Origin of the sequence: Marinomonas sp. TI.3.20, assembly GCF_038155025.1 — a bacterium.
Classification (GTDB): domain Bacteria; phylum Pseudomonadota; class Gammaproteobacteria; order Pseudomonadales; family Marinomonadaceae; genus Marinomonas; species Marinomonas flavescens.
On the sequence record NZ_JBAKAS010000005.1, the window covers coordinates 57,672 to 115,342 of the forward strand.

Genomic DNA, 57,671 nt, shown 5'->3' on the forward strand with positions numbered 1-57,671 from the left:
GGTTAAACCTTCTAAGGCAAACTTGCTCGCGTTGTAAGCCCCTCGAAATGGCATAGCAACTAAGCCAAGGACAGAGCTATTATTTACGATACGACCATAACCTTGCGTTAACATTAGCTTTAGCACTTTGCAGGTCAACTCATGAGTACCAAAGAAATTAGTATTAAACTGAGTTTTTAATACCTCTACTGACAAATCTTCAACCGCACCAGGTTGCCCATAGGCGCCATTATTAAATAACGCATGTAAATGACCACCTGTAATGACTAACGCTTCTTGTAAGCCTTTTCCAATCGAGGCAGAATCAGCAAGATCCAGCTGCACGACATGACGCAGTCCTGCTAATTTTAACGTTTCCACATCCTCTTCACGTCGGCAACTAGCCACCACCAAAAAATCACGCTCTTGCAACATTTTAGCGGCTTCAAGACCAATACCACTTGAACAACCTGTGATTAAAATTGAGTACTGCATGCTAGATCCTCCTTTGAAAAACATAATAGATAGCAACCAGCACATGCACTCACTGTGAAAGCATTTGTGCCTAATCAACACTCTGTACCAGTTATGACCTAAATACTTGTTATTTTGATTCTTTTCACTTAGGTTACTGGAAAATTTTGTCTATCTAAAGTGATTGTAATGGAAGATATCGTGAAAAACGAAAGTTCTAGGGAAACCTTTGGCTCCCGCATTGGATTTATTTTGTCGGCGGCCGGTGCAGCCGTTGGTTTAGGAAATATTTGGGGCTTTCCAACACAAGCGGCCAGTAATGGTGGTGGAGCCTTCTTGCTGGTCTATTTGGTATTAATCTTCGTGGTTGCCTTTCCAATGTTAGTGGTCGAAATGGCCATTGGCCGTTATGGTCAAGCCAACCCTGTCGATAGTATGCGATCGCTAAACAAGAACCCGATTGCACAACATGTTGGAGCTTTGGTTGGTTGGCTCGGTCTGAGTGTTCCCAGTATTGTGTTGGCGTTTTATAGCATTGTCGGTGGTTGGATTATTTGTTTTCTACTTGCCGCCATTGCAGGTTTGGTTGGTTTCAGCGATCAAGCAAGTTGGCTAAAAGGCTTTAGTATTGAACGTAACTTATTTGGCACCCTCCTCTTCTATATGCTTACCATATTAATCGTCCAGGGTGGCGTAAAACGCGGTATAGAGAAATGGTCAACACGCCTCATGCCCGCTCTTTTTGCTCTTTTTATTATTTTGTTTATTTACATCATGATGCAACAAGGAGCGATAGAGGGCTTAAAGCACTACCTCATTCCTCACTTTGACAAAGTCTGGGATCGCAAATTGATTCTCGCGGCCATGGGACAAGGCTTTTTCTCGCTTACCATTGGCGGTTGCTCGATGCTGATTTATGGATCTTACTTAAGCAAGAAAGAAAATCTTCCAAAAATGGCACTAAGCGTTACCTTGCTAGATACCGCCGTTGCTTTCGTTGCCGGCTTGGTTGTACTCCCTGCCATGTTTGTTGCCATGCATAACGGTGTACAAATTTACGCCGACGACGGTTCACTACTTAGCTCTGATACCTTAGTCTTTACCGTGCTGCCATTAATGTTTAAGAGCCTTGGCTTACTTGGTCAGTTGTTCTCGGTGATCTTCTTCCTTCTACTGACCATCGCTGCGCTTACCTCTTCTATATCGATGTTAGAATGCCCCGTGGCTTTAATGTCAGAACGGTTCAACACCAAACGCACACCCACTAGCTGGGTACTTGGTATTATCATTGCCCTCTTTAGCGCTGTCATTGTTTATCACTTTGGCACTATGTTTGGATTAGTTGTTACACTAGCCACACAATATTTACAGCCCTTTGCAGCCCTAATGTTCTGTTTATTTGGGGGTTGGGTATGGAACCGAAATGCGAAATTCAAAGAGCTAGAAAGCGGCTTTGCTGAGTTTCGTAATACAAAGTTCGGGAAAATTTGGCCATGGTACGTGCGTTTCGTTTGCCCATTAACGGTCATTGCTATTATTTGGGCGTCATTTGATTAAGTATTGGCATTGAACTCTAAAACGAAAGCAAATAAGAAGTGAGCTTCGGCTCACTTTTTATTTTACTGTATTATCGAATGAGGGTTATTCAGACGTTTCTGCTTCGGATTTCTTACGTTTTTTCTGTTCGTACATAGCCAAATCTGCGGTAGCTACCATGTCATCTAATGACTTCTTCGTATCATAAGGAAAGGAGGCTACGCCAACGCTAAATTCAATTTTGTAGGGCTTATTAATACGAACATTCATGTCTGCAACCGCATCGTCAAAGCGACTCAACAGCGCACTAACTTTGTCGCTAGTTATATCTGATAACATGATGACAAACTCATCCCCACCTAGACGGCCGATAATGTCACTTTCTCGAAACGTTTCACGCATAACTTTTGCAAACTGAATAAGTGCAATATCACCTTCATAATGGCCGTAAAGATCATTAATTTCTTTAAATTTATCTAGGTCGAGCAAAATAAACACCATAGACATTTTGTCACGATGGCATACTTTCTTGGCATAGTCTGCCAACGACATAAAACCACGGCGGCAAGAAACCATCGTTAGGTCATCAAAGGTCGCCCACTGCATCGATTTAATCTCTTGCTCGATCATTGCACCAAAGTCCTCTAGCAGTTGCTTATCTTCAGCACTAAGCTCTCTGGGCTTTGAATCAATAATACACAAGGTTCCTAAGTTAATACCGGGGCGTAGCTTAAGAGGATAGCCCGCATAAAAACGAACTTTAGGGTCTCCAGTTACCAATGGATTATCAGCAAACCGCTCATCCTTCAGGGTATCAGGTACGATAAAGACCTCATCCTGATTGATTGCATGACCGCAAAAAGACAATGCTCGAGGAGTTTCTGTTACTTCTAAACCTTGGCAAGACTTAAACCACTGCCGATCTTCATCAATCAAACTTACCAAGGTAATGGGCACTTTAAACATCTGCTTAGCCATACGAGTAATGCGGTCAAACCTTTCTTCATAAGAAGTATCAAGGATTTTAAGCGCTCTTAAAGCATGCAATCGTTCTGCCTCATTTGGCGGTTGTTTTGGTTCTTTCATGTCGACTCCTTATCTTCATATCAGCTAACATCCGCTGTTATCTCAATGCTAATAATGCAAAACAATGTTGTTACCCATTGATAGCAAATATCTACCTATGGTTTTTCTATTCGCGCTTAGACAACGTTCTACTGCATCCCCCTGCTATTTTCACTATATGACCCTAACAGACAATAATCAGAGTAAAGCAATACCAGTGGTGTGCCTAACGACATTTGAGCGTCTATTCCAACCTTTACAAGGTACTCCGCATTAATTGAATAAGTTTCTCAATTCTTGCTCAAACCAGCTCAAGGCGGGACCCACCGTTTGCTGACTAGGACGCACCCATTCTACAGGTGCTTGCCATGGTTTATAGTCAAAATTAAAAGGCAGTTTCATTAGCTTACCACCCGCAATATCTTCTTCAACCATATGACAAGGCAAATAACTCCACGCTAAACCAAGCCTAGTAAGTTGTCGTAGAGTATCAAAATTATTGCAGTACATTTTTTGTACTGAAATTGGCAAAAAATGCGTGAGATGACGCCCATTTACACCTCGAATTAACAATTGCTTATGAGACATAATATCGCGTATATCAATCTGGGATAACGTCGCTAACGGATGATTAGGGTGAGCAACCGCGTAAAAAGGCAAATATCCTAAGTTACAAACATCAAACGCACTTTCTAGACCGATATTAGCAAACTGTAGACCGATGTCCGCCTTGCCTTGACTGAGGTGATCCATCATATCTGGACTGGCAATACTGTGTATTTCGACCTCTGAGGCAACAAAATGATGACTAAGGTCCACCAAAATACTTTTTAACTTGGGCAACATTAAAGCATCATCAATGGCAATAATGAGATGAGACTCTTCCGCTTTAGATAACGCGGTCGCCGCTTTATTAAGCTCCTGACTCTGTTTTAAAACCGCTTGGGCGTAGCCAAGAAGCTTTTCACCTGCTGGTGTTAATACCGGTGTTCTCGCGCTTCTGTCAAACAATAGGGTATCCAAATCTATCTCTAATGCGGCAATAGATTGGCTAATGGCAGACTGAGCTTTAGAGAGTTTTCTTGCGCAAGCCGAAAACGAACCAGTGGCGGCAACCTCTGAAAAAATTCTTAATTGCTCCAAGCTATACATATCAAAAACTCTGTTATAAAAAAACATTTTACCATCACTAAAACCGATAGTAATTAACTTTGATCTATCCTGATTTCAGGTCATTATTGCGTTTTTAGAACACTTGCACTTGGAGCTCTCTGGTTATGTCACTGATGTCGGTAAAAGAACGCGTTTTTCACAGCTTATTATTTGAAGGACTGGCATTGTTAGTTGTCGTGCCGACGTCGGCATTACTGATGGGAACGGAAATGGTGACCATGACAGGCCTAGGTATCGCCATGTCATTAACGGCCATGACATGGAATTTTTTGTATAACTTAGGATTCGATTCGATATTTGGCCATCAACGTATCAAAAGAACCTTACTGACGAGAGTATTTCATAGTTTAGGCTTTGAATTAGGTTTATTACTCGCCACCGTACCGCTCATTATGTGGATGCTAAATCTGTCTGCTTGGCCGGCACTCATCTTCGCAAGTGGTCTAGTTGTTTTCTTCTTAGCGTATGCCATCACATTTAATTATGGTTACGATCATATTCGCTTTCGACTCGTTGAGAGCAAAGCGGCTAATTAGAAAAAACGGAATTGAACGTAATTTGTATAAGGTAACGTTATAGACCTCACAGCAGGTTTGCCGTGAGGTCTATAAGCGATGTTAATCCACCTTAGTAGATTATATTTTGAATTGATCGATTGACGAGTCTAGCTCTGTTGAAAGTCTAAGCAGTTCGGATGACAGAGCTTTACTGCTTTCTGAGCTTTGCTGTGTTTGCTTAGCCATTTCATTGATATCAATGATGCTATTGTTAATTTCTGAAGCGACCTGTGTCTGTTGTTCGGCCGCTGTTGCTATTTGATTGTTCATATCCAATATATCGGAAATCGCTTCACTTATACTCTTAAGTGCTTCATTTGCAGTCAGTGCCTTCGCTGAGGTTGATACCGCACTATTAACATTAGCCTCCATAAGCTCAACCGATCTTTTCGCCTCGCTTTGGAGACGGGTAATCACAGTTTGTATTTCTTGTGTGCTGGCTTTGGTACGATTAGCAAGATTACGCACTTCGTCGGCCACCACGGCAAAACCTCTCCCGTGCTCACCAGCTCTCGCTGCTTCAATGGCGGCGTTTAATGCCAGCAAGTTAGTCTGCTCTGAAATGGCATCAATCACCGCAAGGATAGAGCCAATTTCCTGTGTTTCAGATTCTAGCTGTCGAGTGGCTGTCGTTACATTTTGGATTTCTGAAACCAATGAAGTGATGTCGTCGTTCATTTCATTGACCGCTTTTTCTCCATTGAGTGCATAGATATTCGCTTTATCAGCCGCATCAGAAGCCATAAGCGTATTGCGAGCAACCTCTTCAGCCGTTGCGGTCATTTCGTTCATGGCTGTGGATGTTGATACCAAGTGATCCATTTGAGATTGTGAGCTTCTATTAGTTTGCAACGCGGCTGCCGCTGTTTCATCGGAGGCAGCTTTAAGTTTTAAATTTGTAGCGGTAATCGAATGAACGATGTTTTGTAAGCTTACAATCATCTTTAGGGTTGCTGCGAAAATGCCTGTGTCATCAGGAGTAGGTGCTCTATTTAAAGTGAGATCACCTTCTGATACGTCACGAACTAAGCTTTCAATCTCGGTTGGCTCGCCACCGATAGGCTTGTACATTAATTTATTGATAATCAAGTAGACTACAAACAAGGAAATTAATATAAGAACAGTGGATACCAGAATGCTGCGCACTAGATTGTTATTAGAGGCAGAATTAAGAGCAGCATTAGAGGAGCTAGACCATACAATCCACTTTAACTCACGCGTTATCGTTTTTTGGACTAAGCTTTTCTGTCCATTAAGCAAGACACTGTATAGGCCAGCAGGTTTTGCTTCGTAACCACTTAGCGAAGGTATTGCTTTGTAAATATTTTCACCTACGTTGTGCTCTGTAGATGAGATGATGAATCCGTCAGCCCGCGTTATTATCACATTATTCGTGCTCGTTAGGCTGTTAGCAAATTTGGCAACACTCCCCACTGAAATATTAATATTCAAACTACCAATAAGGTCGCCATCTCGGATTACTGGTACAGCAACGGCCGTAAGTGTCTTACCGGATGCGCTTTGAAATGGCGTAGTAACGACTTTTTTCTCTCCTGAAAAGATACGTTCATACCATTCTCGCTTAAGTGCCTTTGCATTAAAGCCTACTTCAATACCATTTTTATCGTGCGAACTGCCATCTTTAAGGCCTAAATAGGCTTCTTCAGCACCCAGTTCGCTTATTAGAGAGGCAAGTATAGGGGCTAATTTGTCATCATTCACATCACCATTTGCACTGACAGGAACGCTAAGGGCGGCTATCGATAGTGCGTCAAAATATCGCTCCATATGTTGATCAAGCGCGTCTGAAATAAGTAACGATTCATTCTGTAATATACTGGTTCCATTGCCAGTCGACTCACTTTTAAAAGCCATATAATTGCTAGTTGTTACAATAGAAATAGCTATTATGAATAAGCCACCTATTGAGAGTATTAGTTTTAACTTTGCGCTCATTTTCTCTGCCTATAATTGAAATTTACTGAGGGGGAATCGAATTCAGGTCTATATTAATAGTTATAATTCTGTTTTTTAACGACAAGGAAAGCTAGTCACTTTTACATTAAATATCGAGAGGTCAAGGTCTAAAATAGTGCCGATTATGCGTTGTTTTTCTGCATTTATTAGGCTTACTTTTTGCTGCATATATAATCTTTTTTCGAAACAAAACCAATCCCCCTTACCAATATCATTATGGTTGATATTAAGCCTTACTCTGCCTTTGGTGTTGGGTGTGTCTACTGAGGCCGTATAGCGCTAATGATCAAGAAAGCGGAGACTAAAATCACATCGTTTTTTTTGCTTTCTAAAAGATAACTACTATTCAATATATTAGCATTCATAGTCGAAATAATTACATTTATTCTATCAATTTCTAACCTTGTAAGTGCAGACTGAGCCACCAAAATAATCAAGGTGGCAATTAGTTATTGCTTTTCCATTAACCAAAATATTGCATGAGTGACGGCATATTTTTAGATTGCTTATAAAACAATTTTCCCTTGGCGACAGATTATTGACAATAATGGTCGGGAATGGTGCGATTTTTAAACAAAAAAAGGCGAGCCTAAGCCCGCCTTTCTATTACTTATTCTGAACAGTTTATCCGTTAGCTTAATGCTCTGGAATGATGTTCTAGGTGCTCATCAATGAAGCTAGCGATGAAGAAGTAGCTATGGTCGTAACCTGGCTGGCGGCGCAAGGTAATCGGGTGTCCAGCACTTTCACATGCGGCTTCAATCGCCTCAGGTTTGAGCTGTTCCACTAAGAAGTTATCCGCTTCACCTTGATCGATAAACAGTGGCAAACGCTCTTCCGCTTTCTCGATTAGACAAGTAGCATCCCACTCTTCCCATGCTTTGCGATCTTCACCCAGATAACCGGTAAAGGCTTTCTCACCCCAAGGGCATTGTGTTGGGTTTACGATCGGCGCAAAAGCAGAAACAGACTGGTATTTGCCCGGATTTTTAAGTGCACAAACCAAAGCACCATGTCCGCCCATAGAATGACCAGAAATAGAACGCTGATCCGTCACTGGAAAGTGGGCTTCAACCAAATGCGGTAATTCTTGAACCACATAATCGTACATATGATACGTATTAGAATACGGTTCCACCGTGGCGTTCAGATAAAAACCTGCGCCAGAACCAAAGTCATAACTAGCATGCTCTTCAGGATAATCCGTACCGCGTGGGCTAGTATCTGGGCACACAATCGCCAAGCCAAGTTCTGACGCTTTACGAAGGGCACCGGCTTTCTGCATAAAGTTTTCATCGGTACAGGTTAAGCCAGACAACCAATACAACACTGGTACTTTTTGTGTTTCCGCTTGTGGTGGTAAATAAATGGCAAAAGTCATTTCACCACGAACCGACAAGCTTTCGTGGCGGTAACGTTTCAACCAGCCACCAAAAGTTTTTGTACTAGATAGCAATTCCATCTTTACATTCCTTTCAGGTTGCACGGAAAACACCGTGCGACCGTATGAAAAAATTTATTTATCAAAAAGGATAACAGTACGAATACTTTCGCCTTTATGCATCAAATCGAATGCTTTGTTGATGTCTTCAAGCGGCATAGTATGCGTCACGAATGGATCAATTTCGATCTTGCCATTCATGTAATCTTCTACGTAACCAGGCAATTGACTGCGACCTTTTACACCACCAAAAGCAGAGCCTTTCCAGACTCGACCTGTTACCAACTGGAATGGACGCGTTGAGATCTCTTGACCTGCACCCGCTACGCCAATGATGATGGATTCGCCCCAACCTTTATGGCAACACTCAAGCGCTGAGCGCATAAGATCAACATTACCGATACACTCAAAAGAGTAATCTACGCCTCCGTCAGTCATGTCCACAACGACTTGCTGAATCGGTGCCTCGAATTTTTTCGGGTTAACGCAATCGGTCGCACCAAATTGCTTAGCCATTTCAAATTTAGATTCGTTAATGTCGATCGCGATGATACGACCTGCGCCCGCCATACGTGCGCCTTGAATAACAGACAACCCAATGCCACCCAAACCAAATACCGCTACCGTGTCGCCTTTTTCTACTTTCGCTGTATTCAATACCGCGCCAATACCAGTGGTAATACCACAACCCAGCAAACAGACTTTTTCCAGTGGCGCATCAACCTGAATTTTTGCCAGGGCAATTTCTGGTACTACACTGTATTCAGAAAACGTTGACGTCCCCATATAATGAAAAATAGGTTCACCATTAATACTAAAACGACTGGTGCCATCTGGCATTAGGCCTTTACCTTGCGTTTCACGAACCGCACTACATAAATTAGTTTTGCCTGATTTACAGAACTTACATTCACCACACTCAGCCGTATAAAGAGGAATGACGTGATCACCTGCTTTAAGCGTCGTGACACCTTCACCGACGGCTTCAACAACACCAGCACCTTCATGGCCTAGAATTGCAGGAAATACGCCCTCTGGATCGTCGCCCGATAAGGTAAACGCATCCGTGTGACAAACGCCCGTTGCGACCATACGTACTAACACTTCACCCGCTTGTGGGTCTTGAACATCTACTTCTTCAATTTTAAGTGGTTGGCCTGGGCCCCAAGCAACTGCTGCTTTACATTTCATTGCGTTCTCCAAAATATGCTTTAACGAAAAGGATAAGATAATTTAAGTGCAGCTACTTTATCCCTAAATGATTAAGACGATAATAGCTATTTTAGAAAATGATTATTGCCACACAGCATCAATCATTTTTTCTTTCAAAGATTCACGTTAAAATAGCAGCCGACTAATTAACGAAAAAAGCGAGCGCGTAATGAAAAACTGGGAAGCTATGGAGGCCTTTATTGAAGTCGTACGACAAGGTAGTTTTTCCGCCGCCGCCATACAACTTAAAGTATCCGCTTCACACATCAGCCGCCTTATTACTCAACTAGAAAGCGAGCTGGGCACCACCTTATTGTTTCGAACTACAAGGCGCATCCGTTTAAGCGAAGCAGGCGAACTTTACTACCAACACTGTCGAGGTTTACCAGAAGCCTTAAGCAGTGCTGAAGAAGTTATCTCTACGCTAAATCAAGCGCCCATTGGCCCATTTAAAATGACCTGCGCTACAACGTTTGGGGAGCGCTTTATTGCGCCCTTAATGAACGATTTTTTGATCGATCATCCCAAGATAGAATTGGATTTTCATCTTACTAATCGAGAAGTAGACCTGATCGAAGAAGGCTATGATTTAGCCATCCGAATGGGAGCACTAAAAGACTCTAGCCATTTATCACGACGGCTCTGCGATCGTGCGGAATATTTGTGCGCTTCTAGAAGCTACGTGGATCAGCACGGCATTCCTCACACTTTGGCCGAGTTGAGTAAACATCAATGCCTTATTGGTTCAAAAACCCATTGGTTATTTCAACAAGACGGTCAACGCAAAGAAGTAAAAATCGTCAGTAATTGGCGCAGCAACTCAGGCCCAGCCTTATTAGACGCCGTTAGAAAAGGACTCGGTATCGCACAGCTACCCGATTATTATGTTGCCGATGACCTTGCTTCCGGACACCTCATTGCCCTGCTACCACAGTACCAATACCCTTATAGCGGTGTTTGGTTAGTCTATCCAAAAGTGCGCCAACCTTCGCCAAAGTTACAGAAAATCTGTGATTATTTGATTCATCGACTCAAACAAAATCCGCCTTTTTAGCCTCAATAAGCCTCTCTATAACCCCCCCAAAAAAAATTAAGAGGCCAGCGTCATGGATCTAAGATTATTTTTATTAACAGTAATGACATAATCATGGATGTTTAATCCCATTACATCCGTTCCCTTAATCTTAATGGCATCCCCTTTTCCATCACTAATGTTAAAGGTGAAATCTACCATCAAAATAGAATCTCCCTGAAAAGATGCGGTATGTGAAGATGCGTTTAGCTTCACATTTAAATGCACCTTATTAGGCGTCGTATATTGGGAAATTAACGTCGTTGTTTGTTTCGTACCGGAAAAGGCTTTTTCTAATGAAAGTGGACTTTTCTCATGGTGTATGTTTTGAGTCGCATGCATAACAGGAGACTCAAAATGACGTAATGCATTAAAGAAAGAAGGATTGTTTTTGATTTGTTCTGGTGTCGCTAAACTCAATACATCTCTGGAGCTAAAGGTAATGTGTATATCAAATGGCACATGTGTATTTGTTGCTAAAGGCGAAGTATTACAAAAAGCCGAAGAGGTAAATAGAGCTAAAATGCCCCCCAGAAGTAGATTCTTTGTGATCAATTTCATTGCTATTCCTTAACGCTTGGATGAGTAGATATATTAAAAATCAATTTATGTCAGTTGTGCTTCTATAAATTGAAAATAGTGTTATTCAAATAAGTTAAGTCCACACAAGGTGGAACGCAGTGGGCAACTGGCTGGTATCAGATAGAACAAAAGACGCCACGGCGATGGCTGCATAGCCAGTAAGCCGTGCCTATGATTAAATACGCTAAACAATTTTGATAAACGAGCCAGCTATGTTTTCCCAACAAGATCTTGTCCAAGTTGCCCGCCAAACGATGCCATTCGGAAAGTACAATGGCCGTATTTTGATTGACTTACCCGAAGCCTATTTACTATGGTTTGCCAAAGAAGGTTGGCCGAGTGGCAATCTAGGACAGTGGCTACAACTGGCATTGGAAATCAAAATTAATGGCTTGGAAAAATTAGTAGATCCTCTGCGCAATCCAACCGAGAAAAAAACAGATGAACCGAAGGTTCGAATTCGTTTTGATAATTAATTAAGCTCTACAGACTCGATGGTAGTGGTATAGATCGTCGCCTTCCGATTTCTCTATTAATGTAAATCCAGCCCGTTCAGCGACTTTTTGCGACGCAATATTAGTCGCTTTTATTTGTGCTAATAACACGCCATCGAAGCCTTGAATAAAGGCATTTAACATTTTTTGTGCGATGCCTTTACCCCGAGATTTAGGTGCGACAGTCCAAGATAAAATCCAACCGTCTTTGTCTTTGTCTTTATCTGCACGTATTGTTCCGACCGCTCGATGATTCAACTCAGCAATACACAACTTACGATGCTCATTATGAATAGTCGATTTTAACCATTTCAAGTGACTCGCTACTTCCACTCTTTCTGGAGAGAGAGACGCTTGGCGCGTAACTATGTCATTACGCCATTCCAATAAGCAATCGGCGTCGCTCATGGTCGCTGGTCGAAGAAAAAACTTCGAATTCATCGGTGCCTCCAAATTAAGTACTATTTCTTGCATTTAACGAACGAAGCACTTGCTCGATATCATGCTTTACGAAAGAGTCCTAAGATAATCATTATCTTGTTTAATAGGCAAGTATTAGCATCGGATCACCTTTTTAACATCACAAGAAATACACGAATAAAGACCCATCTCCACCTTGACCCTATGTAAACTTTGCAAAAAAACCAGCGCATTTGCGCTGGTCTATTTATGCTTTTTAGCAAGAGAGACAAAACGAATCGTGAAACTATAATCCACCATGGGTTAATTTTGCGGGATCTAATAAAGCCAATAATTCTTCTCGGCTCAAATCAGTATTTTCTTCCGCTACATCAACAACAGGACGCCCTTCTTTATACGCTTTTTTGGCAATTTCAGCGGCCTTGGCATAACCAATAATAGGGTTCAATGCGGTGACTAAAATCGGGTTGCGATGCAAGGCTTCATTCAGCTTGTCTTCGTTGATCGTCAATGTCGCAATGGCACTATCCGCTAACAATTGACCGCTATTCGCTAACAACTTAATGCTGCTAAGCAAATTTTTCGCGATCATTGGTAACATAACATTGAGCTCAAAATTCCCAGCTTGCCCACCAATGGTAATCGCAGCGTCATTACCAATAACTTGTGCCGCTACCATCGCCGCGGCTTCAGGAATAACAGGATTCACTTTACCCGGCATAATAGATGAACCAGGTTGTAAGGCTTGCAGAGTAATTTCACCTAAACCAGCCAATGGGCCAGAATTCATCCAACGAAGGTCATTGGCGATTTTCATATACGTGACGGCTACCGCTTTCAGCTGGCCCGACAGCGCGACAGCTGTGTCTTGGGAACCTATCAAAGCAAAGAAATTCTCACCAGGTGTAAAGGTTACTTTAGTTAAATAAGAAAGCTCTTTGGCAAACAATGCGGCAAACTCAGGGTGTGCATTAATACCGGTACCAACCGCCGTTCCACCTTGTGCAAGGCGAGTAATTTTCGTCTCTATGTACTGCAAATTATCTAAATTATCGCCGAGTTGAGCAGCCCAAGCGTGAAACGTTTGATCAAAACGAACCGGCATAGCATCCATTAAATGCGTTCGGCCTGTTTTGGTATAACCTTTTAATGTATCGCCTTTTTCTTCAATTACGGCTTTTAGATGTGAAAGCGCTGGGATTAAATGCCCCGTTAGCTCAATGCTCGCACTCACATGAATGGCACTCGGTATCACATCGTTACTGCTTTGACCAAAATTCACATGATCATTAGGGCTAATCGGCGTATCACAGTGACGACTTGCCATCGTTGCTATCACCTCATTCGCATTCATATTAGTACTAGTACCAGAGCCTGTTTGATACACATCCACAGGGAAATGCGTCATTAGGTTTGTGTCACTCAACAATACTTCACACGCGCTTTGAATCGCCTGAGACTGCTCAGAAGTAATGCATTTTAGAGTTTCATTAGCTCGTGCCGCAGCCGCTTTGATCAGAATAAGAGCGCGTATAAACGCTTCAGGAAGAGGCTCGCCACTAACAGGAAAGTTATTAATTGCTCGTTGAGTTTGTGCGCCATAAAGCGCACTTTCAGGGACATTTAGTTCACCCATGCTGTCTTTTTCAATTCGCATTTTCATAATCTAACGATTTCCTTATGATTCTAATGAGCATAAAAAATAGTGGCTGAGGGTTCGTAAATCATGCTCCATTCTGAAATAAGCTTTAGCGTCTTGATAAGTCACAATCAGCCGTTTTAAATTCGCCAAAGGTCGATACACCATGTCTAAGCAGACTTGTCGCCAATGCGGCGCGATGTGGGTGTCACACACAGTATCTAATAAGACATTAAATACTCTCTGATGCAATGTAACAGCATCAGTAATATTTAGTCTATCGGCATATTCTTCACTGATCTTAAGGTAATGGTAAAGCACTTCTGGCGAATCTGCGCACTGACCGCCTTGAATGGTTTGCTCAATCACTGAAAATGGAACGAGATAATGGCTCATGCTGTTGTCCGCCTATTGAAATGATAACTATTATCAATAATGAAACGTGATAACTTACCTGTCAAGTTATTGATAACGATTCCCATTAAAATAAAAGCCGGCGTTATTTAAAATCGGAGCATGCTTATGACAGTTGCCGTCAGTACCGCTATGTGAAAGACAACACGATTGCTGTCCTCTAAAAACAAAAAAAGCCCCTGCTACCAAAGGCAACAGAGGCTTATTAAGCAATAATATTACTTAGTGGTGATGACCACCGACACCGTGCGCATGACCATGAGCAATTTCATCGTCTGTTGCTTCACGAGCCTCTACAATTTCAATATTAAACGTTAAATCTTTACCGGATAAAGGATGGTTTAGATCGACTATGGCACGCTTTAGGCCAGATTTAATAATTGTCACCTGACGCATGCCTTGCTCTGTTTGAATCATCGCGATCATGCCTGGTTTCCAGCGTTTACCACCTTGGAGATGCTTCACTGGCACTTCTTGTGTTCGATTTTCATGACGGTCACCATAAGCGTCTGCGCTTGGTACAGTCACTTCAAATTCCGCACCTACTTCTTTTCCTTCCATGGCTTTTTCAAGTCCAGGAATAACATTGCCATGGCCGTGTAAATAAGAAATAGGGTCTTTGCCCGCGGAAGTTTCGATCAATTCTTCGCCGTGACGAAGTGTGTAGTTAAATTGAACGACTTGGTTGTCAGCAATGGACATGGTATTTCCTCTGTTAATTTAGCTCAGCAATGTAGCTCAGTTATTTAATTGATCAGTGCAATCGCACATTTTGCGCGACATTATAGAGTGTCCTTAGAAAATGGCGAACTCTATTGCGTCTTCTTTGATTGATATTCCCTTAATCATAGAAGCCGTTGCCTTTTCTCTTGTTGAATGGTTTAGCACATAAACGGGGTGCGTATCAAAATATTGCGCTAACTTTTTCTCAAAATCATCATGTAAAGACCCCAATGTCGAGCGCAGTATTTTATCGTTAAAGCTTGAACCTTCTACGGCAATTTTAGTGATTTTTGGCGCCACTAAATACACTCGATTTTCTTCTAGTCGGACACCTGACTCAAACGATGGATTCACCTTAGTACTAAACGAAAAAGACTGCCCAAAAGCGCTCAACGTCCCCTGTAATTCAGTCTTCATATCCACCAGCGCCAAACCACCGTCTCGATCCGTTAAATCAATATGGGCAGATTTCACCAATAGGTTCATATCTAACGTGTTACCACTTTCAAGTGTCAATTGAATATGATTGGACTTAGGTTGTTCTAATTGTTTCGCAACCGCTTGATTTAATTCGGTTTCGCTTACGCTTAAACCATCACAACCTGCAAGAGTCAGCGTTGATATCAATAAAACAGTGACCGCTATTGCTCGACGAATTGTCATGTATTTCTCCTAAAAGAATGCAGTCTAATCACTGCTGCGCCCGTTTTTCGTACCAAAAATTCATAAAGTCTTCCGTCACTTTTTGCTCAATCACCATCGCTTCTTCTGTAGGACAAAACAGTGACACCGTAAAAACGTTGTAACCTTCAGGCGAAGTGGTAATTCGAACTCTTGGTTCTGGGCCAGATATTTTAATGTCTAAACGTTTTTCAATGAGGCTGTTATAACGAATTGCCACTTCATGAAAATGCTCGCTGTATTCACGTATTTTATCCAGTATTTGGCCTTTAATTTCAAACAAATTCACGTCATCAGTTAGTCTGGAAATTGAAAAGTTATGAGTGACATAACGACGCATATAATTCAAATTCTGAACCGTATGTGTCAATAAAATACTATTCGGAATAACAGTCGTTCGACCGGTATAGCCATAACTCCCACCTTTTAAATCCACGTCAAAAAGCGTCGTAGAAAGCCAATCGCTGTCCGTTACTTCTCCTTCACAATTGGCTACTCGTATCCAGTCTCCAACCTGATAAGGCCTAGTGCTCGCACGATAAAATGCCCCCACGATACAAGAGATAAATTCTTTTGTTGCTAAGACCAAAGCCACCATGAACGCAGCAATAGAAATAGCAATATTTTGTAGCTCAGAAGACCAAATAAGAATAAAGCCAACCACTAAAAGAAGATTGAAAATATTGTCTATTGAATTAATCCGCTGACGCTTTTTGTCATGCTCTAAAGTCGCATGCAGACGAATAGCACGTTTGGTGTAACGTCTAATAATGTAAGACAGTAAAATCCAGAGGATTGTCAAAAATATTTCGAGATGATTTCTCACCACTGAGAAATCCAAATCTGAAAAATTAAGCTGAGAAAATTCGAATGACATAACAATAAGGTTCCTTCATTAAGAGCGCCACTTTATCAATCATTTTATTAATCACCAACTAAAAGCACTAGACAGAGTGAAAAATAATACTGTATATTCGTACAGTATTATTTTTCAGGAAGGTGGATCATGCCTGTAGTTATTAAATACGTTGTAGAACGTGACGGAATTGAAAAAATGACATTTACTTCCAAAACAGAAGCCGATGCCTATGACAAGCTACTCGACACAGCCGATGCTCTCTATGAAGTGCTTGATAGCAGTGAGTTAGCAGGGGATCATGCTCAAAAAGAAGCGTTGTCTATGTATCTTGCAGAAAACAAAGAAACGCTTTTAGAAGCCTTAGGAGCAAAACGAAAAGTCACACCAAAAAGCAAAACAAAGTCTAAAAAACCGCAAGCGAACGGCAATACTACGCTGCCATTAGAAGATCTTGTGATTGAACCAGATGAAGATGCTCTTTACGACGAAGACGAAAACTCGGACTCTTTTGAGGATACCGAAAGCTATATTGAAAGTGATGCCGCCTAAGCAATAAGACGCGGTTAATGGAATCAAAACATCGCACTTAAGCGGTGTTTTGATTCACAAACTATTACAAAATCTAATAAGACGATTTCATCCCTTCACGGACCCACTCCCAGTCCGCACTATTTATCTATAAAAATACAAAAACAGCTAACACAGACAAGATAAAAGTGTATAAACCTTTTATTATTACCCTTCATATTAAAGTTCTTTAGGAACAGCCCTACATGATTGATGCTTTACTACTGACATTTATTTTCCTTGTTGCTGGAATTGTTTCTGTGCCCATTGCTGCTAGGCTGGGACTAGGCTCTGTGCTCGGTTATTTATTAGCGGGCATTATCATCAGCCCTATTCTTTCTGTGTTAAATGTCGATCTCGCTTCTGTGCAAAATTTTGGCGAACTAGGCGTAGTTTTGATGCTGTTTTTAGTCGGACTAGAGCTAAACCCTAAAAAACTATGGGCTATGAAAACCCGCCTTCTTGGCCTAGGCGGCGGCCAAGTAGTGCTGACAGCACTCCTTATTATGGGCACCTCCATGTTGTTAAATCAGTCGTGGCGAATTAGCCTAGCCGTCGGCCTAGTTCTTGCGCTTTCTTCTACTGCTATTGTCCTACAAACCCTTGGTGAAAAAGGCCTGCTACGCTCAGATGGTGGCCAATCCTCTTTTTCTGTCCTGCTCGCTCAAGACATCATTGTTATTCCGATGTTAGCGTTTATCCCTTTATTAGCCACGCCAGAGTTGCTTAACGCGCTGAGTCATACCGTTAGCCAAGCATCGACCCACGGTGGTAGTTGGAATCTACTAGAAGGTCTTTCTACATGGCAAGTAACGCTGGTGACTATTGGTGCGATTATCACCGTCGTCTTGGGCGGCAGTTATTTATCCAGTCCTGTTTTCCGTTTTATTGCATCTGCTCAACTGCGTGAACTCTTTACTGCCACTGCATTAATGTTTGTTATTGGCACCACATTATTAATGTCTGTTGTGGGACTATCTCCTGCACTTGGCACCTTCTTAGCTGGCGTTGTATTAGCAAATTCACCCTACCGACATGAGCTAGAAAGTGACATTGCTCCCTTTAAAGGGTTGTTACTGGGCTTGTTCTTCATGACTGTGGGTGCGGGCATTAACTTCAGTCTGTTAGCCAGTCATTTCACGATAATAATAGCGATGACGCTCGGCGTTATTGTATTAAAAATGCTCGCGTTATTACTCTTGGGAGTCTCGTTTAATATACGTGGGGCAGACAAATGGCTGTTTGCATTAGGATTGGCTCAAGCGGGGGAATTCGGCTTTGTTCTACTATCATTTACAGTCGCTAATGGCGTTATTCCTAAAGCACTAGCAGATCAACTCTTACTTGTTGTTGCACTATCTATGCTACTCACCCCAATCCTCTTTATCCTTTATGATCGCTATTTAGCCCCACGTTATTTGAAAGATAAAGATGACCAACCTCAAGGTGTCGGCATGCCTAATGATAAAAAAATCATCATTGCGGGTTCTGGCCGTATGGGCAGTCTAATTGACCGAATGCTAAGCCTTGCAGGGTACGAAACCACCGTTATCGACTACAGTACAAAGCAACTTAGAACACTGCAGCGTTTTGGCGTAAACAACTATTTTGGCGATGTCACTCGACCTGAATTATTGCTCGCGGCGGGAATAGAAGACGCGAAATTACTCGTCGTTGCCATTGACGATCCAGAACAAATATCCAAGTTAGTCAAATACGTTATGGAGCACTTTCCTCACTTGCACGTCATATCGCGGGCACAAGATCGTCACCATGTTTATGATTTGTGGTCCTACGGTTGTCGCGATATCGTTCGTGAAGTTCACGACAGTAGTTTACGAATGGGGCGGTCTGCGTTTGAAGCACTAGGGGTTTCTCAAGACAGCGCAGAGAAAATGGTCGATCTATACAGAAAGCACGACCAAGATGCGATGGTTGCCGTGGCCGATGCCCATGAAATTGGCATTCCGGCGGATGAAAACAGCAACTATATCGCAAAAGTAAAAGCCTTTTTGGAGGCCTCAGATCCAGATTTGAAAACTCAGATGCAGTCCTATCGAGATACTAAATAAAGATTGAATCACGAAACAATGAACTGAATCTCAAAACAATAGACTCTCTTGCTTCTAAAGAAGCAGAGAGTTTAGGAGGCTTGTTGCTTAAGCGTGGCTTTATATACATGCTTAACATGTATTAAGCTTATTAATTTAATAATCGGTTTTATCAACAATTGTCCGCTGCCCAAAATAAATAACCAAGTACCATCAACCACCAAGGCTTCTTTGAGAAAAAAGAAACTGCCTACCAAAAACCACACAGCAATCAGAAAATCATTTAAAGCACCAAGGGCTTCGTAGCGCCTTTGGATAATAATGTGATCTTGATCTAAGTCGAACTCTAATATGTCCTTATCCTTTTGAAGCATTAAACCTTTTCCCTTTATTTTATGCAGTGACGCTAAAGACCAGACCTTAGTATCACCGCATAATGTTTATTAACGTAAAAATATTAACGCAAAAAGTTATCCCTCAGTAAAGACACAACTTCATCAGTACGACCATTAAGAACCGCTTTTAATCCGAACATCGCCGTAGAAGCAACTTGATTTGCCTCTATTTTTGGTGGCATAACCAATTCCATACGGCTCACCTTAACATCCAAAATAGCAGGTTTGTCTGTCGCTAACCATTGCTTCATGGCCTCTTCAAGCTGGTCCACACTGTCGACCCGCCAGCCCTCTAAACCAAGTGAACGTGCAACATTCGCAAAGTCTGGATTCTTCAAATCGGTAAAAGAGTCTAACAAACCTTCTACCCTTTGTTCCATTTCTACAAAACCAAGAGACTCATTATTAAAAATAAGCAGTTTTACAGGGATATTCTCTTGCACTAACGTCAGTAAATCCCCCATCAACATGCTCATGCCACCGTCGCCACACATGGCAATCACTTGTCGGTTTGGGTAGGCTTTAGCGATACCTAACGCTTGTGGATAGGCATTCGCCATGGTGCCGTGTAACAAACTCGTTAAAAAACTGCGCTTACCTGTTGCCGTTAAATGGCGTAATAACCACACCATTGGCGAGCCACCATCGGCTGTAAACGCGGCATCATCATCGGCAAGTTTATCCAACGTATGGGCCACTGTTTGAGGATGCAATAATGCACTCCCCGATTTCGCTTCTGACACATAGTCTTCTTTGTCTTTTTTCCACTGATCAAGCGCCTTTGTAAGATGCGCTTGATCAGATTTAAGCGATAATTTGGGTAACAACGCATTGACCGTATCTCTAACGTCTCCGACTAAGCCTAAATCAATCGGACTACGCTTACCTAAATGACTGGCGTCACTATCTACTTGTACTATCTTCGCTTTTTCTGGGTAAAATTGGGTGTACGCAAAGTCACTCCCAAGGCAAAGTAACAAGTCACAATCTGCTACCGCCTCCATACCTGCTCGATTCCCCAACACCCCTGTCATACCGACTTGATTGGGATTATTCGGTTCAATAAATTCCTTTGAGCGAGAGCTATGTACAATAGGCGCTTTTAGTACATTAGATAATTCAACCAATTCATCTCTAGCCCCTTTAGCGCCAATGCCTGCATATAAAGTCACTCGTTTCGCAGCATTCACCATGGTAGCCAATTCGGCTATTTCGGAATCATTGGGGCGCACTGTAGGCTGCGCTAAATGAACACGCCAAGGCGCATCATCATGCACGGTTTCTTGGAACATATCGCCATTCACAATAATGACCGCCACGCCGTTTTTTGAAAGTGCAGACTGAGCAGCTTGTACGGTAATGCGACGCGCCTGATCTGGATGAGAGATTCGTTCACAAAAAACAGAGCACTGTTCATACAGTGATTTTTGATCGACTTCTTGAGGGAAGTTTAGCCCTTCTTCACGACGATCAACATTAGACGCAATCATCACCACCGGTGCGCCGTTTCGATGACTTTCAAAAATACCATTAATAAAGTGTAAGCTGCCTGGACCACACGTTCCTGCACATAAAGAAAGCTGGCCGGTCATATAAGACTCACCACCTGCCGCGAAAGCCCCGACCTCCTCGTGTCGAACATGCACCCAGTCTATTTCTGAGCCTCGGATCTCATTCGTCAGGTGGTTTATGGTATCGCCAACAATGCCATAACAACGTTTGGCACCCGCTTCACTGAGCGTATCAACTATGATTTTTGCGACTGTTTTGCTCATTTTCTAACTCCCAAGGGTGATAAAAAGACCCTCAACAGCATGCTAGATCTAGATGACTTAATCAGTAAATTCGAAGGGATTCCTCCCTATCTGCAAACAGTTTACACACTGAACAAAAAACACTCTATTTCCTGCCCTACTCTCTATTTCCTACTCTGTGATAAAGAGTGACTCCTTTTTCTATAAACAATACGCAAATTTAAGCTTAAATCTGCGATGCATTAAGTCTACATAGCGTTAACGTATTGGCGTAAGATACAGCGCGAATCAAAAACACACTAACAAGCCCTTTTAATTGTACTTTTAATCGTTATAACTCTTTGTTTTGTTACGATAATAGTGGACAGGAATTACCACGGATGTTGAATTTTTCAATTGTTACTATCGCATTATGCGTTTTTCTTTATTTAGCTTTTTCACCCAGACTCGCACGCATCGAAGGTTGGAGAGCGACAGTCACCCCATTGGCTTCTATTATGGGCAGCGGCTTCCTCGTCGTCGCACCATTACTTGCTGATTCAGTCGGTTATTTTGCGGTATTCTGCATGGGGATTTTGTTACTGCTGTCTTATTCTGTTGGCAGTGCTATTCGCTTTAATATTCGCCACTTTGAACCTATCGAACACCAAAGAGGACCAGCACAAACGGTTTCTTTCGTTTCTCGTATTGTCTTAGCAGGCGCCTATTTCATCTCGGTTACCTATTATTTACAGCTATTATCAGCCTTCTTACTAAAAGCATTTGGCTATGAAAGCGAACTCTGGTCCAACGTGATTACCACGATTATTCTGCTCTTCATCGGAGGCGTTGGAATGTGGCGTGGATTAAGCCAATTAGAAAAAATTGAAAGCTACGCAGTGAGCCTTAATCTTGGCATGATTGCGGGTCTTTTATTTGCTTTAGCCGTGTATAACATTAAGTTAATTTCCTCAGGAAGTTGGCACTTACCCGAGTTAGATTCGACGATAGATTTGCATGACTTACGCGTACTTTTAGGCTTACTGATTGTCGTACAAGGCTTTGAAACATCTCGTTACCTACAAAGTGAACATCCAGCTGAATTACGCATTAGCACCATGCGTCTCGCCCAATGGATTTCTGCAGGGATTTACATTATTTTCTTAAGCCTGATGACGGTATTATTCCGTCAAGGCATGGGCGCGGATGTGACAGCCATAACAAGCATGGTTGCGCCTGTCGCAATACTCCTTCCAATATTAATATCAATTGCTGCCATTGGTAGTCAATTTTCGGCGTCTGTTGCGGACACCTCGGGTGCAGGCGGTTTGGTAGAAGACATCGCTCAACAAAAAATTCCTATCCGCTATGCTTACTTACTCGTTCTTATTGTGACAATTTCTCTCACATGGGCAACCGACGTCAACGCGATTATTGCTTATGCTTCACGCGCTTTTGCATTGTTCTATACTTTGCAGTCTGCAACCGCCGCTATTGTCGCCTACCAAACTCAAGATGTGACAAGACGTACGCAAAAAATAGCCTTCTATAGCGTCATTTCAATAATCTGTTTATTGGTGTTTTTATTAGGTTTGCCTGCGGAATAAGTTATTTCAAGACGGGAGGTAAATCACAAAAAAAGCCGTAATACATTATTTTATTACGGCTTTCCTTGGTTAGTGATTCTTTGAGTAATTGCGTTGAATGCTGAGCAGCAAACCATCATTATTAAGAGCGCGGCAACTCGGTATAAGGACGAGTAACCACGCGGCGTAAAGTATAGACAATGACCGCCAAAGCAACGACCCCAAATACCGTTCCCGCACCGCCGACACTTTGAATATCAACGCGTTGAATAACTTGATTACCTATCAGCGCACCAGCCCCAATGCCTAAATTAATAATGCCTGAGAATAAAGACATAATAATGTCTGAGGCATTGGTATCCACGTTGAAGACACGTACTTGTGCAGACAATGTCACCATCATAAGAGCAGCTCCCCAAAAGATAGCCAACAACACCATAGAGAACTCATCATGGGCAGCAAAATACAAACCACCGGTTGATAAAGCGACCGCTAAAGTACTGCCTACCAATAATTGAGAATTCGCCCGCTCTCCAAAATAGCTAAATAAAATACTGCCTAAAATACCAGCACCACCAAATAACAATAAAATGAGCGTCGTAAACCCAGCACTGCTATGTCCAACTTCTTTTAAGAAAGGCTCAATATAGCTATAAGAGGTGTAATGCGCGGTAAAAATCAAAAAGATAAATAAATACAAGAAGATCAAAATAGGATTTTTCATCAATTCTGACACTTTACTAAGCGTGCCCGAAAACAAGCTTGGTAAACTTGGCAACAAACGCGATAACACAATGGTAATCACTAAAGAGATAACGCCAATCACGGCAAACGTTGTTCGCCACCCTAAAGATTCTCCGATTAAACGACCGATCGGCACACCGAGCACCATGGCCAAACCTGTGCCTGTCGCCAATACACTTAACGCAAAGTTTTTCTTACCCCATGGCGCAACACGAATAGCAATCGAGGCCGTAATCGACCAGAACACAGCATGAGCAAGGGCAATTCCGATACGACTCATTACTAGAACGTCAAAACTCCAAGCCACAACCGATAAAATATGACTAACTACAAAGAGTATAAAACTACAAAGCAACAAGGTTTTACGATTCACTTTGCCAGTAATCAACATCAGCGGCAGAGACATTAAAGCCACTATCCAAGCATAAACCGTCAGCATCCAGCCTGCGTGTGCCGGTGAAATCTGAAAGTCTTTAGCAATAGACGACAACAAACCAACAGGGACAAACTCTGTGGTGTTAACAATAAACGCGGCAACACCCAGCATAATCACGCGAAAATATTGAGTTTTAGTCGATACTTGATCAACCATAGGAGAATCCAAGTTCATTTTGACCTGCAAAATAGTAAGAGATATTTAAAGAATATATTGTCTGCTTTTTACACAAAAACAGAAGTCTAAAATATGAATGTTTCAGTCAATGTAGAGCAGTAACGTTTAATCGACTATTTTTCTAATCGAGCCGATTTTTATTAGAGGGTATTTTTATTTTTCGCGGCCAATTTATTTGCCAATACAGCGCAAATAAATATCTGAAGAGGATGATAAATCATAATGGGCAATAACAACATACCTAGCATAGGACTGGCACCAAAGATGGCTTTCGCCATTGGTATACCTGCCGCGAGCGTTTTCTTTGTGCCACAGAATAACCCTGCCGATTGATCCGCCAGCTCAAAGCCCAGAAACTTTGCCAGCACTATCAATAAGCCGATCATAAACAATAAAATTAACAGGCATAAAACAATCACAGTGAACAAGGTCACTAAGTCAAAATCATGCCAAATACCACGTACCACAGAATCACAAAACGCATTATAAACAATCAGTAAAATGACGAGTTTATCTAATTTACTCGTAATCGTTTTATATTGAGTCAACCATTCACCAATGAATGGCCGTATTAACTGCCCTACAACCATTGGTAATAGCAATAAAACGGCAATATGACCAACCGTACGGCCAATATCAATATGCCCACCGGTGACACTCATAAAAAGCTGCACAAACAGCGGGGTCAGAAAAATCCCTAACACACTCGATAACGAGGCATTAAAAATAGCACCGGGCACATTACCGCCAGCAATCGCCGTCATAGCAACAGAAGAAGAAATCGTGCTGGGTAAAATCAATAAGAAACAAAAACCAAACGCCAACGCTTGCGGCAAGAGTTGCTCAAACCAATGGCCTAGCAACACCCAAATAAGCGGGTAAATAACAAAAGTCGCCGACTGAATAAATAGATGCAGCCGCCAACTACTCAGGCCTTTACGAACGTCTCTCGGAGAAAGGCTCACGCCATGTAACAAGAAGACAAACGCAATTCCCCACTGTGTGACTTGATCAAGATGTAATGGCCCATGACTGGCGCCTGCCATGGGAAATAGCACCGCCAAACCTATAGCGACGAGCATTCCCACCAAAAACCATTCTTTTTTTACCAAGCTCAACAAAACAGTCTCATTCCATATTTTACATAGTGACTAATACCACTAAAAATATCGCGCTTATTCTCTGGCTTTAAGCATCTCTTGTGACGAAGAAATGTGCGCTAAATCCTAACCCTCAACAACAAGAAGAAGAAAAACGGCCTAATTAATGTGTACAAATCTGTGGAGCCTGATAATCAAGCCCTAATAATTTAAAATAATTTTCACCCAAAGCAATATTTCGAAAGGCTTCATCATTAAGGTACTGATTTATACGCCCAGTGGCGTTTAGCTCACTTTGATAAACCTTGAAAGTATTTCCTAGAAAAGCGACAAAATCGGTTCCGGGTAAAATGCGCGTCGAATATTTATTTAAAAATGCCACATATTTAGCTTGTTTATCGGGTTTATTAAAGTAGTAATAATCCAAAATTCGCCATGAGATATCCATCATCAAGTTCGGATATTTATCAAGCAAACGCGTCAAGATCGCAATGTGGTCAGATGCCTTCATCTTAATCTGTTCCTGAGACAGCCCTAAATGCGCCCAAACAATCTTGTTATCTGGATACAACGCCAATACCTTCTCCATCAATGGTAAATACAAAGTTGGTGACGAGTCATTTCCTATGTCAGAATGGATCGTGAGGGGAAAATTACGTTTCCTCAACTCCGCCATAAACCCTGACCAATTTTTAATATTTTCAAATGTCGCGGCTTTATGCTGATTGTGCAATTGTGCTTGTTTAATAAGGTTCACTTCACCCATCCAGTGAAATAAGCCGGGGTATTCTTTGTCATAAAGCTTCATTATCTCGATCGTTGGACCAGGATTAGACAAATCCGTAAAGGTCATCGACAAGGTCAGGTGCAGCTTATTTGTTTTGAATTCGACCATGTTTGCAGCATTAACAAAATCATTCCGAATAGTTGGCAAAACAGGAACTCCAGGACACTTAGAATAATCTGAACAAGTAGAGTTGGCGGGCAACATCTGTCCAATCCCATATACATTGACAAAGCGCACGCTGGTTTGTAACAAATAGTCATTCACTTCCTGAAACGGAATTGCCTTTCCATCAAACGGCCGATAATGTAAGTGTGAATCGACAACCGCGGTATAAGGCTCAGTTTCTCTATTATAACAAGCAGATTCACCACGAAATGAGTCAAGCGAACGATCTATTACGTCACCATTAGAAGAGGCACATCCCGTCAAAAAAACCGCCTGTAAAACAAAATAAAGACAACGCCGCATCACAATATTTCCTAGTAAATAAGACAATTAAAGACCGTAGATTTCACTGAGTATTACTTACAAATCGCAGTTGATCGAACCTGTAATACGTTTTTGCCAGTTTTTTAACGTTACTGAACGATAATGGTTCATCTCAGCGTCAGGCACAAAAGACGTAATACCCACATGATCTAATAAGGCGGTCATGGCGGATTCTGCCGCTCGAATGGCACCATCGTCACATTTTAACGCAATGCCAAGTTTCAATTCAGGAATCGCAGCAACATACACGCCTTCTGCGCCCAGTTTCAAAAACACACGCTGTTGTAACGTCGTCATCATATCGGTGCAGTAACGCTCGGTACCTGCCACCATAAAAGGGTGTTTGACCACGGCATCGTATAAAGTTTTACAGGCTTTTTGTCGCGAAGGGGTTAACTCATCAGGGCTTGAGAATTTAGCAAAAGCCAGTGCAAGGTTCGTCAGAGGCATGGCCCATGTCGGCGCAGAGCAACCATCTGGTGACCAAGGTGCATTGCTATAATCGTACTCACACATCTCAGCCATGGTCGCGGAAATTTTTTGTTGTACTGGGTGATCGATCTCTATGTAACCATGATGTGAAGTATCAAGCAGCTTGGCTAAACCAAGCATACCAGCATGCTTTCCTGAGCAGTTATTGTGTAATTGGTTCGGTGTTTTGCCTTCGCCCGCTAGCTCGTAACTGGTCTCGGCACGCATCGGCCAATGACAACCACATTCAAAATCGCGTTCAGACAAGGCTAATTTATCTAGCATGCTTTGCACTGTCGCCACATGTTTTGGCTCACCACTATGCGACGCACAGCAAATAGCGATTTCTTCAGCGCTAAAATCAAACACTTCTGCGCCATTCATTTCAATAAACGCCAACGCTTGCATGGCTTTTATCGCGCTACGAGGGTAAACCAGCGACGCCACGTCGCCCCAAGATTCCACAAAGTCGCCAGTACTCGACACAATAACCGCCTTAATACTGTGTTCGCTTTCAACAATACCGCCGCGGGTCACTTGAACGGAAAGAGAATCGTGCTGCATTCTAAACTCCTTGTCTGAAAATAACGTGGCCAACAGACTAAAAGGAACGGGCGTTTACCACAAGACAAAAGTAACAAAAACGCATCAACCAAAGCCGATGCGTCTTAACCTATTTCGAAACCGTTACTTCTCAATAAAAAATTCAAGCGACAAACTAAATAAGCGCAACATAAGGTAGCGTGGATTCTGCGTTATTTAATATCTACTCTGCGGTTTTGATAACGGCCATCGGCGGTTCCATTACCCGCTATTGGCGAGGTCTCCCCTAAAGAAGTACTGTCCATCTGGTCTGGACTAACGCCTTTAACAGCAAGATAATTAATCACTGATTGAGAGCGCTTTAAACCCAAGTTAAAGTTATAACGTTTGCTGCCTACATTATCAGTATTGCCTTCAACAACCATGCTATTAACATGGCTTAAGCGGCCGACTAGCTGATCTAAAATATATCGTGATTGGCTTGTTAACTTGCTGCTATCAAAAGAAAAGTGAACGCGAGCAATAAGACCGTCTTTCGGAGCCAGTGGAATACCTTTGGACATAAGGAAATCAGCACATTCAGGTTTTACACCGCCAGCATGGATCATCTGAGCTTTAAGAAACTCAGCACTAGGGTCCTCTTTTTTCAAGCTTTGTACTTGAGCAAAAGCGCCTTGATTTAATAAAACACGTGTTCCCTGCCCTACTTGAACAGTCTTTTCAAACTCAAGACCAGCACCATGGCAATAATAATGCAACACATCCGTCGTTTCTGCGGCCATGACAGAACTCGCCTGTATAACACCGGCACTCAATACTAAACTCAACAATAAAAGTTTCATTCTTTTACTCCCTACCTGTCTGATTCACAATATGTTGTGCAATAAAGGTCTCAAGTGTTTCCCTACGCATCACATAACCATTTTTTACATAAAAAACTTCTGGTATAGCTGTTGGCAAATAGTTAGAAATATAATGCCCGTCAGCATCCTGTATCAATCTAAATTCACCATGAAATTTTTTCTTCTTTTTAGCAATGTCAATAACAAAGAAATCATCCTTTATTACAAAATCACCACTGTATATAAGGTTGTTAATAGCATTTATTTCATTCCTTTGCTTTACGTTATCTGTATTAACAAAAAGCAAAGTATCCGCTGATGCAAGATGAGAATAACCAAACAAAACTATCATCAAATAATATTTTACTGCTTTTATCATAATGCTGAGTGACCAATTTCTTCAGTTATCAACTCTAATATTTTGTTTTTTATTTCATTAGTATTCTGGGCTTGGTAAACTTCTCCACCCGTTTTCGACACACATTGAGACATTGCATTACCACCAACGGGGTAATCAAAACCCACTATTGCTAGCTTTGCTTTAACTTTTATACCGTTTATAGACTTACTTTCTAAATGATTAACAATAGTCGTACATAGTTTGTCTTTTAACAGGCTTGTTATACCGCCATTTGGCTCGTCCACCCCATCAGATAAGATAATAATAATTCGTCTAGGATTTGTTCCCGAATCAGCAACCTGAGCTCCTCTGATTAACCCAGTATACGAAGCTGTATAGCCTCCTGGCTTAAAACTGCCATTTAAAGATGTTATTTCAAACTTATCTGAAGAAGGGTCTGAAAGAAGAATAGTTCCGAATTTAGGCCACTTCCAAGAAGCAATGCTATTTTTTTTATTATTTGGGTAAGCAGCTAAAGAACCATCCGTAGTGAAAATATTATCAATAGTTTCACTTACATTTATTTCTCCAGTATTTTCGCAATACTTAAACCTGAAATTATTATTATAATAATACCTACGATCTTTATCATAGTAGTAATAATCACCATGATTATAGCTATAACTATAGCCATAGTAAAAGTAGTCATAGTAATCCTTGCAAGACTTTAGTCCAACACCATTTTTCCTATAATCCTTTTTATTCGCAAGGTATTGTTTTCCAGGATTATCTAAGCTGCAACGATCATTACAGATAAGATTGGACGAAATTTCTCTTGTAGATGAACTAGAATCAGTAGTGTACGAATTAAATCCTACAACGGCCAACTTATTCACTTTTCCATCAGTATTAAGATTATTAAATTTCTTAAGTTCTGTTGCTATTTCAACGATAATATTCTCTAAGTCTTTGTATTTTGTAGAGCCACCAGTCCAAGTATTCCCCATGGAGCCTGAAAAATCAGATACTAAAACAACGTCTACCGCTTGCGATTGATATTTACGGGCGATAGATGAGCCTTTGATATCAAAGCTTTTCCCCATACTCGCAATGCTGGAATCATTCGAATAAAGCCAACTATCTTCAGAAATAGTGACACTTGTTAGCCTGTATTCGAAGAAACGCTGTCCTGTCGTAGTACTACAGTTTGAGTTCTCTTCACAAGCTAATTTTGTCAGATCGATTTTTCCCACTGTAGCATTAGGGAAGTAAGCTTGAACTATTTTTTTCGCTGTTGCTTGTTGTACCCCTTTATCATCCGAGTTTTGAGCAGCGACAGTCAGTGTCGCAACTTCGGAAGCATCTTCTAAGCGGGCTTTATCTTGCAACGCACGAGCGCCATCTGTCCCTAGAATGAACATACCGATTAAAAACGGAAACATCATGACAAATATTAGAGCCGCGTTTCCTGATTCTTTATGATTCAACGTCGTCATCTTGCTATCGCCCTATTGAAATCGAACTGCTGTTAATCGTACTAGAACCTGTGCCAAATAGATTAGTCGTTTTATAACATAGGGTGACTCGGTATAAAGTGGCTTTTCTCCCCCAAGAAGTAACCACTGATAAATCGGGATTCAAAGCACTTCCAATATTACAAGCAATTCCAATCTTATGAATATCCAGAATGTTGGCCTTCAATGAACTATCAAAGGTCTGTACTTCTAAAACACTGCCAAAATCATTTATATCAAAGTGACTCATAGTACGAGCTAATGAATTCTCTACAATCAAATTCATCTTATCAAACTCAGCCTTAGGTACAGAAAAAGAATCGGCGGTAAATAACTGAGTGCGTTCTTTTATAATACTGACCGCAGAATAAGACATTCGGTCTAGTTTCCCTCTTATTGCCAACTGATTCACTGTGTTAGCACAAAAGACAAGTATTATAGAAAAGAACACAGCGATAATAGCGAATTCGACTGTAAAATTACCTTGCTCTTTATTTTGTCCATTCATAACGCTAGCCACCTATCTTAAATTTGCTGCGCTGATACTCTTGGACAACAATCATCTCTCGAGTAAATATGTTTTTTGCACTACCGAAATAACCAAAAATAGGTTTGAAATCATAACTTATTCTATAAATAGCAATAGGAGCGTTTGCAGCGACACCACATGTTACAAAATTTTCTTTATCTTTTGGGTCAGGCTCACATGCGTCTTTTACACTACTGAGATCATCGTAAGTAGTTACATAATGAATGCTATAGCGAAAATCATTTTCATTAACCAGAAACTTCCAAATACTACCACTCTGATCGATATCATTTTTAAACTGAGCTATATAGTCATCACTTGTACTGTATAGTTTACTTTGACGTGCAGTTTGAGAAATCATTAAATCTCCTATTGCTGACACATAAGACATATAACTCATTTCAACTAAGAGAAAACACATTAATAAAAAAACAGGAAAACCTACAGCGAACTCGATAGCAGCGACACCACTTTGCCTATCGATTTTTTGATTTTTAGGACATTTTCTTGATCCCATAATGAGCTTACTCATCAGCAACCTCGCTCATGGAAGGATTTACTTTAAGGGGTATGAAGGGAGCTTCTTTGACACTAAGAGCCTTTTCCGAAACCGATGATGACAACGTATTATCAGCGCGAGTAGAAATCATAAAAGGTACAGGAAGATCTGTTTTTATATCTGTTTTTATATCTTTTTTTGTAACTGTTTTTAAGTCGATAATCTTATTAAAGTCATGATCAGCCTTAATATTATCTTCCACTAGATGCGATGTGTTTTCTAGGGTAGAAGTCTTGCTTTCATCTAAACCAGACTTGTCTAATGAGTCGGTCATATTACTCATAGAAGGCACTGGTTCTGGCGTATCAAGATGCTCGACAAGAGCTGAAGAGGCAGATGCTGGATTAGGTTTTAGCGGTACATCTGAGATAACATTAGATGCTGCCGCTTTGAGCGACACTCGACTATCCGTAGGCTCACTCGTTTTTAAATCATTGTATATTTCTAGCAATTGATCTTTCGTATATTCATCAGAGTAAAGCGTACTTATGTAATCAAAACTTCCCAGCTTTGCCATAATAATAGCCAGATTGGCTTTTACATTACTATCAACTTTCCCTCTACTGTTTAAATACACTGGCAATAAAATAGCCGCTGCTTTTTTATAGTTCCCTTCAATTAGATCAAGCAGTGCCAAATTATTTTTAATAGTGACATCGTCGTACATCAAAGTGCGGGCTTGATTAAACGCGTCACGCGCTTTATCTAACTCACCTTTATCTGCGTATATTATTCCTAACATATTAAATGCTTTTGCATTTTTCGGGGTATTCTGTAAGGTGATTTTTAAAGAGCGTTCTGCTTGATCGATTTTACCTAGATTGTATTGAGCCACACCTTGTAAGTAAAAAACCTCAGGGTCGACCTTATTTTTTACCACTAATGGTGTCAAAGTAAATAACGCAGACTCATTGTCATGGCTGTCTATATAGGCCTTAGCTAGCTTAAGGCGAATATCAGCATTTTCTTTTTTCTTTAGCTCATTTTTATAAAGCTCAATTAATCGAAAATAATTAGAGGATTTAATAAGAATTTTTTCGCTCATTAAATCACTATTATCTCCTGATGCTTGAGATTCCATAGGGTATTGATTGGCACACCCAGTAATAGTGACAATGAAAAACGCCAGTACAATAAATTTAAGCACCCATTAACCTCATTACTCCCGGTGCTGCAACTACGATCACAATCGGAAACATAATAAATAAAATCAGCGGTATCGACATTTTCGCAGAAAGCTTGCCTATTTTTTCTTCAATACCGAGCATTTGTACTTCTCTAATGTCACCAGATAAGGTAGTTAACACCTCATAAATGGAAGTCCCATATTGTAAACTTTGATTTAAAGTCATTACAAAACTGCGCATTTCATTCGTTGGAACACGAATGTAAAGCTCTTCTAAGGCTTGTTCTAAACCAACAATTTTGGTTCTGTCATTTGCTTTACTCAACATAAACCCTAAGTCTTTATCAAAAGCGGTCATTTCTTTACTTAGGTAGTTCATTGCCGCCTCAATCGTCATGCCGGTTTGTACACAGACAGCTAGTAAATCAATGAGATAAGGGAGTTTACCAGTAATACTTATTCTTAGGCTCTTTGCTCGCATAGCCAAATAACTATCAGGCACTATCAGCATACAAACCAACCAAAGCGCCATTACTATCATCACACTTTTAAACTGCCACAAAGACACACTACCAAACCAATAGATACTTCCCAATCCAACTAATAAAAGAGCGTATTTGATCGGCATGAAATACACAGCATAACGCGTATCATAGAATCCGGAGGCAAGAAACTTCTGACGCATCTCCGCATCGGTAGAAGAGAAAATCGACACTATGGATTGAATAGCGCGTTTCCACCAAGAAATGGTATTTTTTTGTTCTTGCTTATTATAGGCGGTTAGCCAGTTTATTCCTCGAGTGGTTCCTTGTTTACGAAGTAAAAAAACAAGCACGATAAAAAAGTAAGCAAGCACTAATATTGCTATTAGCCACAAATGATCGGTAAGAAAAGCCAATTTATCGGACACTTCTCATTAACCCCCATACAATGGAAATACCAATAAACTCACTCGTCAGCATGTAATAAAGAATGTATCTTCCAGTTGGGTCATACAGAATATAGTGATAATTATCCGGACTGATAAACCTTAGCGCCAAGAGCATAATAAAGGGAATACCAGCCACAATTTTGACAGAGGCGCGAGCCTCTGATGTCATTGCAAATTTCTTTTTTTCCAATGAACGAATATTAAACATCATGCGGTTAAGTCGCTGAATAATATCCTTCAACTGACCCCCTCGCTCCATATTGGCTCTGAGTGTAATAACAAAAAAATAAAATGTTGGGTATGGAAGTCGTATGCAAGCCCTACGAAAAACATCGTTTATTGACTCACCCATTTGCAATCGCTGTCCCATAGCGCGAAATTCAGTAGCAACTTTGCCTTCCAATGTTTCGCCAACATAATTAATCGCTTGGCCAACGCTCTCTCCAGATGAGACAGCGCTGGTTAACATATTAAGCGCCACTGAAAATGATTCTTCGAATTTTCTACGGTCTCGATCTTGTAACCACTGATACATGTATAAAGTGCCAGCAATAGAAATGACAACAAAAGTGCCAAGGGGACTAACAGGCAGGTAATAATAATTAACAAGACGAGCCACAACAAATAACACGCCAAAAAACACCACCACCTTTACTAACGCGGCGCTTCCTAATTGCTCTTGTAGGTTCTTCCATTTAACACCGACTCTATCCCAAAAACTGTATCCAGAAAGAGACTTCATATTGATCGCTTGCTGTTTTGAGCTAACCGCTTTTGAGTCTGTCAGCTTGGTAAACTCATTAAGGTAATCAAGCCGCTTATCCTGTTGAGAACGGCTTAATGAATAAGCAATACCTATGATAGAGAGACCAAGAAGAAACAATAATAGATAAATCATCTTCTTTCTTCTCCAGGAGCCAATTTAGTGAAAGCACTTTGGAGACGATCTTCCAAACCAAAAAAACGCGCCTTTTCAAACAATACCGAACGTTTCATTAGGCCTGACGTGACAAATTCCCCTTGTAGCTTGCCATGTCCACTTTGATTGTAATTAGGTTGAAACCGGAAAATTTCCTCAAGCACAACACTGCTACCTTCTAGACCAACCACTTCGGTAATGCTCATTACCTTGCGGGAACCATCATGTAAACGGCTGATTTGAATAATTAAATCGACCGCACTGACTATGGTTCGTCGAATCGCTTCTAAGGGCAAATTACTCGTTGCCATCATCACCATAGACTCCACTCGAGCCAGCGCATCACGCGGGGTATTTGCATGCAATGTAGACATAGAACCATCATGGCCTGTGTTCATTGCTTGCAGCATTTCAAAAGCTTCTGAACCACGACACTCACCCACAATAATACGGTCTGGTCGCATCCGCAGAGAGTTAATAACTAGATCTCGCTGATTCACAATACCGGTATTTTCTATGCCTGCAGTGCGTGTTTCCAAGCGCACGACATGAGGCTGTAATAAACGTAATTCAGCTGCATCCTCTATGGTAACAATACGTTCATTCTCTGAAATATACTGAGAAAGCGCGTTTAGCATGGTAGTTTTACCTGAGCCCGTTCCGCCTGAAATCAAAATATTCAAACGACAACGAGCCGCTACCATCATCACCTGAGCCATTTCTACACTCATAGCTCCAAATTCACACAATTGCTCAAAATCGATGCTTTGCTTTTTAAACTTCCGGATCGAAATAGCGGTGCCATCAATGGCAATAGGAGGAATAACAATATTGACCCGACTACCGTCTGGCAGGCGCGCATCACAAGTTGGCGAAGACTCATCGACTCGTCGACCTACTCGAGACGCGATACGCTTCGCAATCTCAAGTAGCTGACGTTCATTAATAAAATCTACATGAGCCTTTTCCACTAAACCATTACGTTCAATGAACACATTCTCATGCCCATTGATCATGATATCGCTAATCGAATCGTCTTCCATTAAGCTTTGTAGCGGCCCAAGACCAATCAACTCATCGACAAGACTTTTGACATAATCCCCCCGTACCATTTTTGAGACGGACAAGCCTTCACGCTCAACCAGTAAATCAATCGCGTTAGCAAGCTGACGACTCAGCTGACTTTTGTCCATTGTTTCAATGATGTCTGGGTCTAGTGCATCAAATATTTGGCGCCGTAACGCTACATATACGTCTTTAGTTGCTACCATGCTCGCTTCCTACTGATAGACATCATGAACTAAGTGAGAATAAAGAACGTTTTTGCTTAGGAGCAGCGGACTCACCTAATATGACCGAGGTTAACTCTTGCAGTGGTTTCGCGGCTTTCAATGATGTTTTGGCAATGCGCTTATTATCTAAAATAGTAGCAGGAAGCTGTTCACAAAAAGGGATTTCAATGTCTATTTTTTGTTTAAGAAAGTTTTCTACATCTTGGCGATTAACCGTGGCGGCTTTTTTAGGCATGGTATTATTTAGTACCAATATTAGGCGCAGCGCATTACTTTGATTCACCTTCCGTATGCTGTCTCGCATCCTAGCGGCGTCCCGTAATGAGGAAACGCTAGACTCTATCACCAGCACAATAGAGTCGCATTGCGCAATAAAACTATCCGATACAATAGAAAAGCCAACCGAGGCGGAACAGTCTTCTATCACAAAGTTCACATCCGCTGCCAAAAGATCAACAATGGTATTGGTATAATCAAGTAAGGCTGCACTGTCTAGGTTATCAGCCGTTAACGACAACAAAGACAACAAGCTGTTTTCTCGATGGATCAAGCTTTCAGCAAAGGCTTCATCAAGAGAAGACGTCACTTCACCTTGTTGTATTTTACGCCGCTCGAAATCCTTAATTCCCATCATGATATCAAGGTTGCCAGTAAAATGATTTTGATCAACCACTAAACAAGATGACTTCTTATCGGCACTCAACTGATACGCCATTTCTGCGCAAATAAGCGTTGCACCAACACCACCCTTAGTACCAATAATACTAATGTATTTTGCGCGACGATTTTGACCTGGCCCACGGCTACTTTTCAGCTTTCGGTTATCGCTCACGCTACGAACAAAATCAATCAATTCTTGCTTGGTAATAGGCCAAAATAAATAGTAAAAACCCATCGATTTAAGGTTACGAATAGTCGAAATAGCGTCTTCACTACCAATAATAATCACAGAGGCATAATTGGGTAATAAATGCCTGATGCGCTCAGCGTCTTTCGCAATGTCTTTACTCTTATTGAGCTCAACAATAACCACTTCGATGTCTGAATTGCGTACATGATCAACAATACCTTCTTCATCGTTTTGCACAATAGAAGGTGGAGCAACGCCATCAAATCGGTACGCTTCTAGAACTAAATCCTTACATTTGTCGGTTTGAAAAAATAATACCGTATTGACTTTTTCAACCTGCAAAGTTTCTTTCTTTTTAATACTTTTAAGGGAGTCGACTAGATCGAACATAATAATTTACTCCTGAGTATTATGGGTAGCCGCAGATGGCGCCACAGGCTCTGACGTATCCAGCATGCGTTCAGGTCTCACCATAGATTGCCAACGTGCACTCTCTACATAGCAGCCCGTTTTTGCAGCATTATAATCTTCCACTTCGAAAGGTTGGCAGATAGGTGTCACCACCTTATGCTGAGTGACTAACACCTGAAAATCAAAATGCTGGTTAAACCCACTGTCGAGCTTGCTTTCTGTAATATTGTCTGGTGATACGCCTAATATCATTAGGTCTTGCTTGGCATGCTTTTCAAACTGAGCGCCACTGCGCGTTACCCAAGTCAAGGTTACCGCTTGTGTCTGCAGCATCACTTTATTTTGTTGTATAAAGTCAGACCATTCTTGCTTAGATTTTCTGATGTGCGCTTTGTCTGTCTGTAAAGCCAGACGATAGGTCACTGGAAATACATCGATGGATGGACCATTTAAACCGGATGCACTGTTGGTACAGCCGGACACACCGATTAAAAGAAAAACGGCAAATACACTGATTAAAATTCTCATTTTTTAAAGCCTCCAGACGCTAAGATTTCACGACTTAAATTCTGGTACTCGGCTTTTTTCCTTCTTGGTATAACAAAGAAACGCTGCGTATTAGAAGTGCGTTCAAAAGTGGGGAGCTGAACTTGGCTAGAATCAATCGGTTTGACCAAATTCACAGTGGCAATAATCAGCAGCTCTGTTTTATTACGCGATGTTTCTGTGTATCGAAACAAAGAACCTAAGATGGGAATATCACCAATAAAGGGGATTTTGCGTAACAGTTCCCTTTCTTCATTATTTAACAACCCACCCAGTACAAAGCTTTGTCCATCACCAAGCTCTACTGTCGTGCGTGCGCGACGTGTTTTAAAAGCAGGGATATTATTTTTTGCATCCGAATATTGCGTATCAACAGAGCTTACTTCTGGCATCAGAGACAATCTGATTTTATTGTCTGTCATTACCTTGGCGGTCATGTCTAATTTAACCCCAAAGTCTTTGTAGGTAATATTGGTCTGATTATCCACAACGGTAGTAATCGGCATTTCACCACCCACCAGAAAGCTTGCGCTTTCACCTGAGATCACCGACAAATTCGGCTCAGCTAATACTTGCCCTACTTCTTTGTCATTAATGGCCGTAATAGTGGCAATGATGTTGCCACTGGTTATATTACGAATAGGATTCGCAAAAATACCAGAAGTGCTGCCACTAGATCCAAACTGCAAGCCTAGATTTTCCATTAAGGAATGAGAGACTTCTGCGATGGTTAATTTAACGTTTATCTGCTTAGTCGTCGCCACTTCTATGTTATTGACTACACCGTCAAATGATCTTTTCTTCATATAGGCAGGGTTAAATGTTTGACTGGTGCCTGAACTACTATCCGGCTTCCAGTTTATATCTGTATCGACCGATTTTATGCCTAAGAGTTCGCCCACTAAGCTATTAATACCATCACGTTCTTCTTCTGTGGCAACCGTACCGCTTAACACCACTTTGTCGCCGACGATATAAATACTGATATCCGCATTGGGGTACTTCAAAGCAACTCGTTGCTGAATGCGCACCATGCTGGTGTTTACGATTAAATGTTTCTGTAGCAGCGTGGCACCGTCACTCGAAAAGACCATTAAGGTAGCGTCACCCAGCCCTTTCGCAAATACCACGACTTTCTTTTTGTCTATGACTTGGTAATCCGCGACCGCGGGATCAGAAATAAACACAGAACCGATATCACTTTTTGTTGAAACGGCTCGAGCGTCTCCTTTGGATAAATTCATTAACTCTTCAGCCCACGCTGTGGTTGATAAATTTATCAGTAAAAAGGAGAACAGAAATAATTTAACAACCTTCATCATCTTTCTCCCTCAATACTCGACCCTGTATTTGGGCGAAACTCTCGAATGGCGGTATAACCGGGTATAACATCACCCACATTCGCAGATAACGCGGATGGCGAGTTCTCTCCTGTAGAGACATGAACCTCTAACTTGGCAATATTTTTCGCAATGGTGAGTGTAGCGACCTGTTTGGGGGTCAATTCCAAAATAAGACTCGCTTTTTTACTCTCACTGCCTGTTGCCATCAATCCGCTTTTGTCCTCCTTTACCTGCAGCACATTAACCCCCATCAAAATAGGTGTGAGTGAAATGCTTTTAAAGTCTCTAATGCTTCCTTCACTTGCCAGGTTTTGGCTTCGAGACGTTAACGCTAGCACATCAATTTTAGATCCTGACTGAATCACACCACCAACAACCGATTCTTGATTAACATTAATAGGAAAAGGGACGTGCCCAGGCGTCATTACCAGACGAAAATACCCATCTTGATTGGGTTGGGTGATGTTTTCTGGCATGATGATAGCGGCTTCATTTAATGATGTGTTCGCCACCATTCCGGCCACAAAAGGCAGGGTCACATTGGCCTTAATACCTTTACTAAAAGCCGCTTCTTGTGAAATTTTTGCTAACTGAAGGTCTTTTCTACTAATAGGGTCACCTGGAGAGAGTGAATGGCGTGTTTCCCACACCTCGTAAGTGATGGTTTTTGTGGAGGATGCTTGACTAGTCCCCGCCTCAGCAGGCATAAAGCGATACATCACTAAACCGATTAATGCCACGCCCAACAACAGCAGCGACAATATCATCAAAAACTTCGATTTCATTCTCTTATCCTAAGAGTGAGTGTTAACGTGCTATATAAGAAAGGAAAATAAACGCGCCTCCCACAACAGAAATGGGAACGGCATAAGGAATTCCTTTTTGTCGTACTTTGGCTAAATCCGTCGCCAAACCATAAAGCAAATACCCAACCGCTAAAATACCGCCAAGAAAGACAAGGCTATACAGCATGATAGGCATAAATACAGGAGACACTCCCAAACTCAACACCGCCAATAATTTTGTGTCGCCTGCTCCTAAAATACCTAAGCAAAACAGACCAAAACCAACCACCACAATACCTAATGTATAAGGCCAAACAGCAATATTAACGTGCCAGAACCAACCTAATAACAAAATCCCCGTTAGCCACAGTAGATCACTGTGACTAACGGTTCTTTCTTTAATATCGCGTATAGCTACTTTTATCAGTAGGACCAATAAGATAATCATTAACCCATACACTAGTGGCATTATTACGATACAGCAGTACCGCCAAGTGTTGTTGTGATTTTGTTAAATGCATTTTTCAAAGCTTGAGTCAAGCCAGAGCCTGCGTCAGTAGCAAAAAGAGAGATTAAAACAGCAGCCATTGCAGCGGCAATAATCGCGTATTCAATGGCAGTAACACCATCACGATTTTTCATGAAGAAATGAGCAGAAACCTTTGCATTAACAAAAAGTTTAGTAAACATAATTAGAACTCTCCTTAGTTAAATAAAATGCTTTGTGTCAGTTATTATAAACACCGTCATTGTAGCAATCAGGCAAAATAATAATTTCAATAAAACATCAAATATTAAAAATCCACCAATACTATTTTTTTACAGTGTTGGATTCTTTGACAATCATCAACCTAAGTCACATTATTCGAAACAACAGAGAAAAAATTTAAAAATATCTTTAAAAAATAATCAAAAAACCTTCATCAGTTACTCTTGTTTACAAGCCTATCAAGGGTGCTAAAAAGCTCTGCTACCCAAGCTGTTATTCTCTTATTTTTTTCTCTATATTCGTATCGTTACAAAAATTGACAACTTATTGAGCAAAATATTATCAGACAATCAACTTAAACCGAATGGGTGATTTTCAATCAATACCGTGAAAATTGTAAGCATTTGTAACTGAAAAATTACACAATCCTTATTTTTTGCACTATTTTAGCGTGAATAAAAATTCAACCCTCTTTCAATAGCCTTAAAGCCTTCATCTATTTTGAATAGACACAATGCTATAGTAAGGTTCTGCCTACAAACAAACATGGTTTTTTCGGGAACGATATGACAGAAGTGAACGCGATGTTTTTTTCTTTACCAATTCTTTCAAAAGCCCTGTTTATAGGGGGATATTCACTTCTGATTGGCATTCTGCTAAGGGGAAGTAGACGCCTTATGCCGAACGTTGAAAGCCATTCCACTTATAGTCATATCGCATATTTTGGCTGCGCATCTCGGGCTCACTTTATCCCGCTAGAGCTGCTAATCGCGATATTGTCAATTTTTGTTGTGTATCGAGGTGACTTGACACTGATTAGCGTCTCATTTCTGCTTTTTACCAGAATACTGGTGATTCTCAGTTACATAGACGTTCGCACTAAACGTTTACCCGACACATTAACAATCCCTTTACTCTGGCTTGGGCTTATTATTAATAGTGATCACTTCATTACTGATTTAAACAGCGCGTTATGGGGAGCCGTCGGTGGATATCTCTCTATCTGGATAATGTACTGGATATACAAATTTATGACTGGGAGTATTGGTATAGGTTATGGAGACTTTAAACTGTTCGCAGCCATCGGGGCTTGGGGGGGGATTACGGTTTTATTACCTACTTTTATGTACGCTTCCATTTCTTCTGTCATACTTTCTATTATTATTTCTTTATTCACGAAAAAATCGATAACAGAATATTTTGCATTCGGCCCTTATTTGGCTTTTTTTGGATGGCTAACTATTATATTAAACTTACCAGAAAAGTTAAGCCTACTGAACACTCAGTTTTAACCACCGACTGTCTTGCAAAACAATTATTCTACAAAACAAAAACCTTACAAAACTATCCTGCATAACATCGATATCATAAAAACAAAGAGTCAGGCTATTTACTTTCTATTAGGTTCCAAAAGGCTTCGACCATGGGGTTTTTCAAATTCTTTTTCAGGGTAAACAAGCCAATGTCATAAGGTTCTAGCTCTGGCTGTACATCGAGTACCTGAATACGATCTGCCAATGGGCTATTGTCTAGTACGATTTTGGGTACCACGCCAATACCAAAACCTAAGCTCACCATGCTAACGATGGCCTCGTTCCCTGTTACTTGTGCATAAATGCGTGGCGAAATAGCATGCTGTGCAAACCAATCATCCACCCGATGACGGGAGACGCCACTTTCAGACAATATCATCGGAATGTTCGCCCACTCTTTTGGGTCTTGTGGGGATGTTGTTGGCACATTGGGTACGAGCTGCTCTATTGGGGCAATAAAGAGTAACGGCGAAATAGCAATGGGCTTGAACGCCACGCCACGAGGCAACTTACTTGGCCTAGCGGCGATGGTGATATCTTCCGAGCCATCTAATATATGAGCAATTGCGTGCTCTGGATCGCCGGTTCTGAGTTTGATTTCAATACCGGGGTGAGCAAGACGAAACCGGCTCAACAAATCGAACAGAAAACTGTAACTGGCCGTCACCGAGCCATATAGGCTAATTTCCCCACGTAGTTGGTCTGGTGTTTCGGTCAATTCATGACGAATCATATTCCATTGGTTACTGGTATCGCGGGCATATTTAAGAAACTTTTTACCCTCCATGGTTAACGTGACCGTTCTATTGTCACGATTAAACAGGTTTACACCAACTTCATTTTCTAGCTGTCGAATGTTGCGCGATAACGCAGATATGCTGATATGACACTCGTCGCTGGCGCGGCCAAAGTGGAGCGTGTCTGCTAACGCAAGAAAGTGTTTTAAGGATCGTATATTCATAAATGTCATTTTATCTTATGTTTGCAATAAATGGGACGTTATATTGCAAATATATCAATTTACGAAAGATTAGCTTTTCTATAGAGTGGCTTTATTGACATTGTTTTGCGAACGTCACAAGCAAAACAGGCAACCCATTTTTTGACTTTAAACAGTTATATTGACGTGTATTAATCGTCGATACTTTAATCATAATAATTAGGATGTGTTTACCATGGCTAACTACTTCAACACTTTACCGCTACGCGAGCAATTGGCTCAATTAGCAAAATGTCGTTTTATGTCTATGAGCGAGTTTGACGATGGCGTCGACGCACTTAAAGGCAAAAAAATTGTTGTGATTGGTTGTGGTGCTCAAGGTCTTAACCAAGGCTTGAACCTACGCGACAGTGGTCTTGATGTTTCTTACACCTTGCGTGCTGAAGCCATTGCTGAAAAACGTCAGTCTTGGAAAAATGCGACTGAAAACGGTTTTGTTGTAGGCACTTATGAAGAACTTATCCCGACGGCAGACGTGGTTCTTAACCTAACGCCTGATAAGCAACACACTCCAGTTGTGAAAGCGGTTATGCCTCTTATGAAACAAGGCGCTTGCCTATCTTACTCTCACGGCTTCAACATCGTAGAAGAAGGCATGCAGATCCGCGAAGACCTTACCGTAATCATGGTTGCACCTAAGTGCCCAGGTTCTGAAGTTCGCGCTGAATATGTTCGTGGTTTTGGTGTTCCAACGCTTATCGCTGTTCACGAAGACAACGATCCTAAAGGCGAAGGTCTTGCGCTAGCAAAAGCTTACGCGGTTGGTACTGGCGGTCATAAAGCAGGCGTTCTAATGTCTTCTTTCATCGCGGAAGTAAAATCTGACCTTATGGGTGAGCAAACAATCCTTTGTGGTATGTTGCAAACAGGTTCTATCCTTTGTTTCGACAAAATGATTGAAGAAGGCATCGACGCTGGTTACGCATCTCGTCTAATTCAATACGGTTGGGAAACAGTAACAGAAGCATTGAAATACGGCGGCGTGACTAACATGCTAGATCGTCTTTCTAACCCAGCTAAGATCAAAGCATTTGACCTTTCTGAAGAACTTAAAGTTATCATGCGTCCTTTGTACAACAAGCACCAAGATGACATCATCAGCGGCCACTTCTCTCAAACTATGATGGAAGATTGGGCGAACGATGACAAAAACCTTCTAGGATGGCGTGCAGAAACAGCAGAAACTAACTTCGAAAAAACACCTGCTGGCGACGTTGAAATTTCTGAACAAGAATTCTTCGACAATGGCATCTTGATGGTGGCTATGGTTAAAGCTGGTGTTGAATTGGCATTCGAAACAATGACTGCCGCTGGTATCGTTGCTGAGTCTGCTTACTACGAGTCACTACACGAAACGCCACTAATCGCGAACACCATCGCTCGTAAGAAACTTTACGAAATGAACGCGACTATCTCTGATACGGCAGAATACGGTTGCTACCTATACAACCACGCTTGCCTACCATTGCTAGCGGATTTCATGAAAGACATCAAAACTGACGTAATCGGTAAAGGTCTTTCTACAGACGACAACGGCGTAGACAACGCTCGCCTAATCGAAGTAAACGCAGCACTTCGCTCTCACCCAGTGGAAGCAATCGGCACTGTACTTCGTGGTCACATGGCTGACATGAAAAAAATCGTTTAATTTCTACTATTTGATTAGTACGAAAAATTAAGCCTCAAAAAGCTGAGTACATTTTTATGAAATGTCTCAGCTTTTTTGTTTGTCACATTATTATTACTACACTTGAGACGTCATTCTATGGACAACGCAATTCGTTTAGAAAAGGTTACGGTTAACTTCGATGATCGCTTCGCTCTGAGCGAGATTGATTGGACGATAGAAAAAAATCAACACTGGGTCATCACCGGCACCAATGGTTCTGGAAAATCGGCCTTAGCGGCCGTTTTGGCTGGTGTTGGAGATATTGAGAGTGGTGAAGTGTCTGGCTTACCGAGTCACGTCGGCTTAGTCTCTTTTGAAGCCCAAGCTGAGCTGATCGCCAAAGAACTGAAAAAAGACGACGCCGACATCATGGACGTTATTTCACTTGGCACACCAGTGCATGAAATGATTTTTGACCAATGCCAAGATCCCGAACTGGCACAAGAATTGGTCGTAAAATTTGGCTTAACACCCCTATTGGATCGTGCTTTTCGCAAGTTATCCACCGGCGAAACCCGTAAAGTCATGCTGATTCGCGCTCTATCCAGCAAACCCAACTTGTTGATTTTAGATGAACCGTTTGATGGCTTAGACGCCGCCACATTGACCATGTTACAAGAACATCTGATCAGCATTGTTGACACGGTTCCTATGGTTCTAGTGCTCAACCGTTTTGATGAAATGCCAGACTTTATTACCCATGTAGCCTACATGGATAAAGGCGCGTTAGAGTCAAAAGGAACACCCAAAAACCGTTCTGAAAAAAAGACGACTGAGTCAGGGAAACTCGCATTCACAGTCGATAAAAATGACCAGCAAGCCTTTCATGAGCTATACCAACTGCTGCATTTGAAAACCACCGACCTCAGCGTGCCAGAAGCCGACCCAACGAACAAATTACCCGAATTAGACCCAAGTCAACCTCTGGTCAAGCTCAAACAAGCAACGATTAAATACGGCGATACCGTGATAGTCGACAAGCTCGATTGGACAATTGAACAAGGCCAACACTGGCAGCTTAGCGGCCCTAACGGCAGCGGTAAAACCTGTGTTTTGTCCTTAATTACCGGCGATCATCCTCAATGCTACACCAATGACATTTTCGTCTTCGGCTTTCAACGCGGTAACGGCGAAAGTATCTGGCAAATTAAACAATTTATCGGCTATGTATCGACCGCGTTGCAATGGGAATATCGCGTCAGCACCAGTTGCCGTAACGTGATTATTTCTGGATTTTTCGACAGCATCGGCATGTACTCAAAATCATCCGACAAGCAAAAAGCAATCGCCGATCAATGGCTCGAATTACTGGGCATGAAAGACCGCGCCAACCAGCCCTTTAATAAGCTCTCCTACGGCGACCAACGATTACTACTCATCGCTAGAGCCATGGTCAAGCATCCACCACTCTTGATCCTAGATGAACCTTGCCTTGGCCTAGATGACATGAACCGTCAGCTAGTTTTGGCGTTGATAGAAAAAATCTGCGAAGGCAAAGAAACCACAGTTCTCTACGTCAACCACCACGCAGAAGATCAGATCAAAGGGATAGAGAATTACTTGGGGTTGGTGAAGAATAACTAGGTTTACAACTTCCAGAAACACAAAAGCCAACTCAATGAGCTGGCTTTCGAAAACCAATGTAGAATAAAGAGTTTATTTAATCGTATCGTAATGCTTAATTACGGAAACAATAGAATCTAAAAGAGGCTTTAATCCATTGAAGTTAACGTTTTCCTTCTGAGCTTTAACAATATGAGTTGCAAATGAATCCTTACTGAGATCTGTTGCATCTTTTCTATTAATGACAGTATTAAAACGTCTTCCACCATGCTCCATTAGCCTAGTTTTATCATCAAAAAAATACTCAATGTCAGTATTCTTACCTAAAGAGCCAAGCGGAGTAAAAATAACGTATAAGTTTTGAGTTATATGTATGAATTCAGCTTTTCGAACATCCTCAGGTTTAGGGTTGGTAGTTTTAGGGAACAAGCTAATTTTACTGAGGTTTTTTTTATCACTCAAAAATGAGAATAGCCCGGCCTTTTTCGGGCCATCATCATTATCTAAAAAAACAATAACTGGTTTTTCAGGCTTAATGTTTTTGTATGGTTTTTTATTTTCTTCATAACTTTCAATGAAATTTTTTAAATAATCGACACCACCAAATAACTCTAAAAAAAACCGCGTACGTTTTGAATACTCCATGAAATGGACCAACAGGTTATATTTTTTATATTTGCTATTATTTTTATCTAGCTCATCACTAAAAAAAGCTAAGTCTGGATAAAATTCAACCAACTCACTAATAGCCGATTTCAAATATATATTGTCTGTTTTCCCTTCACACAATACAGTTACTTTTTCATTTGCCATAAAGTGCTTATAAAACAGAAAAAGACTGAAAGTTCTCTCTCGACCAGATAACAAAAGGTTCGTCTTTTTACCAACAGTCTTAGTTACATACTCTGGAATCAAAGGAGATTTTTGTCTCATACGATTATAGTGATCAACCTGATCAATAAAATTAAGCTGACCTTCCAGCTCATTTATATTCCCTTCGACTTCAATTCCATTTTTTGTGGTCGTAAACCTACCATATTTAAAAAGGGCGTTACATTTAGATCTAACTGTACGCCAATACTCACTTTTAACGTTTGGTTTCTTATTAACTACAAGTCCTGTAACATCTTGCCTAGAATTTTTATATTGAATACGTGTTTTTTTACTATTTATTAAGAAGCCAGCACGTTCAATTTCATATATTAGTTTCTTTCCAACTACATATTCACCATCATTTTCTCCCATTATTTCAGGAGGAAAAGTAGATAGTCGGGTAGAGAGCGTAATGTCGTCAGCGTATCTTGTATAAGTACATTTGAACTTTTTCGCTAACGAAGCTAATCGAATATCTAAACTATGGGTAATAAGGTTAGTAATAATAGGAGAACACGGACTCCCTTGAGGGAGCTTGTTTTCATAGCATGCAATTTGAGCAATTACAGTTGCCACCTCAGAGTTAAGTTGGAAATTTTTATTCTTAATAAAGAAACCACGTACACGACCAAAGTTGAAACTATCAAAGAAGTTTTCAAGGTCGATATTTAGAACATTTTTCTTTCCTATATGCATCATTGCATTGGTTATAATTGATCGATCCTTTGTAAATCCATGCGATAAAGAAGGTTGTCGAATAGCCGAATCCGGTATTTTAATCTTTAAGACTTCTGCGGCATAATCTGAATCTTTTTTATTCTTTTTTAATTTTGGTGAAGAAAATTGTGATTTTGGATATTTAGAAGCATTTATTTCACTAACACACTCTAAAAGTAAATTAGATAATGCTGACTGTAAGCTTTTCAATTCATTTGAAGGCGCACTTATCGTACGTTGACCTCCTGACTTTTTATCTATATTGAATGTATGGTATTGATTTTCAGGTCGAACAACGTAAAGAGTATGCGTTAGGAACTTTGGGGATATGTTCAAAGCTTTAGCGAATTCAGGTTTGCTTGATATAGACCTTAAATAGTTTAGCTTTGACATAAATAATTCCATTTAATAAGAGATGGCTTATGGATACTCTTACGCGCAATAAATATTGAAAAACATTGACAATACTATAAGGCAATCCAAACGGACGATTGTTCCACTGTTCGCGACGCGCGAACAAAAAATCTATCCATAAGCCAATAGATCTAAATTGCCAAAATATTCGTGGTATTGCAACTAAATATCACGACGATTTTTAAGGATTTACATTATTTCCAAGAAGTTTTTTAACTGATCTAACAGATTCATTCTCCGTGGTAGCTAAGGTGTCTTCTGGAAAAAGGGTTTGGTAAGAACTCATGCCGGTATGATTACCATCAAGTCGTGGGTGTAAAACCCTTTTAAGGTCTTAGTTGGTTTCAGATAATTCACTCACTTGATTGGTTATAAAAAATCATTTTCTTTTTTACCTTCCCACCCTCAAATGAGGGTGGTCTGTTCAACTGTAAAGAGTCTATATTTAAATCGTCAGCAAAAACCAAAAAAGAAGATGAATTATGAACAAAGTAACGTCGCTAAAGGTTGTATTCTCTGCAGGAATCACTCTCACTTTATCTGGTTGTTTCTCAAACACTTCAATGATCATGGACGCGACAGGGGCAAAAAAAGGCGAGCTTCCCGCTTTTCAACAACCCGCTTTCACTAATGCTCAAGCTGATTTTAGAAAAAAACTAGAGCAATACCACAATACTAATCAATTGCCTGTAGATACCAGTTCATATAGCAGCTGTAACTTCAATCAGAAGGAAATTCAAGACATATCCGGTTTTACAGTCTTTGCCGATCTATTTGATACCACTAGAAAAAATAAAGATAAAGATAAAGAAAAATCACTCTCAGCCCGCATTGGTCAGGATGCATCTTCAGCTGTCGGGCAAGATATCCAGCAGACTTATCATTGGCAAGGTGGCGCTTTATATGCTTCGACGATTGATTGTCAAAAGCTAATCAGCAATCCAGATGCTAGCAAGGTTAGTTTTTTAATTGATACCCAATACCTGATCAAAACAACAGGAACTAATTTTAATGGCACACATTCTATTACCGAGCAGAAGCATGTTCAGCGGATAACACCCGATCACATTGTTTCTATAGGCCTATCCTCTACCGTCATGGGTGATGACTTCACAAAAGACTTCAGTACCAAGTTAATACTTAGTTTGAGTAATTTAAAAGACCCTTCGTTTATTTATACTTATAAGAAAGGAAATGATCTATTAATTATGAGTGAAGCGCCATCAAGTCCTGGCATCTATTTCACTCAACACTTTATGACCTTAAACAAAGAAGAACAACGGATTCGCTCTTATCGATATACAGGAGCGGTTCATGATGGCGTTGGGCGCTCTCTAAACGGTAAAGCACAAGGTCTACAGGAGAGTTTTGGGAAATACGGTTCCAACCTATGTTTTGATCAAGGAGAACTTGTACAGAAATCAGATTGTGAGACCTTTTAAATAATGTTTACTATTATCTCTAAATGGTTTTTGTTGATTATCTGTTTAGCATGTACGGGCTGTACAACATTACAGATGCCTCATGGACTTGGGCCTGCAGAATGTACATCCGGAGATTGCTCTAATGGCGTTGGGTCTCTCTACTCACCATTCGCAAAAGTAACCTACCACGGTCAATGGGATGGAGGGGAGATTGGTAGCGGTACTTATACCATTGACTACAAGGGTCAAGAGTTTACCACTCTTTATAAAGATGGCAGGCCGGTCAGTGGGACTAAGTTTTACCCGCATATTAATGGCGAATTAGATTATTTTACCGGTGAATGGACACAGTACTACGACCCTTTCAGCAAACATACCATCACATTTCCCCATGAAGGGATTTACCACTCTATCACTGGTGCAACGTTAACCGGAGAATTCTATGCCATTCCTAGCCGGGGTATGTTTAAGCATATTTATGAGGAAAATCCCGACACCTCACTCAGGCATTCGATCGCAAATATCCTCTTTATTGGTAAAGTGAACTATCAAGGTGAAGAAGAAATCACCACATTAGCCAGCACAAATTACCTCATCGGCACGCCCTTTATCAGCTCAAAATATTCTGGGTTAAAACCTTCTGATGCAGGTATGTTGGTACAGTTCAAACGAGATTTAGAATCAGAACAACAAGCTCAGCAAAACGCTAAAGAGCAAGAACAAGGTAGCCGTTTCGACTTCGGTAAAATCATTGCGATTGCAGCCACGATTGCTGTTGCCACCAGTAATTTCAGCGACTTAGGACCAGATGTAAGCATGTTTTCTTCAACTATGGGTGATTTAACAAACAAACAGAAAACACCAGAACAGCAAAAAACGTCCTTTATACAACACAAAGAACAAGTAACAACACAGGTTCAATCGAATGTGAATAAGATTGAGCAACGCTATGCCCCTTTACCAAAGTCTAAACCGCGCGAGCAACAAATAATAGCCAAGTCAAAACCTGCAGAAACCAAAACGATAGCTGCTCAGCCAAGGAATATAAACATAGAGACGAGTGGCACAACGGGTAGCTATTTTGCGTATGAGCAAGCGCTTGATTTGTCACAAACCAACGCTGAAAACAAGGCGCACTCAATGTGCCGTAATGACCACAATGGACAACTAAAAGCGAACAGTGGCAATATGGCCAAAAAGAATTGTCAGCAAAATAAAAATGAATTCCGCTGCAATGTGACTATGATTTTTGTGTGTCAAATCAGGTAGGTTTTTAGGCACACAAAAACAACATAAGTTCAGTCAATGAAGCAAGGCGGATAAGATGCTACTAATGAGCTCTCCTTGCCGTGAATGATTGGTTTTAATGAAAATATTTTTCAAATAAGAGCGGATTGTCGCTTCTGTTTTTCCACTCTTATTTGAAATCTCTTTTAACGTTAGCCCTGCGACTAAGTCTTCGCATAATTCAGACTCCGCGGGTGAAAGCGTAAAATATTGCCCAATCGTTTCAGCTTTTGGCAGCTTTCTCTTAGCGGGTTCAACAATAGTCACTAAAGCACCGCCCTGTGAAACATCCGTACTTTCCATTGGCCTTATCAGGACAATGAGCGGGGGTCGACCTACTCTATGTAAAAATAAGGTATCTGCATCATATTCGCCTTGCCCCATGCTAGCTCGAATCACTTGCACTGAGGATCGAAGATACGCGTTTTGAACATCATTCTGCTGAAACATTAGGCGCTCATTGCGAACTGATAATAGCTTTTGCTCTACTAAAAACGCCTTGGCCAACTGGTTCGAATGAATGACAACGGCCTGTTCATTTAATATCAGCGTTGCCTGAGGCATAGCGTTAACAACACTGGATAATGTTTTTTTGGCAACATTTCGCTGATCAATTTGCTGATACAACAGAATGGCTTGACGGATAAAGGGTACTAATTGACTAAGTCGAGCTAGGTCTTCAGGGTGATACATGCCCTGCTCAAGCGTCCTCTGCATCGTTAATAATATAGTATGAGTATCCGTGCAATGAACAACCAACCAAGCGCTATCTAGCATATTCTGATCACTCTGCCAGCGCTGATAGTCTTCTGTGATATTCAGTTCATCCTTTATAGACAACGCTGAGTGAAATAGCCCTGGAGGTTGAAAGGTTGCATACCTAGAAACTAGGTCCTGCTGGATCATATTATTCTTTGTATACCAGTCTATAAAATCATCCGGCAGCCCTGCATACCAAAGGTGATCAATTCGTAATGGTTGCTTACGAACAACCACTAATTCTGCAGCACATGCATTATGAGCCACCCGCAGAAGGTCTAAGAAATGATGAAAGCCTTCTCTATCAGTAAGGCCTTCATATAACGCATGAACAATTTGAGCATCTGGCAGAATCATCTCATTTTTATAACTTAGAGACATATTTAAACCACCTTAAATATTTAGTAATCCCTAGGGATGCAATGATTAATAGTAATATCATAGCCTCTTATTCAAAATATTTTATAAAAACTAGGATAATCAGATGATCACGTAGTTATCAATTTTATCTGAAAATTTCAGCTCGTGTATGCCGAGCTCTACCAGTTGGGTTCCTACCTCTTTTCCAGTTAGCAAACCGTCTTATTATTCTAGCGTTAACTAAAAACACTGTTTTATGGTCAGCGGTATGGGCTTAGAACCATCCAACCAGCCTTTTAACAAACTCTCCTACGGCGACCAACGCTTATTACTCATCGCCCGCGCCATGGTCAAGCACCCGCCTCTGCTCATTCTAGACGAACCTTGCCTAGGACTAGACGACATGAACCGTCAGCTAGTTTTGGCGTTGATAGAAAAAATCTGCGAAGGCAAAGAAACCACAGTTCTCTACGTCAACCACCACGCAGAAGATCAGATTAAAGGGATAGAGAATTACTTGGGGTTGGTGAAGAATAACTAGGTTTACAACTTCCAGAAACACAAAAGCCAACTCAGTGAGCTGGCTTTTTTAATTTTTCAGAATAATGTATTAGTGAATTACTTTTCTAGCGTTAAAAAGTAATCAAATATTTCTGGAACATTACCATTACCCATACCGGCGTCTACAGCTGCTTGTAGGTTTGCAGACGTTCCTTCAGCAATTTGCGCGCGCGTCCCCAAATCTTTAACCATTTCAAGAAAATAGCCCAGATCCTTATTAGCATTCGCAATTGAGAAACCTAAATCACTCACACCATCCACTGCGTATTTTTTGCAGAACCCCATAAAAGGAGAGTTAGATGGGCCAGTCGACATAATGTCGAAAAGTTGCTGACGATCAACACCAGCTTGATCTGCTACAGCAAACGCCTGAGACATTGCAGTAACCGTCGTCATACCCATGAAGTTATTGATCAACTTAGTCGTGTGACCAGCCCCAAGAGCACCTAGATAAAAAATATTCTCTCCTTGCATATCAAGAATAGGTTTTACCTTGTCAAAAGTCGCTTGATCACCTGCTGCCATAATGTTCAGCAAGCCGTCTTTAGCGTGAGCTGGAGTACGACCCAATGGAGCATCAACCATTCCTGCGCCTTTCTTGGCAAGATCAGCACCAATTTTACGGGTAGAAGCCGGGATAGAAGTACCAAAATCAATCAGTACAGCGCCTTCTTTAATACCTGCTAAAATACCATCATCAGCGTAAACCACTTTCTCAACAACAGCGGATGTTGTCAGACAAAGCATTATGATGTCACAAGCTGCAGCCAACTCAGCCGCTGATGTTGCCTCAATAGCACCGCGCTGAACAACAGCAGCAACGGCTTCTTTATTAAGATCCATTACAATGGGCTCAAAACCTTTATTTTGTAAGTTTTCGACCATATTACGGCCCATAAGGCCAAGCCCGATGAATCCAATGATTGGTTTTGACATGAGTATCTCCTATTGAATTGAATTTATTTGTATTATTATATGCTTAATTATCGTTTAATAATATACAACTGTTAACCGTTACGCAATTATTTGAGCCATACCCCAATAATTAACGATAAAATGCCACGGCTCACTACAACATAGAGGCTTCTGATTAAGTCCAGGGACCTGTATCTAACGCATAAACGGAAAGGAAATAAAAATCGTTCCCAACGAGTACCTGAAATACAATCAGTACTCGTAACACTACATATAGTTATTTTTAAGTCATAAAGGCACATTAAATAAGCGTAATTGATAGTTCAGTCAAAGATATTAGAAGGGAGAAGCACTCTTAACAAAATAGAGGGATACTTCGTCTATCTTCAGCTACCTCGCCACAAGATAAGAAAAAACAATCCCCGCTTTTTACATAGCTTAAAATTAAAAAATGAGGATGAGGGTTGGTGACACAGAAGATAGATTATTGTCTTAAGTGGCTGGCATTATTAGTTGAGTATCTCACCAATAATGTTTTTCGATTCAAAATCCAACGCAGAACTCTTTAGATTGATGCTTAGATATAACCTTCCATATGTATTATGGTTGGACAATTAATTCATCCTTATAAAAAGGTATGCTAATATTGTACCAATAAACTTAAAATGACTAATTCAAATTAGCAATCTGCTTGTGATACTAAGGACACCATGGCCAATAATTTTGCACTTATCTCAACTTCCACAAGAAGTTTACACATTCAGGTAGCTAGAAGTATTGCGCGCCGCATTCTGTCAGGGGAATTACCGCAAGGTTCTATTGCTCCTAATGAAATGACATTATGCGAGCAGTTTGGTGTTAGCCGAACAGCCCTTCGAGAAGCGATGAAACTCCTTACCTCCAAGGGCTTGCTTGAATCTAGACCAAAAATTGGTACTAAAATAGTAACAAGAGATCGCTGGAATTTTCTAGATCCTCAATTAATTGAATGGATGGATGGCCTAAGTGATCCCGAAGAGTTTTGTTCACAATTTCTAGGCCTAAGAAGAGCGGTCGAACCTGAAGCTTGTGCACTCGCTGCTGTCCATGCCACAGCAGAGCAAAGAATTGAGCTTTCGGAAATCTTTCAAAAAATGGTCAAAGTGACACAGAATTTTGATCAAGAAACGTGGACAAAAGTTGACCTGAGCTTTCATCAGCTCATTTTCAATTCAACCAATAATGACTTCTATTTACCTTTTGGAAATATTTTATCGACGATGTTTAAAACGTTTATAATACATTCTTCTAAAAATGGTGATGTTTGCTTGGATGAACACAGACACATCTATGAAGCAATTATGGCTGGAGATAGTGATAGAGCGCGATCAGCCTCACAAGATCACCTTCAATCCACTAAACATAGGCTCCCAGAAGAAGCCTAGTTTAAAAAAAGAGCATCTTATTTAGTCCGCAGTAATACTTATAAAAACCCATTATATTTTATAGTGGGTTTTTTATGTTAAATAAAAAACTACACTAACCCTAGATTAGACGTTAATAATATACCTATCATTAGAAACTTTATCCTGAGCTTTAAAAGCCTAACTTTTCCTCCTATTTGCGATCAAGCACGTAAACGTTTATACGTTAATTTATCTATGCAATCCCTAATATTAATAGGTGTTGATATAGTATTACTGGCGCATCACTTTCCCTGATAAATACCAGATTAGCCATGTAAGTGGCGCACTAACTAAGCCATCTACAACGTAGTGCCAGCCTAAATCAACAGAACCGATCATGATGATTCCTGCAAATATCCAGAATGCAAAACCTAACTTACGATTTAATGAGCTTATCCCCAGTGCCATCAGTACTGCCATGGAAATATGTATACTTGGCATTGCAGATATTCCACTACCGAGCATATATTTCCCGTTAGCGTATGCTTGCCATAAATCATCTTGAGTACCTAACGAAAAGACTTCTCCCCATCCTCGATGCTTAAGCCAGACATTTTGTTCCTGTAATAATTGCATTAACGGATCATAATAGTGATTGTTTATATCTAGTCGTCCTGCAAATGCAGGTCCAGCAGACGAGAGTAACATAGCGATAATCATACCTAAAATAGACCAACACAATAGCCAGCTGATTAAATATCGAGTTCTTGAACGGGAAGGCAGTGCAAGTAAAAAATAACTTAATACTCCCCAAATTAAAAAGAACCAAACGTTGTAGAAAAAATTAATTATCAATGTGAGATAGGGTGAATTAAAAATTGAGTGTATTACACGCCAAGGTTCATGCCCTAAAAATAGCCAAAAATCTATGTCATGAAAAATTAAATCATACTCAAAGGGATGTACTAACGGGATAAGGCCTTTCATAGTAGAAAAGCTGGAAATAAAAGCACTTATAGCGGTTAAAAGAATAAAAGCAGATACTATCCTTGCACGATGAGTATATATGAGTTTTAACTTATCCCAATAACATAAAAGAGGTCTTGGTTCTCGACGTAATAATAGTATGAAGAAATAACCAAAAAATAAAAATAAAGTTGAAAAAAATACTACCCACTTCATTGCATACATGTAAGAAAAAAGTGATATTTTATTAGAATAACCGTTAAGTGAAGCAAATAAACATACAGAAGCAACAATAAAAGCGATTAATACATAGATGATAGAATCACCTTTTATATAGAAAGCTACATTATTGAGTTCCTTTTTTAGTTGTATAAAGAGCTCAAATGAGCTTTTTTTTGTGCTGCTGAGCATAGTTTGATTCACTTGAGTAAGAAGTTTTTTAATAATAAAATCATATGGATAAATTGTCAATAAAGATGACATTGTCATTCTTTTTTTATGATAAAAATCAATAAGATTAAAAACGACTATCTGTCTATAGTTTTTAAAAAATGGGAAAAAAACAAGGAAACTTCGATCAAGGATTCACAATGAACTAAACTTCTTTCATTCAAGAAAAAACACAAGATATCACTAATTTTAGTATTTTTAATATAAAACTATTCATTTTTATAAAATGAAAAAAATCACATACTAATAAATAAAACTGAATTTCAATAAATAATTTTTCATGATTAGGTCTAGAATGCACAGAGCGCAACTGTAAAAAATTAGAGCGTGACATCAAACGTAAGATTGTTAATTTCTTTGTGAAGGGCAAGTCTCATCGGTTGATTTTCTGTCAGTGACGGGATTATCCAACACACATAGAAGTGGAATAATTGATGATAGCTTCTACCGTCTGCGGCGGCGCAGTAAAAATATAATTATTATTTCACCTTCATTTTCGAGCTTTTTTTATTGAAAAAATATGATAGAAAATATGGTTTTTTAGCGATAAAATCGATCATTCTTATTATGATAATAACGCTGAGGGATCACCTTGAAATATACATTACGCACCATCACACTGATTATGGCTTGCATTGCTAGCTTATCTGCTAATGCAGATCCAAAAATGCCGGGAACACACAAAGGCTATTCTTCCATTGATATGACCACTGCGGGCATGCCAGCGGATGTGAAAATGATTTCAGTTGCAGACATCAAGCATGAACTGGAAGGGAAAGCCCCTTTTGCCGTTGGTTTTGATATTGATGATACAACACTATTTAGCTCGCCTGTTTTTTACCGCGGCCAGCAAGAGTTTTCACCTAATGGTTATTCTTATTTAACAAACCAAAAATTTTGGGATAAAGCGAACTGTGGCTGGGATCAATTCAGCATGCCTAAACACATAGCACAAGAATTGATTAAAATGCATCAAGATCGCGGTGATAGTATCTACTTCATTACCGGCCGTACTGGTTCTAAATGTCATTTCACCACAAAATATCTAAAGAAAACGTTCGATATCAAAAATATGCATGATGTGATTTTTGCAGGGTCTAGCCGAACTGAATACACAAAAACACCGTACATTAAAGAACACGACATCAAAATCTATTATGGTGACGCTGACGGCGATATTATTTCAGCACGAAATGCAGGTGCAGAAGGTATTCGTGTAATGCGCGCTGCTAACTCCAGCTACAAACCAATTCCTAAAAACGGTATTTATGGCGAGCGAGTACTAAAAGACTCTCAATACTAGAGCTCACCTCTACGAATAAACCAAAAGCCGCACTTCAAATGAATGGCGGCTTTTATATTTTTTTAGCGCTAATAGAGCGACTACGAACTAACGTATACGATCAGCATAAACCTATCATGATTTTTATCAGCCGTAGGCTATTTAGACTCTGTTAACAATAAACCAGACACCTCTTGCACCGCCGCTCAAGGTTGCTCAAACCCTTCTTCCAGCGTGGCATCACCTCGCAACCACAACTCAATGCCAGACCAAGTACTAGATAACAATATATCTGACAAAACATTTAATACAAAAGAGCTGTATTCTGGGCATTTCTTGGCCAGAATCGCCCTCAATTCATCATGTAGTGACACCATTCCAGCCAAACGAATTTGGCTTATTTTAGGATGCTTATCCATTAGCTTCTGCATAGTAACCAACTCAGCTCATTACGATTCGGATTCCCTTCCCCCCAGTCGGGGTGAGACAGGTCTCTTTCAACCTGATGGGTTTGCCAGCTTCGCTTATAAACAAAAAAGGGAGCGATCATCATCGCTCCCTTTTCTTTAAGTACACCTAATATGCTTTAAGCAGCGGCTCGTTCCGCCACGGAGCGGTTATCCAAGTAACCACTAAAGCGCGTTAAAACAAACGCCACCA

Annotated in this window: 55 protein-coding genes and 1 pseudogene (2 of these 56 cut by a window edge); 15 read left to right on the forward strand and 41 right to left on the reverse strand. The window is 40.7% G+C overall.

Going from position 1 to position 57,671, the window contains the following annotated elements:
• A protein-coding gene (locus tag V6259_RS07175; protein WP_341583999.1) for an SDR family NAD(P)-dependent oxidoreductase crosses the window boundary here: on the reverse strand, positions 1–474 show its 5' portion. 360 nt of this gene lie to the left of the window's left edge; the window shows 474 of its 834 coding nt (coding positions 1–474); its start codon is at positions 472–474; the stop codon falls past the left edge of the window.
• Positions 475–654: 180 nt separating this feature from the next.
• On the opposite strand from V6259_RS07175, the gene V6259_RS07180 reads away from it, so the two are divergent.
• The gene (locus tag V6259_RS07180; RefSeq protein ID WP_341584000.1) at positions 655–2,010 is read left to right on the forward strand and encodes a sodium-dependent transporter; all 1,356 of its coding nucleotides are present in this window, start codon (positions 655–657) and stop codon (positions 2,008–2,010) included.
• Between the two features lie 84 nt (positions 2,011–2,094).
• On the opposite strand, the gene V6259_RS07185 is transcribed toward V6259_RS07180, so the two are convergent.
• Complete coding sequence (locus tag V6259_RS07185; protein WP_341584001.1) at positions 2,095–3,075, reverse strand: sensor domain-containing diguanylate cyclase; 981 nt, start codon at positions 3,073–3,075, stop codon at positions 2,095–2,097.
• Between the two features lie 252 nt (positions 3,076–3,327).
• Entirely contained in the window at positions 3,328–4,206 is an 879-nt protein-coding gene (locus tag V6259_RS07190; RefSeq protein WP_341584002.1) for a LysR family transcriptional regulator, read from the reverse strand.
• A 125-nt stretch (positions 4,207–4,331) separates the two neighbouring features.
• Here V6259_RS07190 and V6259_RS07195 point away from each other — a divergent pair, with 125 nt between their 5' ends.
• Positions 4,332–4,763 carry a PACE efflux transporter gene (locus V6259_RS07195; protein ID WP_207923274.1) on the forward strand — a complete coding sequence of 144 codons (432 nt, stop codon included), beginning with the start codon at positions 4,332–4,334 and terminating at the stop codon, positions 4,761–4,763.
• A gap of 99 nt (positions 4,764–4,862) precedes the next feature.
• On the opposite strand, the gene V6259_RS07200 is transcribed toward V6259_RS07195, so the two are convergent.
• The 3 genes from V6259_RS07200 to V6259_RS07210 all read right to left on the reverse strand — a co-directional run bounded on the left by V6259_RS07200 (position 4,863) and on the right by V6259_RS07210 (position 9,393).
• Positions 4,863–6,740 (reverse strand): methyl-accepting chemotaxis protein, encoded by a 1,878-nt coding sequence (locus V6259_RS07200; protein WP_341584003.1) that lies wholly within the window; start codon positions 6,738–6,740, stop codon positions 4,863–4,865.
• 652 nt (positions 6,741–7,392) lie between these two features.
• The gene (gene fghA, locus V6259_RS07205) at positions 7,393–8,223 is read right to left on the reverse strand and encodes an S-formylglutathione hydrolase (protein ID WP_341584004.1); all 831 of its coding nucleotides are present in this window, start codon (positions 8,221–8,223) and stop codon (positions 7,393–7,395) included.
• A gap of 54 nt (positions 8,224–8,277) precedes the next feature.
• A complete protein-coding gene (locus tag V6259_RS07210; protein ID WP_341584005.1) occupies positions 8,278–9,393 on the reverse strand; it encodes an S-(hydroxymethyl)glutathione dehydrogenase/class III alcohol dehydrogenase in 1,116 nt (371 codons plus the stop codon).
• A gap of 190 nt (positions 9,394–9,583) precedes the next feature.
• On the opposite strand from V6259_RS07210, the gene V6259_RS07215 reads away from it, so the two are divergent.
• Complete coding sequence (locus V6259_RS07215) at positions 9,584–10,468, forward strand: LysR family transcriptional regulator (RefSeq protein ID WP_341584006.1); 885 nt, start codon at positions 9,584–9,586, stop codon at positions 10,466–10,468.
• 36 nt (positions 10,469–10,504) lie between these two features.
• On the opposite strand, the gene V6259_RS07220 is transcribed toward V6259_RS07215, so the two are convergent.
• Complete coding sequence (locus V6259_RS07220) at positions 10,505–11,047, reverse strand: hypothetical protein (RefSeq protein ID WP_133012869.1); 543 nt, start codon at positions 11,045–11,047, stop codon at positions 10,505–10,507.
• Between the two features lie 233 nt (positions 11,048–11,280).
• Between V6259_RS07220 and V6259_RS07225 the strand changes: the two genes are divergently transcribed.
• The gene (locus tag V6259_RS07225) at positions 11,281–11,544 is read left to right on the forward strand and encodes a DUF3820 family protein (protein ID WP_133012870.1); all 264 of its coding nucleotides are present in this window, start codon (positions 11,281–11,283) and stop codon (positions 11,542–11,544) included.
• Here the strand turns inward: V6259_RS07225 and V6259_RS07230 are convergent, their stop codons facing one another.
• The 6 genes from V6259_RS07230 to V6259_RS07255 form a co-directional block, all read right to left on the reverse strand.
• Positions 11,545–12,003 carry a GNAT family N-acetyltransferase gene (locus V6259_RS07230; protein WP_341584007.1) on the reverse strand — a complete coding sequence of 153 codons (459 nt, stop codon included), beginning with the start codon at positions 12,001–12,003 and terminating at the stop codon, positions 11,545–11,547.
• 265 nt (positions 12,004–12,268) lie between these two features.
• Complete coding sequence (locus V6259_RS07235; RefSeq protein ID WP_341584008.1) at positions 12,269–13,645, reverse strand: class II fumarate hydratase; 1,377 nt, start codon at positions 13,643–13,645, stop codon at positions 12,269–12,271.
• A 15-nt stretch (positions 13,646–13,660) separates the two neighbouring features.
• A complete protein-coding gene (locus tag V6259_RS07240; RefSeq protein ID WP_133012873.1) occupies positions 13,661–14,017 on the reverse strand; it encodes a hypothetical protein in 357 nt (118 codons plus the stop codon).
• 240 nt (positions 14,018–14,257) lie between these two features.
• Positions 14,258–14,737 carry an FKBP-type peptidyl-prolyl cis-trans isomerase gene (locus V6259_RS07245; RefSeq protein ID WP_341584009.1) on the reverse strand — a complete coding sequence of 160 codons (480 nt, stop codon included), beginning with the start codon at positions 14,735–14,737 and terminating at the stop codon, positions 14,258–14,260.
• A gap of 93 nt (positions 14,738–14,830) precedes the next feature.
• Positions 14,831–15,421 (reverse strand): DUF1439 domain-containing protein, encoded by a 591-nt coding sequence (locus V6259_RS07250; RefSeq protein WP_341584010.1) that lies wholly within the window; start codon positions 15,419–15,421, stop codon positions 14,831–14,833.
• A gap of 28 nt (positions 15,422–15,449) precedes the next feature.
• Entirely contained in the window at positions 15,450–16,316 is an 867-nt protein-coding gene (locus V6259_RS07255) for a mechanosensitive ion channel family protein (protein WP_133012876.1), read from the reverse strand.
• A gap of 129 nt (positions 16,317–16,445) precedes the next feature.
• Between V6259_RS07255 and V6259_RS07260 the strand changes: the two genes are divergently transcribed.
• Positions 16,446–16,847: a YebG family protein gene (locus V6259_RS07260; protein WP_445928503.1), complete on the forward strand. Its 402-nt coding sequence runs from the start codon at positions 16,446–16,448 to the stop codon at positions 16,845–16,847.
• A gap of 224 nt (positions 16,848–17,071) precedes the next feature.
• The gene (locus V6259_RS07265; protein ID WP_341584011.1) at positions 17,072–18,937 is read left to right on the forward strand and encodes a cation:proton antiporter domain-containing protein; all 1,866 of its coding nucleotides are present in this window, start codon (positions 17,072–17,074) and stop codon (positions 18,935–18,937) included.
• Positions 18,938–19,008: 71 nt separating this feature from the next.
• Here V6259_RS07265 and V6259_RS07270 read toward each other — a convergent pair whose 3' ends face one another.
• Together V6259_RS07270 and V6259_RS07275 are read right to left on the reverse strand one after the other, a co-directional pair.
• Positions 19,009–19,290 (reverse strand): YrhK family protein, encoded by a 282-nt coding sequence (locus V6259_RS07270; protein WP_133012879.1) that lies wholly within the window; start codon positions 19,288–19,290, stop codon positions 19,009–19,011.
• Between the two features lie 83 nt (positions 19,291–19,373).
• Complete coding sequence (locus V6259_RS07275; RefSeq protein WP_341584012.1) at positions 19,374–21,086, reverse strand: thiamine pyrophosphate-dependent enzyme; 1,713 nt, start codon at positions 21,084–21,086, stop codon at positions 19,374–19,376.
• Between the two features lie 359 nt (positions 21,087–21,445).
• On the opposite strand from V6259_RS07275, the gene V6259_RS07280 reads away from it, so the two are divergent.
• The gene (locus V6259_RS07280) at positions 21,446–22,651 is read left to right on the forward strand and encodes a hypothetical protein (protein WP_341584013.1); all 1,206 of its coding nucleotides are present in this window, start codon (positions 21,446–21,448) and stop codon (positions 22,649–22,651) included.
• 121 nt (positions 22,652–22,772) lie between these two features.
• Here the strand turns inward: V6259_RS07280 and V6259_RS07285 are convergent, their stop codons facing one another.
• From V6259_RS07285 to V6259_RS07375, 19 genes are all read right to left on the reverse strand, one after another.
• Positions 22,773–23,984, reverse strand: a complete 1,212-nt coding sequence (locus V6259_RS07285; RefSeq protein WP_341584014.1) for a sugar transporter — start codon at positions 23,982–23,984, stop codon at positions 22,773–22,775.
• A 143-nt stretch (positions 23,985–24,127) separates the two neighbouring features.
• Positions 24,128–25,108 carry a bile acid:sodium symporter family protein gene (locus tag V6259_RS07290; RefSeq protein WP_341584015.1) on the reverse strand — a complete coding sequence of 327 codons (981 nt, stop codon included), beginning with the start codon at positions 25,106–25,108 and terminating at the stop codon, positions 24,128–24,130.
• 142 nt (positions 25,109–25,250) lie between these two features.
• Positions 25,251–26,342 (reverse strand): amidohydrolase family protein, encoded by a 1,092-nt coding sequence (locus tag V6259_RS07295; protein WP_341584016.1) that lies wholly within the window; start codon positions 26,340–26,342, stop codon positions 25,251–25,253.
• 57 nt (positions 26,343–26,399) lie between these two features.
• Positions 26,400–27,398 (reverse strand): asparaginase, encoded by a 999-nt coding sequence (locus tag V6259_RS07300; protein ID WP_341584017.1) that lies wholly within the window; start codon positions 27,396–27,398, stop codon positions 26,400–26,402.
• A 191-nt stretch (positions 27,399–27,589) separates the two neighbouring features.
• Positions 27,590–28,219, reverse strand: coding sequence for an OmpA family protein (locus V6259_RS07305; protein ID WP_341584018.1), 630 nt, complete (start codon positions 28,217–28,219; stop codon positions 27,590–27,592).
• Positions 28,220–28,223: 4 nt separating this feature from the next.
• Complete coding sequence (locus tag V6259_RS07310; protein WP_341584019.1) at positions 28,224–28,598, reverse strand: hypothetical protein; 375 nt, start codon at positions 28,596–28,598, stop codon at positions 28,224–28,226.
• A complete protein-coding gene (locus tag V6259_RS07315; RefSeq protein ID WP_341584020.1) occupies positions 28,595–30,055 on the reverse strand; it encodes a TadE/TadG family type IV pilus assembly protein in 1,461 nt (486 codons plus the stop codon). Before V6259_RS07315 ends, V6259_RS07310 begins: the two co-directional genes overlap by 4 nt.
• Positions 30,056–30,059: 4 nt before the next feature.
• On the reverse strand, positions 30,060–30,581 hold the full coding sequence (tadF, locus tag V6259_RS07320; protein WP_341584021.1) for a tight adherence pilus pseudopilin TadF: 522 nt from the start codon (positions 30,579–30,581) through the stop codon (positions 30,060–30,062).
• A gap of 4 nt (positions 30,582–30,585) precedes the next feature.
• Positions 30,586–31,134 carry a TadE/TadG family type IV pilus assembly protein gene (locus V6259_RS07325; protein WP_341584022.1) on the reverse strand — a complete coding sequence of 183 codons (549 nt, stop codon included), beginning with the start codon at positions 31,132–31,134 and terminating at the stop codon, positions 30,586–30,588.
• Complete coding sequence (locus V6259_RS07330) at positions 31,127–32,308, reverse strand: tetratricopeptide repeat protein (RefSeq protein ID WP_341584023.1); 1,182 nt, start codon at positions 32,306–32,308, stop codon at positions 31,127–31,129. Before V6259_RS07330 ends, V6259_RS07325 begins: the two co-directional genes overlap by 8 nt.
• Positions 32,301–33,197 (reverse strand): type II secretion system F family protein, encoded by an 897-nt coding sequence (locus V6259_RS07335; RefSeq protein ID WP_341584024.1) that lies wholly within the window; start codon positions 33,195–33,197, stop codon positions 32,301–32,303. The genes V6259_RS07330 and V6259_RS07335 overlap by 8 nt, the downstream gene beginning before the upstream one ends.
• Positions 33,187–34,116, reverse strand: coding sequence for a type II secretion system F family protein (locus V6259_RS07340; protein ID WP_341584025.1), 930 nt, complete (start codon positions 34,114–34,116; stop codon positions 33,187–33,189). The genes V6259_RS07335 and V6259_RS07340 overlap by 11 nt, the downstream gene beginning before the upstream one ends.
• On the reverse strand, positions 34,113–35,408 hold the full coding sequence (locus tag V6259_RS07345; RefSeq protein ID WP_341584026.1) for a CpaF family protein: 1,296 nt from the start codon (positions 35,406–35,408) through the stop codon (positions 34,113–34,115). The genes V6259_RS07340 and V6259_RS07345 overlap by 4 nt, the downstream gene beginning before the upstream one ends.
• 22 nt (positions 35,409–35,430) lie before the next feature.
• Positions 35,431–36,669 (reverse strand): AAA family ATPase, encoded by a 1,239-nt coding sequence (locus V6259_RS07350; protein WP_341584027.1) that lies wholly within the window; start codon positions 36,667–36,669, stop codon positions 35,431–35,433.
• Positions 36,670–36,675: 6 nt separating this feature from the next.
• On the reverse strand, positions 36,676–37,218 hold the full coding sequence (locus tag V6259_RS07355) for a hypothetical protein (protein ID WP_341584028.1): 543 nt from the start codon (positions 37,216–37,218) through the stop codon (positions 36,676–36,678).
• Complete coding sequence (locus tag V6259_RS07360; RefSeq protein ID WP_341584029.1) at positions 37,215–38,558, reverse strand: type II and III secretion system protein family protein; 1,344 nt, start codon at positions 38,556–38,558, stop codon at positions 37,215–37,217. Before V6259_RS07360 ends, V6259_RS07355 begins: the two co-directional genes overlap by 4 nt.
• Complete coding sequence (gene cpaB / locus V6259_RS07365; protein ID WP_341584030.1) at positions 38,555–39,364, reverse strand: Flp pilus assembly protein CpaB; 810 nt, start codon at positions 39,362–39,364, stop codon at positions 38,555–38,557. Before cpaB ends, V6259_RS07360 begins: the two co-directional genes overlap by 4 nt.
• Before the next feature lie 22 nt (positions 39,365–39,386).
• Positions 39,387–39,812, reverse strand: a complete 426-nt coding sequence (locus V6259_RS07370) for a prepilin peptidase (protein WP_341584031.1) — start codon at positions 39,810–39,812, stop codon at positions 39,387–39,389.
• Between the two features lie 23 nt (positions 39,813–39,835).
• Entirely contained in the window at positions 39,836–40,054 is a 219-nt protein-coding gene (locus V6259_RS07375; protein WP_341584032.1) for a Flp family type IVb pilin, read from the reverse strand.
• 585 nt (positions 40,055–40,639) lie between these two features.
• Between V6259_RS07375 and V6259_RS07380 the strand changes: the two genes are divergently transcribed.
• Complete coding sequence (locus V6259_RS07380; protein WP_341584033.1) at positions 40,640–41,365, forward strand: prepilin peptidase; 726 nt, start codon at positions 40,640–40,642, stop codon at positions 41,363–41,365.
• Between the two features lie 94 nt (positions 41,366–41,459).
• Here the strand turns inward: V6259_RS07380 and ilvY are convergent, their stop codons facing one another.
• The gene (ilvY, locus tag V6259_RS07385) at positions 41,460–42,347 is read right to left on the reverse strand and encodes an HTH-type transcriptional activator IlvY (protein WP_341584034.1); all 888 of its coding nucleotides are present in this window, start codon (positions 42,345–42,347) and stop codon (positions 41,460–41,462) included.
• A gap of 214 nt (positions 42,348–42,561) precedes the next feature.
• Here ilvY and ilvC point away from each other — a divergent pair, with 214 nt between their 5' ends.
• Positions 42,562–44,034, forward strand: coding sequence for a ketol-acid reductoisomerase (ilvC, locus tag V6259_RS07390; protein ID WP_341584035.1), 1,473 nt, complete (start codon positions 42,562–42,564; stop codon positions 44,032–44,034).
• Between the two features lie 117 nt (positions 44,035–44,151).
• Positions 44,152–45,639, forward strand: coding sequence for a molybdate ABC transporter ATP-binding protein ModF (gene modF, locus V6259_RS07395; RefSeq protein ID WP_341584036.1), 1,488 nt, complete (start codon positions 44,152–44,154; stop codon positions 45,637–45,639).
• Positions 45,640–45,711: 72 nt separating this feature from the next.
• Here modF and V6259_RS07400 read toward each other — a convergent pair whose 3' ends face one another.
• Positions 45,712–47,601 carry a retron Ec67 family RNA-directed DNA polymerase/endonuclease gene (locus V6259_RS07400; RefSeq protein WP_341584037.1) on the reverse strand — a complete coding sequence of 630 codons (1,890 nt, stop codon included), beginning with the start codon at positions 47,599–47,601 and terminating at the stop codon, positions 45,712–45,714.
• A 503-nt stretch (positions 47,602–48,104) separates the two neighbouring features.
• Here V6259_RS07400 and V6259_RS07405 point away from each other — a divergent pair.
• The gene (locus tag V6259_RS07405) at positions 48,105–49,064 is read left to right on the forward strand and encodes a hypothetical protein (protein WP_341584038.1); all 960 of its coding nucleotides are present in this window, start codon (positions 48,105–48,107) and stop codon (positions 49,062–49,064) included.
• Positions 49,065–49,067: 3 nt separating this feature from the next.
• Positions 49,068–50,315, forward strand: a complete 1,248-nt coding sequence (locus V6259_RS07410; protein ID WP_341584039.1) for a hypothetical protein — start codon at positions 49,068–49,070, stop codon at positions 50,313–50,315.
• A gap of 33 nt (positions 50,316–50,348) precedes the next feature.
• Here V6259_RS07410 and V6259_RS07415 read toward each other — a convergent pair whose 3' ends face one another.
• Complete coding sequence (locus V6259_RS07415) at positions 50,349–51,473, reverse strand: helix-turn-helix transcriptional regulator (RefSeq protein WP_341584040.1); 1,125 nt, start codon at positions 51,471–51,473, stop codon at positions 50,349–50,351.
• 262 nt (positions 51,474–51,735) lie between these two features.
• On the opposite strand from V6259_RS07415, the pseudogene V6259_RS07420 reads away from it, so the two are divergent.
• Positions 51,736–51,993 (forward strand): annotated as a pseudogene (locus V6259_RS07420) (ATP-binding cassette domain-containing protein); the annotation flags it as partial.
• Positions 51,994–52,070: 77 nt separating this feature from the next.
• On the opposite strand, the gene V6259_RS07425 reads toward V6259_RS07420, so the two are convergent.
• Complete coding sequence (locus V6259_RS07425; RefSeq protein WP_341584041.1) at positions 52,071–52,949, reverse strand: NAD(P)-dependent oxidoreductase; 879 nt, start codon at positions 52,947–52,949, stop codon at positions 52,071–52,073.
• Between the two features lie 689 nt (positions 52,950–53,638).
• Here V6259_RS07425 and V6259_RS07430 point away from each other — a divergent pair.
• A complete protein-coding gene (locus V6259_RS07430; RefSeq protein WP_133012891.1) occupies positions 53,639–54,352 on the forward strand; it encodes a FadR/GntR family transcriptional regulator in 714 nt (237 codons plus the stop codon).
• A 252-nt stretch (positions 54,353–54,604) separates the two neighbouring features.
• Here the strand turns inward: V6259_RS07430 and V6259_RS07435 are convergent, their stop codons facing one another.
• Positions 54,605–55,762: a phosphatase PAP2 family protein gene (locus tag V6259_RS07435; RefSeq protein WP_341584042.1), complete on the reverse strand. Its 1,158-nt coding sequence runs from the start codon at positions 55,760–55,762 to the stop codon at positions 54,605–54,607.
• A gap of 559 nt (positions 55,763–56,321) precedes the next feature.
• Here V6259_RS07435 and aphA point away from each other — a divergent pair.
• Positions 56,322–57,032, forward strand: coding sequence for an acid phosphatase AphA (aphA, locus tag V6259_RS07440; RefSeq protein WP_341584043.1), 711 nt, complete (start codon positions 56,322–56,324; stop codon positions 57,030–57,032).
• A 185-nt stretch (positions 57,033–57,217) separates the two neighbouring features.
• Here aphA and V6259_RS07445 read toward each other — a convergent pair whose 3' ends face one another.
• Positions 57,218–57,430: a hypothetical protein gene (locus V6259_RS07445; protein WP_341584044.1), complete on the reverse strand. Its 213-nt coding sequence runs from the start codon at positions 57,428–57,430 to the stop codon at positions 57,218–57,220.
• A gap of 167 nt (positions 57,431–57,597) precedes the next feature.
• A protein-coding gene (locus V6259_RS07450) for an MFS transporter (protein WP_341584045.1) crosses the window boundary here: on the reverse strand, positions 57,598–57,671 show its 3' portion. The gene runs 1,108 nt beyond the window's last position; 74 of the gene's 1,182 nt are visible here — the last part of the coding sequence; its start codon lies off the right edge, out of view; it ends in the stop codon at positions 57,598–57,600.

Bases quoted from the DNA above. Each gene is read 5' to 3' on its own strand.
- V6259_RS07185 (WP_341584001.1), bottom strand. From the start codon at position 3,075: ATGAAAGAACCAAAACAACCGCCAAATGAGGCAGAACGATTGCATGCT.
- V6259_RS07190 (WP_341584002.1), bottom strand. From the start codon at position 4,206: ATGTATAGCTTGGAGCAATTAAGAATTTTTTCAGAGGTTGCCGCCACT.
- V6259_RS07195 (WP_207923274.1), top strand. From the start codon at position 4,332: ATGTCACTGATGTCGGTAAAAGAACGCGTTTTTCACAGCTTATTATTT.
- V6259_RS07200 (WP_341584003.1), bottom strand. From the start codon at position 6,740: ATGAGCGCAAAGTTAAAACTAATACTCTCAATAGGTGGCTTATTCATA.
- fghA (WP_341584004.1), bottom strand. From the start codon at position 8,223: ATGGAATTGCTATCTAGTACAAAAACTTTTGGTGGCTGGTTGAAACGT.
- V6259_RS07210 (WP_341584005.1), bottom strand. From the start codon at position 9,393: ATGAAATGTAAAGCAGCAGTTGCTTGGGGCCCAGGCCAACCACTTAAA.
- V6259_RS07215 (WP_341584006.1), top strand. From the start codon at position 9,584: ATGAAAAACTGGGAAGCTATGGAGGCCTTTATTGAAGTCGTACGACAA.
- V6259_RS07220 (WP_133012869.1), bottom strand. From the start codon at position 11,047: ATGAAATTGATCACAAAGAATCTACTTCTGGGGGGCATTTTAGCTCTA.
- V6259_RS07225 (WP_133012870.1), top strand. From the start codon at position 11,281: ATGTTTTCCCAACAAGATCTTGTCCAAGTTGCCCGCCAAACGATGCCA.
- V6259_RS07230 (WP_341584007.1), bottom strand. From the start codon at position 12,003: ATGAATTCGAAGTTTTTTCTTCGACCAGCGACCATGAGCGACGCCGAT.
- V6259_RS07235 (WP_341584008.1), bottom strand. From the start codon at position 13,645: ATGAAAATGCGAATTGAAAAAGACAGCATGGGTGAACTAAATGTCCCT.
- V6259_RS07240 (WP_133012873.1), bottom strand. From the start codon at position 14,017: ATGAGCCATTATCTCGTTCCATTTTCAGTGATTGAGCAAACCATTCAA.
- V6259_RS07245 (WP_341584009.1), bottom strand. From the start codon at position 14,737: ATGTCCATTGCTGACAACCAAGTCGTTCAATTTAACTACACACTTCGT.
- V6259_RS07250 (WP_341584010.1), bottom strand. From the start codon at position 15,421: ATGACAATTCGTCGAGCAATAGCGGTCACTGTTTTATTGATATCAACG.
- V6259_RS07255 (WP_133012876.1), bottom strand. From the start codon at position 16,316: ATGTCATTCGAATTTTCTCAGCTTAATTTTTCAGATTTGGATTTCTCA.
- V6259_RS07260 (WP_445928503.1), top strand. From the start codon at position 16,446: ATGCCTGTAGTTATTAAATACGTTGTAGAACGTGACGGAATTGAAAAA.
- V6259_RS07265 (WP_341584011.1), top strand. From the start codon at position 17,072: ATGATTGATGCTTTACTACTGACATTTATTTTCCTTGTTGCTGGAATT.
- V6259_RS07270 (WP_133012879.1), bottom strand. From the start codon at position 19,290: ATGCTTCAAAAGGATAAGGACATATTAGAGTTCGACTTAGATCAAGAT.
- V6259_RS07275 (WP_341584012.1), bottom strand. From the start codon at position 21,086: ATGAGCAAAACAGTCGCAAAAATCATAGTTGATACGCTCAGTGAAGCG.
- V6259_RS07280 (WP_341584013.1), top strand. From the start codon at position 21,446: ATGTTGAATTTTTCAATTGTTACTATCGCATTATGCGTTTTTCTTTAT.
- V6259_RS07285 (WP_341584014.1), bottom strand. From the start codon at position 23,984: ATGAACTTGGATTCTCCTATGGTTGATCAAGTATCGACTAAAACTCAA.
- V6259_RS07295 (WP_341584016.1), bottom strand. From the start codon at position 26,342: ATGCGGCGTTGTCTTTATTTTGTTTTACAGGCGGTTTTTTTGACGGGA.
- V6259_RS07300 (WP_341584017.1), bottom strand. From the start codon at position 27,398: ATGCAGCACGATTCTCTTTCCGTTCAAGTGACCCGCGGCGGTATTGTT.
- V6259_RS07305 (WP_341584018.1), bottom strand. From the start codon at position 28,219: ATGAAACTTTTATTGTTGAGTTTAGTATTGAGTGCCGGTGTTATACAG.
- V6259_RS07310 (WP_341584019.1), bottom strand. From the start codon at position 28,598: ATGATAAAAGCAGTAAAATATTATTTGATGATAGTTTTGTTTGGTTAT.
- V6259_RS07315 (WP_341584020.1), bottom strand. From the start codon at position 30,055: ATGACGACGTTGAATCATAAAGAATCAGGAAACGCGGCTCTAATATTT.
- tadF (WP_341584021.1), bottom strand. From the start codon at position 30,581: ATGAATGGACAAAATAAAGAGCAAGGTAATTTTACAGTCGAATTCGCT.
- V6259_RS07325 (WP_341584022.1), bottom strand. From the start codon at position 31,134: ATGAGTAAGCTCATTATGGGATCAAGAAAATGTCCTAAAAATCAAAAA.
- V6259_RS07340 (WP_341584025.1), bottom strand. From the start codon at position 34,116: ATGATTTATCTATTATTGTTTCTTCTTGGTCTCTCTATCATAGGTATT.
- V6259_RS07345 (WP_341584026.1), bottom strand. From the start codon at position 35,408: ATGGTAGCAACTAAAGACGTATATGTAGCGTTACGGCGCCAAATATTT.
- V6259_RS07350 (WP_341584027.1), bottom strand. From the start codon at position 36,669: ATGTTCGATCTAGTCGACTCCCTTAAAAGTATTAAAAAGAAAGAAACT.
- V6259_RS07355 (WP_341584028.1), bottom strand. From the start codon at position 37,218: ATGAGAATTTTAATCAGTGTATTTGCCGTTTTTCTTTTAATCGGTGTG.
- V6259_RS07360 (WP_341584029.1), bottom strand. From the start codon at position 38,558: ATGATGAAGGTTGTTAAATTATTTCTGTTCTCCTTTTTACTGATAAAT.
- cpaB (WP_341584030.1), bottom strand. From the start codon at position 39,364: ATGAAATCGAAGTTTTTGATGATATTGTCGCTGCTGTTGTTGGGCGTG.
- V6259_RS07370 (WP_341584031.1), bottom strand. From the start codon at position 39,812: ATGATTATCTTATTGGTCCTACTGATAAAAGTAGCTATACGCGATATT.
- V6259_RS07375 (WP_341584032.1), bottom strand. From the start codon at position 40,054: ATGTTTACTAAACTTTTTGTTAATGCAAAGGTTTCTGCTCATTTCTTC.
- V6259_RS07380 (WP_341584033.1), top strand. From the start codon at position 40,640: ATGACAGAAGTGAACGCGATGTTTTTTTCTTTACCAATTCTTTCAAAA.
- ilvY (WP_341584034.1), bottom strand. From the start codon at position 42,347: ATGAATATACGATCCTTAAAACACTTTCTTGCGTTAGCAGACACGCTC.
- ilvC (WP_341584035.1), top strand. From the start codon at position 42,562: ATGGCTAACTACTTCAACACTTTACCGCTACGCGAGCAATTGGCTCAA.
- modF (WP_341584036.1), top strand. From the start codon at position 44,152: ATGGACAACGCAATTCGTTTAGAAAAGGTTACGGTTAACTTCGATGAT.
- V6259_RS07400 (WP_341584037.1), bottom strand. From the start codon at position 47,601: ATGTCAAAGCTAAACTATTTAAGGTCTATATCAAGCAAACCTGAATTC.
- V6259_RS07405 (WP_341584038.1), top strand. From the start codon at position 48,105: ATGAACAAAGTAACGTCGCTAAAGGTTGTATTCTCTGCAGGAATCACT.
- V6259_RS07410 (WP_341584039.1), top strand. From the start codon at position 49,068: ATGTTTACTATTATCTCTAAATGGTTTTTGTTGATTATCTGTTTAGCA.
- V6259_RS07415 (WP_341584040.1), bottom strand. From the start codon at position 51,473: ATGTCTCTAAGTTATAAAAATGAGATGATTCTGCCAGATGCTCAAATT.
- V6259_RS07425 (WP_341584041.1), bottom strand. From the start codon at position 52,949: ATGTCAAAACCAATCATTGGATTCATCGGGCTTGGCCTTATGGGCCGT.
- V6259_RS07430 (WP_133012891.1), top strand. From the start codon at position 53,639: ATGGCCAATAATTTTGCACTTATCTCAACTTCCACAAGAAGTTTACAC.
- V6259_RS07435 (WP_341584042.1), bottom strand. From the start codon at position 55,762: ATGTCATCTTTATTGACAATTTATCCATATGATTTTATTATTAAAAAA.
- V6259_RS07445 (WP_341584044.1), bottom strand. From the start codon at position 57,430: ATGGATAAGCATCCTAAAATAAGCCAAATTCGTTTGGCTGGAATGGTG.